Source organism: Xanthobacter pollutisoli, from assembly GCF_040044995.1.
In the GTDB taxonomy this organism is placed as follows: Bacteria; Pseudomonadota; Alphaproteobacteria; order Rhizobiales; family Xanthobacteraceae; genus Xanthobacter.
In genome coordinates this window covers 1-55,666 of the sequence record NZ_JBDZDP010000005.1, presented here as the reverse complement: position 1 = coordinate 55,666, position 55,666 = coordinate 1, and the positions used below count along the sequence as shown (strand labels likewise).

The following is a 55,666-nucleotide window of genomic DNA, read 5'->3' as shown; positions in this document are numbered from 1 at the left end:
ACGCCCGAGGAGACCGGCCGGCTGCTGGAGCCCTGGCTGGGGTCGGGACTGGAACTTGCCGATTTGCCGATCCCGCGCGTGGTGGTGCTGCGCCTCGACGGTTCCGGCACCGCCGACCTCGCGCGGCTGAAGCGCACGCTGACCGACCGCATCCCCACCGCCACGCTGGACGACCACCGCGGCTGGTCGCGCCGGCTGGTGGCGGTGACCGACGGTGTGATGCTGATTGGTATTGTGCTGCTGGTGCTGGTGGGCCTCGCCACCGTGCTCTCCGTGGTGTTCGCCACCCGGGCGGCGGTGGCCACCAACCGCGCGGTGGTGGAGGTGCTGCATTTCGTCGGTGCCCGCGACGGCTTCATCGCCGCCCAGTTCCAGCGGCATTTCCTGAGGATCGGAGCCGAGGGCGGCGTGATCGGCGGGGTCGCGGCAGCGGCGGTGTTCGGCATCCTCGCCGCCCTGCCGCGCCTTGGGCTTGGGGGCGATCCTGAGCTGCCGACGGTGCTCGGGTGGCTCAATCCCGGCTATCTCGGCTTTCTCGGCATCGCTCTGGCGGTGGTGGGTGTGGCGCTGGCGACCGCGCTGACCTCCCGTTTCACCGTTTACCGCACGTTGAGGACGATTCAATGATTGCCGGCCGTCCGGCGCCTGCCGCGTGGTCATCTCGCCGTCGCCGCATTCCGGCGGCATTCTTTGCCGCATGACCATGTCGAACACCGAGCGCAGAACGGTGGGGCAGTCGAGGCCCGGGCAGGGCAGGAACGGGGACGCAGCCCCGCGCCGCAGGACACTCGCGCGCCGGCTCGTCATCGCCGCCGTGCTGCTGGCGGGGGCTGGCGGGGTGGCCGGAGCGGCGGGCTTTATCGCCTTCACCGCTCTCATCGCGGGCCGCGAGCCGGCAGCGGTGCGGCCAGCAGATGCCATCGTCGTGCTCACCGGCGGCCCCTCGCGCATCATCGACGCGGTGGGGCTGCTCAAGGACGGGCGGGGCCAGCGCCTGCTCATTACCGGAGTCAATCCGGCAACCTCACCGGACGAGATGCGCCGCGCCTTGCCGGATGGCGAGCGCCTCATCGGCTGCTGCATCGACCTTGGCCACAAGGCGCTCAACACCCGCGGCAACGCGCTGGAGGTGGCGGAATGGGCGCGCGACCGCAGCTTCCGCTCCCTCGTGGTGGTGACATCGTCCTGGCACATGCCGCGCGCCATGATGGAATTGTCGCGCGCCTTGCCGGACGTGGAACTGGTGGCCTATCCCGTCGTCACCAGCCGCACCGAACCGGAGCGCTGGTGGAGCGATTTCGGCACGCTGAAGCTCCTCTTCAAGGAGTATCTGAAGTACATCATGGCCACGGTGAAGTTCCGCCCGGCCCAGGCGGTGGCGGGTCCCGGTGATCCGGCATCTGCCCCGTCCGAAGCCGAGCCGGCGGCGCCCCGCTCGGGGCTCGGTGCTGAACCGCATCGGGCGCAGGCGCGGATCTCGCCCTAGAATGGTGCTTCGGGCCGTCGCCGGCGGGCGCGGGCCCCACGGAGATCTCCTGTGACCTTCCTGCGTTCGTTCGTCTTCCAGATCGCCTTCTATCTGGTGACGACGCTGTACATGCTGGCCTTCCTGCCTTTCCTGCCTTTCCTGTCGCGCCGGGGCCTGTGGCGCACCGGCGTCATGTGGTGGGTGTCAACCAATGTCTTCCTGCTGCGCGTGCTGGTGGGGACAAGGGCGGAGATCCGCGGGCTGGAGCACATTCCCGACGGCCCGCTGCTGATCGCCTCCAAGCACCAGTCGGCGTGGGAGACCTTCGCCCTGCTGCCGCTCTTCTCCGACCCGGCCTTCATCCTGAAGAAGGAGCTGATGCGCATCCCGGTGTTCGGCTGGTTCGCCGCCAAGGCGCGGATGATCCCGGTGGACCGCAAGGGTGGATCGTCGGCGCTGAAGGCGATGACCCGCCGGGCCCAGGCGGACATGGCGGAGGGCCGGCAGATCCTGATCTTCCCGGAAGGCACCCGTCGCCCCGCGGGGGCGCCGCCCGACTACAAGTTCGGCGTGGCCCACCTTTATGCGAGCCTTCGGGTGCCGTGCCTGCCCATCGCCCTCAATTCGGGTCTGTACTGGCCGCGCCGGGCCATCTTGAAGCGGCGCGGCACTATTCGTGTGCAGATCCTGCCACCCATCCCGCCAGGGCTCTCGAGGACGGCCTTCATTGCCACGCTCGAGCCGCTCATCGAGACCGCCAGCGACCGCCTTCTGGCCGAAGGATTGGCCGAGCTCGGCGAGCGCGCTCCGCCGGATCTGAGGGCGCGGGCAGGGGGCATTTCATCCCCGCTGTCCACCCCTGTGGAAAACTCTTGATCGACGGCCGGGGATCGTTCTAGTTTCGTTCTCATGAACGCAACTGATTCGCTCCTCATTCCTCTCGTGGATGCCGGCGGCCTCAACGGCCTCAAGCACGGCGCCCTCGGCGCGCGCTTCCGCTTCTGGCGCGATGAAGACGGCGTGCGCCATGTGTTCTCGGTCTATTCGGCCGCCTCCGCACCGGACTATCCCGACGCCCTGGCCGTGGTCGCGCGGCGCACCCCCGCTGGCTCCATTGCCATGTGGGCGGGTCCGGCCGGCGACGTCGCGCGGTCGGCAGCGCAGCGGCTCGATGGCGACGAAATCCACATCCACGTCTTCGGCGAAGGGGAGGCGAGCGCGCTGCGCCGTCTCATGCGCCGCTTTGAGTCCACGCCGGTCCGCCGGTCCGCCGGCATGGTCCGCTGCCGGATCGACCGGCGCCACGCCGCCTGACGGGTTCGTCACGGACGCCCGTCGTCTTCCGCATCGGTGGGGAGGGCGTCGGGCAAGGCGTGGCTTGCGGTGAGATGCTGGGCGAGGTGGAACAGGCCGGGGTCGCGGATGCCGAGGCTCTCAAGCGCCTTCACCGTCGCCACCACATAATCGGTGTTCGGCCCGGACTTGCCGTGGGAGCGCCGCACGAGGTGAAGCTGGTCGTCGAGCGTCAGGCCACGGGCATATTGCGGGTGGGCGCGGTTGACGAGATAGGCCACCGCTGCCGCTTCCCGCCCCGAGCCGTCCAGAAGCCGCACGCGCCGCACGGCTTCCCGATACACCCCCGAGATCTGCTCGCGCGCCGTGAGATAGGCGTGGGTCTGCGGCCATTCCTCTGCCGTGACCCGATAGGCAATGCCGCGGCACGAGCCGCCGATGTCCAGCCCCAGCACGAGGCCCGGCTTCTCGGGGGTGCCGCGGTGGTGAAACGAATAGACGCACAGGGTGCGGTGGGCGCCCACGAGGCGCGCCTCGCAGCGTTCGGCGAAGGGGAAGCCGGGGTTCCACATGAGCGAGCCGTAAGCGAACACCCACACGTCGCCCGGCCCGGCGCTCTCGTCTATGCTGTGGGCCTGCCTCACCGTCCGCTCGTCCCCTGTGGATGCGCCAGACGCTCCCGGCGTTGACAGAAACGCCAGACCGTCGCCTAACAGCCGCCAAGGACCGCCGCAAGCCGTGAGCGAGGCAAGTCATGGCGCGGGCGGACAGCCGCAAGGACGCGCATGACTGCCGAAGACGCCCCGACCCGCCGCCCGAAGCCCTGGCTCGTCATCGTTCCCCTCGCCATTCTGGTGGTCCTCGCCGTCGCCTGGAGCGGCGTGTGGTTCTACGCGGCCAACCGGGCGCAGCGCGAGATCGATGCCTGGATCGGCCGCGAGGCCAAGCTCGGCCGCATCTGGACCTGCTCGGACCGGCACCTCGCCGGCTTCCCCTTCCGCTTCGAGCTGCGCTGCCTGATGCCGACGCTGGAGACCCGCGGCGGCGACGCCATGCGATTCACCGCCGCGTCGGTGCACGCGGTGGCGCAGGTCTGGGCGCCCAACCATCTCGTCGCCGAATTCACCGGTCCGGCCCGGGTCGAGGACCTCGATACGGGCGCGGCCTATGTGGCGGCCTGGTCGCTGCTGCAGATGAGCGGCGTCGGAGACCTCTCCGGCCGGCCTGACCGCTTCTCGTTGCGGGCCCAGGACGTGCGGCTGGAGCAGCCCGGCGCCGCGGGCACGCCGCCTGCGCCGCTTCTGTCCGCCCGCCTGTTCGAGTTCCACGCCCGCCGCTCGCCTGGAGCCGAAGGCCGGCCCGACAGCGTCGACTACGCCTCCGGCCTTGCCGGCGGGGAAAGCGCGGTGCTGGCGGCGCTCGGTGCCTCCGGCCCGGTGGACATGACGCTCCAGGGCACCGTGACCGCCTCGGCGGACCTGCGGCCTATGCCCCTGGCCCAGCGCATGCGTGCCTGGGCGGCGGCCGGCGGCGTCGCCAAGCTGGACCGCTTCGTCGTCACCTCGCCGCGGCTCGCCGTGACGGCGGGCGGCGCCGTCTCGCTGGACACCCAGGGGCGCCTCAACGGCAAGCTGGACCTCGGCTTCGCCGGCCTCAACGAGCTCGTGCAGGGCCTCGACCGGGCCGGCGTCATCCCGCGCGAGATCGCGCCCATCGTCACCGCGCTGGCCATGGTGGGCAAGGCGGGCCAGGTGGAGGGCCGCAAGGGCACCACCTTCGCCCTCTCATTCGATTCCGGCACGCTGAAGCTCGCGGGCTTCCCGGTGGGCATCATTCCGCCGGTGTTCTGACCTTCGGTTCAGAACACCCGCTCGCCCTCCACCAGAACCTGCCGCACCACGGGCGTGCCCTCGACGATGCGGAAGCGCAGCAGGTCGGCGCGCAGCTCCGGCGCCAGCCGGCCGCGGTCGTCGAGCCCCGCCATCCGGGCGGGATTGCGTGTCACGAGGGCCATGGCGTCGGGCAGGGCGACGCCGTCCGTCATGTGCAGGCGGGTGGCGGCCTGAAGCAGGCTCGCCGGCACGTAATCGGAGGCGAGGGCATCCACCAGCCCGTCCTGCGCCAGTTCCCCCATGGCGACGCCGCCGGAGTGAGAGCCGCCGCGCACCACGTTGGGCGCGCCGCCGATGGTGCCGAGCCCCGCCTCGCGCGCCAGCGTCGCAGCCTCGCGGGTGGTGGGGAATTCGCTCACCGTGCAGCCGGCGGCGCGGGCCGTTTCCACATGGTCGGCCGTGGTGTCGTCGTGGCTCGCGCGCACCATGCCGGTGGCGGCCAGCATCTCCACCAGCGGTGCGAAATTGCGCTCCACATTGGCCCGGCCGCGCGCCGTGCGCTCGCCGATCTCGCGGTCTGCCTCTGCGGCGTCCTTGCCGATGCCCAAAAGGAAGTTGCGCAGCACGTCCACGTTGCGCCACTGCCGGGCGCCGGGCGTGTGGTCCATGAGCGAGGCGAAGCCGAGGGCCGGGTGCGCCAGCGCCGGCTCGACGAGCCCGATGAGATCGGGATCGGTCATCTCGCAGCGCAGGTGCACGCGGTGGTCGGCGCGGAACAGGGGTGCGCCATGCGCCACCGCGTCCAGCATCACCTCGAACAGGGCGCGCCGCTCCGCCTTGGCCTGGTCGAAGCCCCCAGCGCAGATGGCGTCGAACACGGTGGTGATGCCGCTCGCCACCGTCTGACCGTCGTGCGCCAAGGCGGCGGCCCGTGCGTCCGGCCAGAACACCTTGGGGCGCGGGACGAAATGGCCCTCCAGGGCGTCGGTGTGCAGGTCGATGATGCCGGGGGCGATGAAATCGCCCTCGCAATCCACCGCTGCCGGCCCCTGTGCGCGCCCCTCCTCCACCCGATGGATGCGCCCGTCCCGAAGGGTCAGCGTGCCGTCGATGACGGCCTCGTCGAGGATGAGGCGGGCATTGGTGAGGACGGTTTCCATCGGGTCTCCGGTCAAGGCCTGAACGCGGCGCGCTCCGGTCCGCCGTTTGGCAGGCCGGCGCAAGGGCCGCCTCCCGTTGCATCGAACCGTGACGGCGCCATGACGAAGATGCCATGACGAAGATGCCATGGGGCCCAGCTCGACGTCTTAGGATGGCGGCGCCGCCGGCGGGATCACCGCATAGAGCTGGAAGCGCTCGCCCTCGAACACCAGCTTCAGCCGGTCGCTGTCCGGGTTTGCCGCGCCGCGGTCGGTGTAGAGCAGATAGACATAATCGAATTTGGTCGGCCAGAGGTCCCAATAATGCGGCCCATCGGCCGAGGGTTCCTCCTCGGTGATGAGCAATTGCTCGATCTGCGGCGGGGTGCCGTCCTGGGTGTCCACCTGGCCGCGGTAGGGCGCGCGCGCCCGCAGGATCTGCTTGCCCTCCACCGTGAAGGCGGTGGTGACGAGGGCGGACCGCTCGATCATGGCGAGACAGGCGGCGTGCATGAGGCCGAGGTCCTGCGGATCGGCGCCGGCCTGGGAATCGGCATAGGCGACGAGCACGCGCGATCCCGGACGGATGAGCGACACCGACTGGACGAAGTTCACCGTCCATTGCGACAGGCGGTTCCAAACCACCTGGACCTCGCCCACCCGCACCGCGAGGAGCAGCACCAGCACCACGGCGAAGCCGCGCCGCGCGAAGCGGTGGCGCAGGTCCACCCGCATGGCCGCGAGCACCATGAAGGCAATGGCGACCGGCAGGCGCTGGTCGGCCATGTAGGTGGCGAACACCACGCGCGGCATGGCGAGATAGACGACACCGGCCACCAGCAGCAGGGGCAGCAGGACGCTGTGCACCTGGAGCAGACGATGCCGCGCCGCCCACACGCCGGCACCGACGATGATGGCTGCGAGCGCGACCGCCACGTGGTCGAAATAGACGTTGAAGACCATTTCGATGCCGTCGATCTTGCCCTGCGGCTCCCAGTAGTTCTCGCCGCTGAGGCCCCAGGTGGGGCTCGCGAGCAGCAGCGGCACGATGGGCAGGAAGGGCAGGCCGGCGCAGACGAAGGCGACGAGGCGCGGGCGCAGGGGGCCGCGCGTCTGCCGCAGCCGGTCGATCTCATAGGCGAGGAGGCCGACGCCGTACACGCCGGCGGCGAACAGGTGGCAGAAGAACAGCGCCACCACGAAACCGGCAGACACGAGATGCCGCCACGGCCAGGGCCGGTCGCGCAGCGCGACCCAGGCTGACAGGGCGCACAGGGCGAGGCCGATGCCGAAATAATAGTTCATCACCCCGATCAGGAAGACCGCGTTGTAGAGCAGGGGGAAGGCGATGAGCGGCAGGGCGGACCAGGTGCCGAACAAGGTCCGGTTGAGCGTCAGCGTGCCCGCCGTGATGAGGGTGAAGCACATAAGCGTATAGATCTCGCCGGCGACATAGATGTCGGTCATCCGGTCGATCAGCGGCACCAGCAGATCCATCATCAGGTTGGGGATGATGGCCCATTGGAGCGTGTAGAAGCGCGCGATATCGGCATCGTGCGGGAGCGCCGCGATGACGTGCATGCGGGCGAGGTGGTTCACGTAGTCCGACAGGGGCGGGATCGGGTGGCTCAGGATCGGCACCGAGACCAGCGCCAGGCAGGCGACGAACAGGACGAGGATGGTGCCGGGCCTCAGATCGTGGGGCCGCCGCGCGGGCGGGGCGCCATGGGGACGGGTCGCGGCGGGCCCATCGGCCGCCGGCAGCACGGGGATGGTCTCAGGGAGCGGAGCGGGCGGAACGGTAACGGTCATGGCGGGCCGGGCGGTCTCTCTGGCTTCGGGCTGGAGGCGGCTTGCGGAAGCGGCGCCAGGGTGTTGACCCTGCGATTGTGGTGCGCCGGAGCCGCCACCCATCACCTTTTCGCGACCCTGAAAAGACTGACGTCGCGTCAGTTGCGGCAGGACGCAGCGGCAGCCATATCCCGGTGCCGCCGCGGCGCGGGCCTTTCACCTGCCAGGGGAAACGGCTAGAAGGGCGCCGCCCGGCGGCCGTGGTCGCCGCCCACCAGCGAGCGCCCCATGACCGAGCCCCTTTCCCCTCCGGTATCGGAACCCCAGCTGCAGGCCGAGGTGCTGGCCCGGGCGCTGCCCCACATGCAGCTCTATGACGACGCCATCGTCGTGGTGAAGTACGGCGGCCACGCCATGGGCAGCGAGGATGTGGCGCGCAACTTCGCACAGGACATCGTGCTGCTGGAGCAGTCCGGCGTGAATCCCGTGGTGGTGCATGGCGGCGGCCCGCAGATCGGCGCCATGCTGGCGAAGCTCGGCATCAAGTCCGAATTCGCCGCCGGCCTGCGCATCACCGACAAGGCCACGGTGGAAATCGTCGAGATGGTGCTCGCCGGCTCCATCAACAAGCAGATCGTCGGCTTCATTAACGAGGCGGGCGGCAAGGCCATCGGCCTGTGCGGCAAGGACGGCAACATGGTGCTGGCCAAGAAGGCCAGCCGCGTGATCGTCGATCCCGACAGCAAGATCGAGCAGGTGGTGGACCTCGGCTTCGTCGGCGAGCCGGACAAGGTGGACACCTCCGTCCTCGACCAGATCCTGCGTCGCGAGCTGATCCCGGTGCTCGCGCCGGTGGCGGCCGCGGTGGACGGCGGCACTTACAATGTGAACGCCGACACCTTCGCCGGGGCCATCGCCGGGGCGTTGGGCGCCAAGCGCCTGCTGTTGCTCACCGACGTGCCCGGCGTGCTGGACAAGACCAAGCAGCTCATTCCCCGTCTCACCATCGCCGAGGCCCAGGCACTCATCGCCGACGGCACCATCTCGGGCGGGATGATCCCCAAGGTCGAGACCTGCATCTATGCCCTGGAGCAGGGAGTGGAGGGCGTGGTGATCCTCGACGGCAAGGTGCCCCACGCGGTGCTGCTGGAACTCCTCACCGACCACGGCGCAGGCACCCTCATCACCCGCTGAGGGAGTCGTCTCCGTCGGAAGGAACCGTGCTCGCCCCGGGACCCAGGGCGCGTTGCATCAGCACCGTGTCGATCCACCGGCCGAACTTGAGGCCGGTGGCGGGCAGGATGCCGATGGAGTCGAAGCCGCAGGACCGGTGCAGAGCGATGGATCCAGCATTGGCGCTGTCGCCGATCACCGCCACCATCTGGCGGAAGCCGCGCGCCTCGCACGCCTCGATCAGGGCGACGAGCAGCGCCCGCCCGACCCCGCGGCCGCGGGCCGCCTCGTCCACATAGATGGAATTCTCCACCGTGTAGCGATAGGCGATGCGCGGCCGGAAGGCGCTGGCATAGGCATAACCCAGCAGCACACCCTCCTCCTCCAGCACCAGATAGGGATAGCCGCTCTCCACCAAAGCGGCGTGGCGGCGCGCCATCTCGGCGGCGCCCGGCGGCTGGAGCTCGAACGAGGCGGTGCCGGTGCGCACGGCTTCGTCATAGATGGCGCTGATGGCGGGGATGTCGGAGGAGAGGGCGGGGCGGATCGGCATGGGCGCTGTTTAAGGCAGAAGACCCGGCGGCGGAAGAAGGAGCTCAGGCCGCCGCGACGCGTCCGGGAGCGACGGTGAAACGCACCGCCGCATCCAGCGCGGCGAAGGCCGCGGGATCGGCCCCGGTCATCCAAACCTGCGCGCCGAGGCGGTCCAGCGCCTCGAACAGGCCGGCCCGACGATCGGCATCGAGATAGGCGGCAACGTCGTCCAGCAGCAGCAGCGGCGAGAGCCCCTGCATGGCGGCCACGAGGCGCGCGTGGGAGAGGGTTAGGCCGATGAGCAGCGACTTCTGCTCGCCGGTGGAGCAGCGCGCCGCCGGCAACTGCTTCTCGCCATGGCTCACCGATAAATCGGTGAGGTGCGGCCCTTCCAGCGTCCGCCCGGCGGCGCGGTCCCTGGGGCGGTTATCCCGCAGCACGGCGCGGTAGCGGTCCTCCACCTCCAGCGCTGGGCGGATGGCTATGAGGCGCTCCACCGCCCCGTCCAAAGCCAGCTCGGCGAAGGGAAAGGGCGAAGCCTCGTCGCGATGGGCGGCGATTTCGGCGGCAAGGCGCGCTACCGTTTCCAGCCGCGCTGCCGCCACCGCCACCGCCAGTTCGGCCACCTCGTGCTCCACGGCGTCCAGGAAGCGCGCCGAGCCGTTGTCCTCCAAAAGCCGGTTGCGCGAGCGCAGCGCCCGCTCCAGCCCGTTCACCCGCGCGCCGTGGGCGGCGTCCACCGCCAGCACCAGCCGGTCCAGATAGCGCCGCCGGTCGCCCGGCGGACCGAGGAACAGGCCGTCCATCTCCGGCGTCAGCCAGAGCACCTTGAGATGATCGAGGAAGGCGTTGGCCGAGGGGGCGGCTTCGCCGTCGATGCGGCAGCGCCGCTGGCCGCCCTCCTGCGCCGGATCATAGCCGGTGCCGAGGCGCGCCTCGCCCAGGGCTCCCTCGATGAAGGCCGAGACGGCCCAGGGCGTGCCTGCGGCGTCCACGGTGTCGCCGCCCTCGCGATGACCGATGTCGCCCAGTTGGGCGCGCCTCAGCCCGCGGCCGGGGGAGAGGAAGGAGAGGGCTTCGAGGACATTGGTCTTGCCCGCGCCGTTGGGTCCGGTGAGCACCACCGGCCCGGGGCCGACGGAGATCTGCGCCGCGCCATAGGAGCGGAAGCCCGTGAGGGTGAGCTTGAGAACGGCGGCGTGGGGCATTGACGTCACGTCCGCCGCGGCGGCGCCGGCGGCGCCTTTGGGCGCTCCCGCCTCACACCCGCATGGGCATGAGGACGTAGAGCGCATCCGTCTTGGTGGAATCGCGCACCAGCGTGGGCGAGCCGGGATCGGCGAGCTTGAGCTCCGCCGTGTCGCCCTCGAGCTGGGAGGTGATGTCCAGCAGGTAGCGGGAATTGAAGCCGATATCGAGGGGCTCGGCGGCGTAGTCCACCTCGAGCTCCTCGGTGGCGCTGCCGGAATCCGGATTGGTGACGGACAGAACCATCTTGCCGTCGCCCAGCGACAGCTTCACCGCCCGCCCGCGCTCGCTGGAGACGGTGGAGACGCGGTCCACCGCGGCGGCGAATTCGTCCTTGTCGACGATGAGGGTCTTGTCGTTGCCCTGGGGGATGACCCGGCCATAGTCCGGGAAGGTGCCGTCGATGAGCTTGGAGGTGAGGACGATGGCGCCCACCTGCACCCGGATCTTGGTGGCGGAGAGGGAGATGGTGGCTTCCGTCTCCTTGTCCTCCAGCAGCTTCTGGATCTCGGCCACGGTCTTGCGCGGCACGATCACGCCCGGCAGGCCGGCCGAGCCGGCAGGGGCCTCCAGCTCGGCCTGGGCGAGCCGGTGGCCGTCCGTCGCCACCGCGCGCAGCATCGCCTTGCCATTCGCGCCGTCGGTGACGTGCAGATAGATGCCGTTGAGATAATAGCGCGTCTCCTCGGTGGAGATGGCGAACTGGGTCTTGTCCACGAGGCGGCGGAAGTCCGCGCCCTTCACCTTGAAGGTGTGGGAGAACTCGCCCGCGGCGAGATCCGGGAAATCGGCTTCCGGCAGGGTCTGCAGGGTGAAGCGGGCGCGCGAGGCGCGAACCGTGAGGGTGCCGCGCTCGCCGCCGACCTCCAGCTGCACCTGCGCCCCCTCGGGCAGCTTGCGCACGATGTCGTAGAGCACGTGGGCGGGGACGGTGGTGGCGCCCGCCTGCCCGGTCTCGGCCGGCACATTCTCCACCACCTCGAGGTCGAGGTCGGTCGCCTTCAGCTCCAGTCCGCTTTTGCCGGCCTTGATGAGCACGTTGGCGAGGATCGGAATGGTGTTGCGCCGCTCCACGACACGGTGCACGTGGCTCAACGATTTGAGAAGCTCGGCGCGCTCGACGGTGACCTTCATGGTCCTGGCCCGTTCACTCTTCGCTTCGAGCCGGCCTGCCGCGGGATCGCACTGTCCCGCCGGTGGGTCCGCCCCGACAATCTAAGGATGACGCCCGCCGGCCCGCTCATCCGCCGTTGCGGGCGAGGGGGGCGAGCGCCGGTGTGGCGTGGCGCGGCGGCGCGAGGAGCACCGCTCGGCATCCGAGGAGATCGAATGCCGGGCCGCCGACATTGCCGCCCAAGCCGCCGCAAGGCAAGGGTTGGGGGGGAGATTTTGCGGGAAGGCAGAAAACCACCCGCCCTCAGCACTGCGCGAGGGCGGAGCGGGCGCGATCGCGATCAGGCGCGGGTCACGCCCGGGTCATGCTTCGGTCACGCATCCAGCGCGAGGCGCTTCAACACCTCGATCTCCTCGGCGAGCGCCCGGTCGGTAGCCACAAGGCCGTCGATCTTGCGCACCGCGTGGAGCACGGTGGTATGGTCGCGGCCGCCGAAGCGCCGGCCGATCTCCGGCAGCGAGCGCAGGGTGAGGGTCTTGGCCAGATACATGGCGATCTGGCGCGGCTTGACCACGTTGGCGGTGCGGCGCTGGGACAAAAGGTCGGCCCGCGACACGTTGTAGTGCTTGGCCACCACGCGCAGGATGTCGTCGATGCGCACCCGCCGCGGGTCGGTGGGGCGGATGAGGTCCTTGACCGCGTTTTCCGCCATGTCGAGCGTCACCGGTTCCCCGGTGAGCTGGTTGAAGGCGAGGAGCTTGTTGAGCGCGCCGTCGAGGTCGCGGCCGCTCTGGCCGACGCTGCGGGCGAGGAACTCCAGCACCGGCGCAGGCACGGCGAAGCCCTGGTGCTGCTCCGCCAGGGTCTGGTAGCGCGACTTCAGGATCTCCAGGCGCAGGTCTTCCTCCAGCGCCGCGAGCTCCACCACGAGGCCGCCGGCAAGGCGCGAGCGGACCCGCTCGTCGAGGTGCTCAAGCTCACCGGGAAGGCAGTCGGCCGCCACCACTACCTGCCGCCCGCCGTCCAGCAACGCATTGAGTGTATGGCAGAATTCCTGCTGGAGATTGTTCCCCTTGAGGAATTGCAGGTCGTCGATCACCAGGGTGTCGATGGTGCGCAGCGTATCCTTGAAGGCGATGGCCGAATGCGCCTTCAGCGCAGCCACGAAGCCGTACATGAAGCGCTCGGCGGTGAGGTAGGTGGTGCGCCGGCCATGGGCGGCGCCGGCCCGTGCCACCGCCTGGAGCAGGTGGGTCTTGCCGAGGCCGACGGCGGCATGGAGATAGAGCGGGTTGAAGACCGGCGCCGCGCCCGCGGGGGCTTCAGCCACCTGACGGGCGGCGGCAAAGGCAAGGGAGTTGGACTTGCCGACCACGAAGCTCTCGAAGGTGAGGCGCGGGTCGAGGGGCGAGCCGGACGCCACGTCGCCACCGGCGTCGCGCACCTCGGCCGGGCGGCTCTCGGCGTTGCGGGGGGCGGCGGCGCGGGGCTCGGCCGGGCGCTCGGTGCGCTCGCTCACCACCTCGCGCGGGGAGGTGGACTTGAGCGCCACCGGACGGGCGAAGGCGCTGCGCACGGTGAGGTCGACGCGCCGACGGGCGCCGCTCTCCTCCGCCCAGATATCGGTGATGCGCGGGAGATAGTTCTCGTGAATCCACGACTTGAGAAAGCGCGTGGGAACCGACAGCAGCACGACATCGGAGGTCAGCGCGTCGAGGTCCATGCGGGCGAACCAGCTGGTGAACTTCTCCTCGCCGATCTCCTCACGCAGACGCAGACGCACCCGGTCCCATGGGCTCGACGGGCAATCCATATCGGCGGCCTCCACGAGGGCTTGAAAAGGGGCTGTTCCGGGGCGCGGGGCGTCCGGCGAAAGTGGTTTGAGCATAGGTGCTCCGACCGCCCGAAAGGCGGGTCCCTGGTTGGAGATGCAAAAGCCGATCGCGCCCTCGCGGGCAGCGCGGCCTCGTGCGAATGTGGTGGAATTTCAAAGGGTGCGCGCAGGCACCACCGCGTCAGCGCACCATCATGCGCGCGACCGGAAGAGGCAGGGGGGCGAGGTGCACACGCGCCGGAACACGGGGTCCGGGAAGGCTCGAACGCAACGCGAGACCGAATGGAATGCCGGAGCTGATTCTGCGTCCGCTGCCGCGTATGTGCCTGAAGTCATAGTCGCCCCATTTCCCCCGACGAAGATCATCGGCGGCGTTGGAATAAACCAGATTTTTGTTTGGTCTCGTAGATGCTCAGAGGAGGATCAGATGCCCACTCTCAGCATAGCTCCAACGAATGAAGGTTACGCGCACGCAGGGCAAAGATCGCGCTGAGGGGTTCGTGAACGAATACAGACACGATACATCCCCTCCTCAGCCACGAAGAGCCGTGAAATCTTCATTCTATCGGTGATCCCCCGGTGTCGCTCCCGGAGTGAGATTGAACATACACAGCCGGTTTGGGGGGTGCAACGGCTTTCCCCCCGCCCATGGGATAACGGGCAAAAGCCGGTGCGCGACCGCCACACCCGCCGTTTCATGTCAGCCGGCAAACCTCTGTCGGGACAATGAGATTCACGGAGCCGGCAAGATATCCCCCGGCGAGGTGCGAGCCGCCGCTTTCGGTTCCGTGTTACCTGCAAAACGGGTCCGCTTTGGCGCAGGTTGACCTTTGGCCACTAAGCTCTTCTTGGGGATCGGGATTTTTTGATCGGTCGGAAAACCCATTGCTTATGGCCGCGCTGAAGTTTGCTCGCTGTGGCCCGAGGAGAGGGCGCTTGACGCGCGCCGCGAATCGATTCCGGTTCGCCGCCGGCGCGGATCTATGGATGAACTGGGATGCAGACAAGCAAAAAGGCCCAGCGAAGCCGGGCCTTTGCATCACGTCAGGAAGTATTCTTGATCTAAATCAAGCGCTGAGAGTCTTCACCCGGGCAGCGAGGCGCGAAACCTTGCGCGCGGCGGTATTCTTGTGAATTACGCCCTTGGTGACCGCGCGCATGATCTCCGGCTCGGCGGCCTGGAAGGCGGCGGTCGCGGCGGACGCGTCGCCGGACGCAAGCGCGTCCTCGAGCTTGCGCAGGAAGGTGCGCACGCGGGAGCGCCGAGCCCGGTTCACTTCGGTGCGGCGCTCGATCTTGCGCACCGCTTTCTTGGCGGAAGGCGTATTGGCCATCGGCCGTCCTTGCTGGTTCGCGCCCGGTGGAACGGCTCTCAAGGACCCGACCCGCGTCGCGCATGAATGGGTGAACAAGCCGGCAGCCGATGCCACCAGCGAAGTGCCGGGCTTATAGTGGGGCGCAGCCTCCACGTCAATATGCGATCGCCCGCCGCGCCCGCGAGGCCCGGCTTTACGGAGCGGGCCGCCATCGCGTATGTGCACGGCGCATTCTATATAGTGCGGACCGGCAGCGCGCGGCGCGCCGGTCGACGGCCGGTTAAGGCGGGGGTTCGGCATGAACGATGTGACGGTGACCGATCGTCCGGTGAACGACAGTCTGGTGACGGTCTTCGGCGGCTCCGGCTTTGTCGGCCGCCACGTGGTGCGCGCGCTCGCCATGCGCGGCTATCGCGTCCGCGTGGCGGTCCGCCGGCCCGAGCTCGCCGGTTTCCTCCAGCCCCTCGGCTTCGTCGGGCAGATCCAGGTCAGCCAGGCCAACGTGCGCTTTCCCGACAGCGTCGCCCGCGCCGTTGACGGCGCCGAGGCCGTGGTCAACCTCGTGGGCGTGCTGGCCGAGACCGGCCGCCAGAGCTTCGACGCGGTCCATGTCTATGGCGCCCGCGCCGTCTCCGCCGCCGCGGCGGCCCGGGGCACGCCGCTGGTGCATGTCTCGGCCATCGGCGCCGATGCGGACTCCCCGTCGGGCTACGGTCGCAGCAAGGCGGAAGGCGAGGAAGCGGTCCGCGCCGCGGTGCCGGACGCGGTGATCTTCCGTCCGTCGGTCATGTTCGGGCCGGAGGACACCTTCTTCAACCGCTTCGCCGCCATGGCCCGGCTTTCCCCCGCGCTGCCCCTCATCGGCGGTGGCGCCACGCGCTTCCAGCCGGTGTTCGTGGGCGATGTGGCCGCCGCCGTGCTCAAGGCGGTGGACGGCAAGGCCAAGGCCGGCGCCACCTACGAACTGGGCGGGCCGGAAGTGCGGACCTTCCGCGAGCTGATGGAGCTGATGCTGCGTGAGATCGGCGCCCAGCGCCTTCTCGTAGACCTGCCGTTCGGCTTCGCCAATTTCATCGCCGGCCTGACCCAGTGGGCGCCGGGCGCGCCCCTCACCACGGACCAGGTGGCCATGCTGCGCTCGGACAATGTGGTGTCGGACGCCGCAAGGGCGGCGGGGCTGACCTTCGCCGGCCTCGACATCTCCCCCGCGGCGCTGTCGGCGGTCCTGCCCACCTACCTCTGGCGGTTCCGCAAGGCCGGGCAATTCACCCGCGTGGAGACATGATCCGGGACGCCGCCCCGCTGGGAGGAGCGTCCCCCGCAGCCGCCGCGACCGGCGGCCGGCAGGGCTGACGAGATGACAAGCGACGACGGACGCCTCGATATCAAGATTTGCGGCATCAGGACGGCCGAGGCCCTCGACGCGGCGCTCGATGCCGGGGCCGATTTCGTCGGTTTCGTGCATTTTCCGAAAAGCCCGCGCCACCTCGCCTTGGCCGATGCGCCGCCCCTCGTGGCGCGGGTGGCCGGACGGGCGAAGAAGGTGGCGCTGCTCGTCAATCCGGACGACGCCCTGGTGGCCGAGGTGGTTGCCGCCTTCTCGCCGGACCTCATCCAGCTGCACGGCACCGAGACGCCGGAGCGCGTCGCCGCGATCCGCGCCCGCTTCGCGGTGCCGGTCATGAAGGCGCTGCCGGTGGCGCGGCGGGAGGATCTTGCGGCGCTCGGCGCCTATGCCGAGGTCGCCGACCGCATCCTGTTCGATGCCAAGCCCGATCCCGGCGCGCTGTTGCCGGGCGGCAACGGCGTTCCGTTCGACTGGACGCTGGTTGCCGGCCTTGACGTTGGGCGGCCTCTCATGCTTTCCGGAGGCCTTGCTGCCGACAACGTGTCGCAGGCCCTCGGCGTGGTCCGGATGAGCGGGGTGGACGTATCGTCAGGTGTGGAGGATGCGCCCGGCGTCAAAAGCCCCGACAAGATCCGCGCCTTCATCGCCGCGGCCCGACGCGCCGCGGCCGGCCTTCCCGATCCCGGGGCCCCTGACCGCGCAGCGGACGGGGCCGCCGACCTCTCACCGAAAGTCCGCGCGTCGTGACCGCTCTCAATTCCTATCGCACCGGCCCCGATCACCGCGGCCATTTCGGCATCCATGGCGGGCGCTTTGTCGCCGAGACGCTGATGCCGCTGATCCTGGAGCTGGAACGGGCCTATGAGGAGGCCAAGGCCGATCCCGCCTATCACGCGGAGATGGCAGGCTACCTCACTCACTACGTGGGCCGGCCCTCGCCGCTCTATTTCGCCGAGCGTCTTACCGACCACCTGGGCGGCGCCAAGGTCTATCTGAAGCGCGAGGAGCTGAACCACACCGGCTCCCACAAGGTGAACAACGTGCTCGGCCAGATCCTGCTCGCCCGCCGCATGGGCAAGGAGCGGATCATTGCCGAGACCGGCGCCGGCCAGCACGGCGTCGCCACCGCCACCCTGTGCGCGCGCTTCGGGCTCAAGTGCGTGGTCTACATGGGCGCCGTGGACGTGGAGCGTCAGGCGCCCAACGTGTTCCGCATGAAGATGCTGGGCGCCGAGGTGGTGCCGGTGCAGTCCGGCGCGCGCACCCTGAAGGACGCTATGAACGAGGCGCTGCGCGACTGGGTGACCAACGTGCACGACACCTTCTACTGCATCGGCACGGTGGCGGGGCCACACCCCTATCCGGCCATGGTGCGCGACTTCCAGTCCATCATCGGCCGCGAGACGCGCGAGCAGATGATGGAGATGGAAGGCCGCCTGCCGGACAGCCTCGTCGCCGCGGTGGGCGGTGGCTCCAACGCCATGGGCCTGTTCCACCCCTTCCTGGACGATTCCACCGTCGAGATCTTCGGCGTCGAGGCGGCCGGGCGCGGCCTAGACACACACGAGCACGCCGCCTCTATCGCCGGCGGGCGGCCGGGGGTGCTGCACGGCAATCGCACCTATCTGCTGATGGACGACGACGGCCAGATCACCGAGGCCCATTCCATCTCCGCCGGCCTCGACTATCCCGGCATCGGGCCGGAGCATTCCTGGCTGAACGACGTGGGCCGCGCCACCTATCTGTCCTGCACCGACCAGGAGGCGCTCGACGCCTTCCAACTGCTGACCCGCCTCGAGGGCATTATTCCGGCGTTGGAATCCGCCCATGCCATCGCCAAGGTGATCGAGCTGGCGCCGGCGCGGGCGAAGGATCATCTCATGGTGGTCAACCTTTCCGGCCGGGGGGACAAGGACGTGCCCCAGGTGGCGGAGATTCTTGGAACTCGTCTGGGGGCGTGACCATGAAGAGCTTCTGCGCCGTTCACCGCATGCGAGCTGCCCTGTGGGCCTCGGTTGCCGTCCTCGCTGTCCTGCCGGGCGCGACCGCGTCCGCCCAGACTCAGGCCCAGACAGCAGTGCCGTCCCCGGCCGACGGCCTGCAGCTGACCGCGGCCAAGGTCTATACCGACGCCGCCGGCGCCTACGTGTCGGTGGCGGTGAAGAACACCGGCGCCAAGACGGTGTCGGAGGTGTTCGTCACCTGCGAGTTCTTCGCCGGCAAGCGCTCGCTGGGCAAGTCCTCCACCACGGTTTTCTCCATCGTCGGCGGCCTCACCGGCACCGATCAGGTGCGCCTGCTGGGCGGCTCGTCGGCGAACCGCACCAATTGCGCCATCACCGGCCAGAAATAGGGCGCCACCGCCCGCATCCCTCGAGTCCAGGCAAGCCCATGACCGCGCGTTCCACCACCCGCATCTCCGACCGCTTCGCCGCTCTGAAGGAAGAGGGCCGGCCCGGCCTCGTGACCTTCGTGACCGCCGGCGACCCGGACGGCGAGACCTCGCTTGCCATCCTGAAGGCACTGCCCGGCGCGGGCGCCGACGTGATCGAGCTAGGCGTTCCGTTTACCGATCCTATGGCCGACGGCCCGGCCATCCAGGCGGCGGGCCTGCGCGCCCTGAAGGCGGGCCAGACCCTCGCCAAGACGCTGGACATGGTGCGCACCTTCCGTGCCGAGGACGGCACCACGCCCGTGGTGCTTATGGGCTATTTCAATCCCATCTACGTCTATGGCGTGGAGCGCTTCCTCGCCGACGCCAAGGTTGCGGGCGTGGACGGCCTCATCGTGGTGGACCTGCCGCCCGAGGAGGACGACGAGCTGTGCATTCCGGCGCTCGACGCCGGCCTGGATTTCATCCGCCTCGCCACCCCCACGACCGACGACAATCGCCTGCCGGCGGTGCTGCGGCACACTGCGGGCTTCGTCTATTACGTCTCCATCACCGGCATCACCGGCGCGGCGACGCCGGATGCGGACGTGGTGGCCAAGGCCGTCGCTCGCATCAAGGGCCATACCGCGTTGCCGGTGGCCGTGGGCTTCGGCGTGAAGACGCCCGAGCAGGCCGCCGCCATCGCCGCCGGAGCGGACGCGGTGGTCGTGGGCTCGGCGCTCGTTGAAGTGGTGCGGCGCACGCTCGACGAGCAGGGCCGCGCCACCGCCAACACGGTGATGGGCGTCGAGGCGCTGGTGAGCGAGCTGGCCCAGGCGGTGCGCGCCGTCCGCCGGTGAGCCTCCCCACCTGCTTTCGCCGCCCTGCCGCACTTTCGCCGCGGGGGGATTGCCAATAGAGGCGCGCAAGACAGTGTGCGCTGCACACGAAGCGGGTTATTGTATTCCCACAGCGGCCCGCCCCGAACGCGGCCGCCCGACGGCCCGCCCGTCCCCGGAGAAGATCCCGTGAACTGGATTTCGAACGTCGTCCGCCCGAAGATCCGCGACTTCCTGGCCCGTCGCGAGGTCCCCGAGAATCTCTGGGTGAAATGCCCCGAGACCGGGCAGATGGTGTTCCACAAGGATCTCGAGGCCAATCTCTACGTCATCCCCGCGTCCGGCTACCACATGCGCATGGATGCGGTGCAGCGCATGAAGGCAACTTTCGACGACGGCGCCTATGACGAGGTGGTGCTGCCGGACGTCGCCACAGACCCGCTGAAGTTCCGCGACGAGCGGCGCTATCTCGACCGCCTCAAGGATGCGCGCACCAAGACCGGCTACCAGGATGCGGTGAAGGTGGCGACAGGCCTCCTCACCGAGCTGCCGGTGACCATCGCGGTGCAGGATTTCAGCTTCATGGGCGGCTCGCTGGGCATGGCCGCCGGCGAGGCGGTGGTGAAGGGCCTCCAGACCGCGGCGGAGAAGGGCACGCCCTTCATCATGTTTGCGGCGTCGGGTGGGGCGCGCATGCAGGAGGGCATCCTGTCCCTCATGCAGATGCCGCGCACCACCGCAGCCATCCAGGAATTGCGCGAGGCCAAGAAGCCCTACATCGTGGTGCTGACCAATCCCACCACCGGCGGGGTGACCGCCTCCTACGCCATGCTCGGCGACGTGCAGATCGCGGAGCCCGGCGCGCTCATCGGCTTCGCCGGCCCGCGGGTGATCGAGCAGACCATCCGCGAGAAGCTGCCCGACGGCTTCCAGCGCGCCGAATACCTGCGCGACCATGGCATGCTCGATATGGTGGTCCACCGCCACGAGATGCGCGACACCCTCGGCCGGCTCTGCCGGCTGCTCACCAAGGCGCCGGCCCTGCCGCCGAAGGGGCGGCTTCCCCGCCCCCAGGCAGCGTAAGGGAGGCCTGACACGGGCCCGACGGCCCCGGCTTGAACACCATGGCACTGCCCCTGCCCGCCCGCGCCACCGACGAGATCCTGTCCCGCCTCGCTGCGCTTCACCCCAAGAAGATCGACCTCTCCCTCGCCCGGATGGAGCGGCTGCTGGAGGCGCTTGGCCATCCCGAGCGACGCCTGCCGCCGGTGATCCACGTGGCCGGCACCAACGGCAAGGGCTCCACCATCGCCTTCATGCGGGCGATGCTCGAAGCCGCCGGGCAGAGCGTCCACGTCTACACCTCGCCCCATCTCGTGCGGTTCAACGAGCGCATCCGGCTCGGCGCTCCGGACGGCGGGCGGCTGGTGTCCGACGCGGCGCTGGCCGACGCCCTCGACCGGGTGGAGGCGGCCAACGACAGTGCTCCCATCACCCTGTTCGAAATCACCACCGCGGCCGCCTTCGTCCTGTTCGCTGAGCACCCGGCCGACGTGCTTCTGCTGGAGGTCGGCCTCGGCGGCCGGCTCGACGCCACCAATGTGGTGGACCAGCCCCTCGCCAGCGTCATCACCCCGGTCTCCATCGACCATGTGGATTTCCTCGGCTCCTCGGTGGCGGCCATCGCCGGCGAGAAGGCCGGCATCATCAAGCCCCGCTCCCCCGTCGTGGTGGGCGCCCAGACGCCCGAGGCGCTCGCCGTCATCGAGCGGACGGCGGCGAAGCGGCTGGCGCCCCTGTTCGTGCGCGGCGAGCACTGGAACGTGCAGGAGGAGGCGGGCCGCCTCGTCTATGCCGACGAGAACGGCTTGATGGACCTGCCGCGCCCGCGCCTCGTGGGACCGCACCAGATCGACAATGCCGGTCTCGCCATCGCCGCGCTGCGCACCGCCCGCCTGCCTGCGGCGCAGGATGCGGCAACGCTCCAGTCGGGCATCATCAAGGCGGATTGGCCGGCCCGGCTTCAGCGCCTCGCTCCCGGGCCGCTGGTGTCGCGCGCACCCGCCGGGGTGGAAGTCTGGCTGGACGGCGGCCACAATGCCGCCGGCGGCGCCGCCCTGGCCCATGCCCTGTGCGAGCTGGAGGAGCGCTATTCGCGTCCGCTGGTTCTCATCCTCGGCATGCTGGGCACCAAGGACGTGACCGGCTTCCTCTCCCCCTTCACCGGCCTCGTGCGCGAGGCCATCGCGGTGCCCGTGCCCGGCGAGCATGCCGGCCTGAAGCCGGAAGAGGTGGCCGCAGCTGCGGTGGGCCTCGGCATCAAGGCCAGCGTCGCCCGCGATGTGGCGAGCGCCCTCGATGCCATCGCCCGCGAGGCTGTGGTGCCGCCGCCGCGGGTGCTTATCGCCGGGTCTCTCTATCTCGCCGGCGCGGTGCTGGCCGCCAACGGCGCGGCGCTGGCCTGATCCGACATGTCTCCGCCGGCAGGCGACTACACCGCCGCAAAGATGGAGGCGCCGAGCTCCGCCGGCCCGACGGCGGCGCGGAACGGCGCGAACAACTCGCGGCCGACGCCGACGTGATTGCCCGTAAGATCGGCTGAGGCCGCAGGGCGGGCGGCCCATTCGGCCGGCGGCACCAGCACTTCCAGGCGTCCCTCCACCGCATCGAGGCGGATGAGGTCGCCGTCGCGGATGCGGGCGATGGCGCCCCCCTCCACCGCCTCGGGCGTGACGTGGATCGCCGCCGGAACCTTGCCGGAGGCGCCGGAGAGCCGTCCGTCGGTGACGAGGGCCACCTTGTGCCCCTTGTCCTGCAGCACGCCGAGGGGCGGCATGAGCTTGTGCAGCTCCGGCATGCCATTGGCCCGGGGACCCTGGAAACGCACCACGGCAATCATGTCGTGGTCGAGGGTTCCGGCCTTGAAGGCGGCCTGGAGCTCTTCCTGCGAGTGGAACACCCGTGCCGGCGCCTCGATCACATGGCGCTCGGGTGCCACCGCGGAGGTCTTGATGACGGCACGGCCGAGGCTGCCGTCCAGCACGGCGAGGCCGCCGGTGGGCTGGAACGGCGCGGCCGCCCCGCGCAGCACCTTGTCGTCGCCGCTCGCCGCCGCACCGTCACGCCACGCGAGGCTGCCGTCCTCGCCCAGCACGGGCTCGCGGGTATAGGCCTCCAGCCCCGGCCCCAGGATGGTCTCCACGTCGGCGTGAAGAAGCCCCGCCGACAGGAGTTCGCGGATGACGAAGGGCACGCCGCCGGCGGCGTGGAAATGGTTCACGTCCGCCGAGCCATTGGGGTAGACGCGGGCAAGCAGCGGCGTCACCTCCGCCAGCGCCGCGAAATCGTCCCAGCTGAGGGCGATGCCCCCCGCCGCTGCCATGGCGACGAGGTGCAGGGTGTGATTGGTGGAGCCGCCGGTGGCGTGCAGGCCGACGATGCCGTTGACGAAGGCCCGCTCGTCCAGCATTCGGCCGGCGGGGATATAGGCGTTTCCGAGCGCCGTGATGGCCAGCGCCCGCTGCGCCGCCGCGCGGGTGAGGGCGTCGCGCAGCGGCGTGTCCGGGGTGACGAAGGATGCGCCCGGCAGGTGCAGGCCCATGATCTCCATGAGCATCTGGTTGGTGTTGGCGGTGCCGTAGAAGGTGCAGGTGCCCGGCCCGTGATAGGACTGCGACTCCGCCTCCAGCAGCGCGTCGCGCCCCACCTTGCCCTCGGCGTAGAGCTGGCGGATGCGGGACTTCTCGTTGTTGGGCAGGCCGCTGGTCATGGGACCGGAGGGAATGAACACTGCCGGCAGGTGGCCGAATGAGAGGGCGCCGATGACGAGGCCGGGCACGATCTTGTCGCAGATGCCGAGGAAGACGGCCGCATCGAACGTCTGGTGGGAGAGGGCGACGGCCGTGGAGAGGGCGATCACCTCGCGGGAGAACAGGGAGAGCTCCATGCCGGCCTCACCCTGGGTGATCCCGTCGCACATGGCCGGCACGCCGCCAGCCACCAAAGCCACGCCGCCGACATCCCGCGCGGCCTCGCGCAGCAGCTCGGGATAACGTTCGTAGGGGCGGTGCGCCGAAAGCATGTCGTTATAGGCGGTGACGATGCCCATCGACGCGCCCTGGCCGGCGCGCAGCATTGCCTTGTCGGACGGGCCGCAGGCCGCAAATCCGTGGGCCTGGTTGGCGCAGCCCAACGCCTGGCGCTGGGGCTTTCGGGCCGCGGCCTCCTTGATGCGATCGAGATACCGCCAGCGCGTGTCCGCGCTGCGGCGGACGATGCGCTCGGTCACCTCACCGACGCGCTCATTGAGGGAAGGGGCGTACCCATTGGTGGACATGGCGGTCTCCTGCTGGCGGCGGCTCGGCAAGCAAGCCGCCACCATAGCAGGCCCGGCGGGCAGAGAATGGGGCAGCGCGGGCGGGGCCGGCGCACAGGACAGGCCCGGTTGCGCTCCCTCGCGAGGATCAGGGCAGCACGACCTCGCCTTCGTCCTCGCCGTCCCACCAGTGCAGGCGGCGCGCCTCGACCTTGATCATCACGAGGCCGGGGGTGTCTACGCCCTTGTCGAACCAGCGGTCGAGATCGGAATTCCAGTGGGCCTCGAACTGCTGCTTTTCCCGCACCAGGCTCGCCGCGCCCTCGATGGTCACGAAGAACGGGCGCTGGCCGAGCATGCCGCTCGACCCCTGAAGCGACAGGCCGACGCTGGGCTCGCGGGCAATGTCCTTCACCACCCGGCTGTCATCCAGGGCGAAGAAGAAGGAATCGCCGTCGTAGTCCACATCGCCATTGTTGCTCATGGGGCGCCCCGCCAGAGCGCCGCCGTCGCTCTTGGTAAACAGGGTGGTGAAGTCGATCTTGCGCATCTTGCCGGCAACGTCGGCGAGGGTCATGTCAGCCATCTTTTTCTCCGCTTGAGGCTTTGAGAGGTGTCCCCCTTCAATGCCCGGGAGCCCCGGATGGTTCACCGAAAGCGGGCTGCAAGCTCGCGCGGTAGCGCCGACGCCCGAATGCAACTGCGGTGGGGATCTTGGCTGGACGGTCGGGCAGCGCCGACGCGCAAGCCGGCAGAGTGGCGTGGTGCGGGCGGTCGGACTCGAACCGACATATCCGTGAGGACGGCGGATTTTGAGTCCGCTGCGTCTACCAATTCCGCCACGCCCGCATGCCGAACGGCGGGGGCAGGGCTCCCGCGCGCCTTGCTGCTATAGCGGCTGGCGAAAGGCCCGGCAATATGGCCGAGCCGCCGGACTCAGACGCCCCGCGGGACGAGCCCCGAGCCCCAGCCCACGGGCAGGCGGACCACGCTGCGCACCGCAGCGCGGGGCAGGGCGACCTCGCGGCGGGTCTCCTCCTCAGGGGCCAGAGCGGCGAGGAATTCCTCGGCCCAGCGGTCGATGTCCCGAGCTTCCAGCACGCGCATCATCCGCGCATGGCGGTCGCGCCGCTCTGCCAGCGGCATTTCCAGCGCGCGGCGCAGATTGGCCGCCAGACCCTCCGTGTCGTGCGGATTCACGATGAGCGCACCGGTGCGCATCTCGCTCGCCGCGCCGGCGAATTGGGAGAGCAGCAGCACGCCGGGATCTGCCGGGTCCTGGGCAGCCACGAACTCTTTGGCAACGAGGTTCATGCCGTCGCGCAGCGGCGTCACCAGCGCCACGTTGGCACGGCGATAGAAGCCGGCCAAAGCGGAGCGCGAATAGGTGCGGTTCACATAGCGCAGCGGGGTCCAGGACACGTCGCTGTAGGCGCCGTTGATCTGGCCCGCCTTGTGGGAGACGTAGCGGTCCATCTCCTGATACTCGGGCACATCGATGCGGCTCTTGGGCGTGATCTGCACATAGGTCACGCGGTCGTGCCACTCGGGCGCGGTCCGCAGGAAATGCTCGTAGGCATCCAGCCGATTGGGAATGCCCTTGGAATAATCGAGGCGGTCGACGCCGATGATGAGCTTGCGGCCGGACAGGCTGTCGTGGAACGACTTGATGAAATTGGTGCGGGCAGCATGGCGCGCCCGGCGCGCGAAGGGGCGCGTCTCGATGCCGACCGGGAAGGTGCCGAGCTTCACCCGGCGGCCGCCTATATCGCAGCCGGTGCCGTCCGGCGTGGTCTGGCCGCCGCGGGTTTCCAGATAGCGGGCGAAATTCTCCCGGTCGCCCTCCGTCTGGAACCCGACGAGATCGTAGGACGCAAGCGCGCCGACCGTATCGCCATGCTGCGGCAGCGCCTGGATAAGATCGGCCGGCGGCATGGGAATGTGCAGGAAGAAGCCGATGCGGTTGCGATGGCCGCGCTCGCGCAGATATTTCGCCAGCGGCATCATGTGGTAATCATGGATCCACAGGATATCGTCCGGGCGAATGATCTTCTCGAGATGATCGGCAAACTGGCGGTTGACCCGGATATAGCCGGAAAGATCCGAGCGGTAGAATTCGGACAGGTCCACCCGGTAGTGCAGGACCGGCCACAACACCCGGTTGGCGAAGCCGTTGTAATATTCCTGGTAGTCCTCGTTGGTCAGGTCCACCACCGCATAGGTGATGCCGGCGTGCTTTGTCACCTGCGGCGCGTCGGACGGGTCCGGCGCGATCCGCCCGCTCCAGCCGAACCAGATGCCGCCCCTGTCCTTCAAGGCGGCATTCACCGCCACAGCCAGTCCGCCGGCAGCTCCACCGGAGCGCTGGGGCAGGGCCACCCTGTTCGATACGACCACGATTCGGGACACGGGGGTCACCTCCTCAGTTGCCGCGGCTCGGCCGCGAGGTGGGTGATGAGGGCGCGCACCGCGCTGGGATCGGGAAGCACCGTCTGCGCGCCGGCGCGCTCGATGCCGACCGCGATGGCGATACCTCCGGCTGCGCGGACGGCACGGAAGCCGGCTTCATCGGTGACGTCGTCGCCGATGAAGACCGGCGTGCGGCCGGCGAACGCAGGCAAGGCGAGGAAGGCGTCCACCGCCGTCCCCTTGTCGTGGCCCTTGCGCTTGATCTCGAACACGCAATGACCGGGCAGGAGCGTGACATCGGGGAAGCCGCCGACGACCGACAGGAGGGCCCGGCGCAGCACGGGCTCCACCGTCGGCTGAGCGCGGTAGTGCACAGCGATGGCTGTCTCCTTGTCTTCGGCGAAAACGCCGTTGAACTCGGAGGCAACGGTTCCCACCGCGCGGCGCAGCGACCGCTCGAGGGGCGCCGCCCGCACGATGTCGCCGCTGGGCGCGGTGCGGCTCTCGGCGCCATGGCTTCCTGCGGCGGCGAAGCGCCGTGGACCGAAGAGGGCGTCGAGATCGGCGATGGTACGCCCGCTCACGAGCGCAAGCGCCCCGCCCGCCCGCCGCGCGAGGGCTGCGAGCGTATCGGGGAGATTATAGGGAACGACCACCTCATTGGGGCGGGCAGCGATATCGAGCAGCGTGCCGTCGACATCAAGGAAGAAAGCATGAGTCGTGGCGTCGATGCCGCCGCAAAGCCCTGAAGCGGATCCCGAAAAAGCATATCCCGCCGGACGCGGCGGTCCTTGCAGCATGCCAAGCACGGGTTGATCCTTATTCCATTACTGTCGCTTCAACGCCGCTGTAAGCGCCACGGTTCCCCCGCATGATGGTCGCAAAGCCGCCACACGGCAAACTTCGACGGCGAAGGCGAAGGTCATACGGAACCGCAGCCGTTCATCGGCGTTCGACCAGCGACACGGGAGATCATGGCCAATGCTCGGTTGGGACACGCATTCGACGGCGGACAGCGTCGGCCGTCGCATCGCGACGCTACGAGATGAACTTGACAACCTGCAGTTGTCGGTCCGACACAGCGGCAGCGGCTTGGGCCGGCTTGCCTCCGACGCCCACGACTGGGTGTCCGAGCATGCGGAAACGCTGGCCCGTCCGGGGCTGAGGGCGATTCGCCGATATGTGGAGCCGGCGCATCGTCCGATGCCGGTTTTGCCGGTGCTCGCCGCAGCGGTGGTTGTGGGGCTCGGCGTCGGCGCCGTGCTATATGCCGTATCGAGAGGCAAAAGCCCCTCGAGTGACGCTGCCGATGAAGACGGCGAGCCGTACTATCCGACGGCGGAATGACTGGAAATGGATGTTCCGGCGCGCTGCCGGGACCGGGCAAGGGAGAACATGATGAAAGCGGCTCTCATTGTGTGCGCCATGGCGCTGGCGCTCGGCGGCTGCAGTGAATATTCCCGGCAGGACCGGGCGGTGGGCGGCGCGCTCATCGGCGGCGGCACCGGTGCGCTGATTGGCGCGGCGGCGACTGGAACGGGCACTGGCGCCCTGGTAGGCGGCCTTGTGGGTGCTGGCGCCGGCGCCATCATCGGTGCGGAAACCACCCCCCGCGCCTGCTGGGCGCGCGATGCCTACGGCAACCGCTATCGCGTGCAGTGCCCCTGAGCCAAAGCATCGCTACAACGAGAAAGGCGCCCGTCGGGCGCCTTTTTCTTTGCCGCTGTCCTTCCTTCTGACGGTCGGTAAGAGAGGTCGGCGCAGGATTTTTAACCAAGCCGCGTGAATTGGAGCCGGTTCCACGCAAAAGGGGAGGCCGGATTTGCCAGCCTCCCTTCTGTTCACGAGAGCGTGATTGCGTGGTTTGCACTCACGGCACAGTAGGACCGCGGCCGCGCCGCATCAGGCCAAGGACGGCCGAGATGACGAAGAGGATGATCGCCACGAAGAAGATGATCTTCGCGATCTCGATGGCAGTACCGGCGATGCCGCCGAAACCAAGCAGCGCCGCGATCAGCGCGATGACGAGAAAGGTAATCGCCCAGCTCAGCATTTTCTGTCTCCTTGATCGGACAGGTTCAGCCAGTCGATGGGCGCTCCATTACTGGGAGATCACCTTCGTCTGTGCTGCAATTGTCACCCGTCTTGGCAACGGCGGAACTGTGGCGCTTGTTCCACGCCTCGCGCGATTCCTCATCAGCCCGCCGCCCGCCGGTGCGGCGGTGTGCGCGGGGGAACCAATCCTGCCGTGCGGCGTTGCTGGATGGATCGGTCGAACCAAGGAGGAGCAGGATGAACGGATCGCGCAACGATGCGGCACCAGCCGGCTCCGAGCGGAAGGACACGCAGTGGCCGTCCGCAGCGGCACCCCATGGTTATGACCGGCCGGAATTCGGTCCGGGTGAAAGCCGCCGCGATTTTCCGCCGCGCCGCGTGCGCGAGGCGGACGAAGAGCGTCGGCTCCTGAAAGAGGCGGAAGCCGCTTTCGAGGGTCCGGACCGGCGAGAGGATATCGACGTGCAGGACGACGGCGATGCGGAGGACGGCGTGCCGTCGGCCGAAAGCCCGTCGCGGCTTTATCGTGATTAGCCGCTGGACGAGACGGTAAAACCATGTTGCAACGCACGTGGGTGTTCTTCATTGTCAAGGCGCCCGCGTCTGTCCTGAAGACCCCGCCATGCGAACGGCACGCTTTCAAGGCTCCATCGACACGCCCATGACGACGCAGCATCAGAAAGAGGCAGGCGGCATGCGAACGCCTCATCGCCGCGACATCTCCGCCAGGCAGGATCTGCTTGGGCGCGAGCTGCGGCAGCTTTTCGACGATTACACCCAGGAAGACATGCCCGATGAGCTGAAGGCGCTCGCCGAGCGGTTGCAGTCTGCGTTCGAGCGAAAGGACGAACCGGAGGACGCGGTCGTCAACGGCTCTGCCTCGGGAGGCGGTTCCGCCCCGGCCGAGGCAGCCGAGCCCGACGCTGCGGACAAGACAGACCAGGACAGCACGAAGGCCTAGTCTTCCGGGTCCAATCCTACACAATTTAAGCGTCCCTTTCACATGTCTTAAGGGCATGATGGGAGGGGCGCGTCTGCCTGTGCTTGAGACGTTTTTCTCAAATCGTGCGCGGCTTTAACCCCTTCGCAAGACCGGTCTCGCCAAGGTGGGGCCATGTCGCGCGGCACGCCCCGTTTCCTCCTCGCCATTCTCCTCGTGGCCGGCGCCCTCACGGGCTGTCGCTTCGGCCTGGAGGAGCGTGACCCCTGGCGTGCGGAGGCCGAAGAGCAGTGCCTTGCGGCCAAGGCCGTGGTTGCCTCCGCCTTTATGGAGCCGCTTCCGGCCATCGACGGACCCGGCACTTGCGGCATGGAGCATCCGTTCCGCGTGAGTGCGCTGGCCCAGGGCAATGTGGTGCTGGAGCCGGCCGGCAAGCTCGCCTGCCCGGTCATCTATCAGGTGGACATGTGGGTTCAGGAGGTAGTCCAGCCCGCGGCACTCGCCTGGCTGGGCCAACCCATCGTCGCCATCAGCCAGATGTCCTCTTATTCATGCCGCGGCATGAACGGGGACCCCAACGCCAAGATCTCCGAGCATGCATTCGGCAATGCCCTGGATGTCGGCGCCTTCCGAACGGCGGACGGGCGCTGGATCACAGTGAAGAACGGCTGGAAGGGCTCATCGGAGGAGCGCGGCTTCCTACTGCAGGTTCAGGCGGGTGCGTGCGAACGCTTCACCACCGTGCTTGCTCCGGGCTCCAACGTCTTCCATTACGACCATATCCACGTGGACCTGATGCGCCACGCCAAGGGCCGCACCATTTGCAAGCCGGCACCCCGCCCGTTGCCCGCACCGCCCATGGCCGAGCCGCTGCCGGCGAAGGCCCCGCCCATGGCCGCGGCTCCCGCCATGGCGCCCGTGGCGGAGGCACCCGCGGTCTATCGCAGCGAGCAGGCCGTGCCGCCGCCCGAGCAGCCGTCCTTTTTCTCGACCCTGTTCGGCGGCGGCCGCCCGGCGCCGCAGCCGGCTCCCGTCGCTGCGCAAGAGCCACCTCCGCCTCCGCCCCCCGCGCTGCCGCCCATGTCGGTTGCGCCGCAGCCGGCGTCCCAGATCATCGCCTCGCCCGCGCCCCCGCCGCCCGGATACCCGCCGTCGACGGTGGGGCAGGGCGGCTATGCCCCCCCGCCGGCCCCCGCCGTCCCGCCGACCGCCCGCGGGGCGGGGTCGCCGCAGGGCTTGCCGCCCGGCTGGCAGGTGGGCCCGCAAGGGGTTCCCATGTCCTATTCGTCGTCGAGCAATCCCGAGACCGGATCCATCAAGCGCAAATACTACACGGCGCCGATTCCCCAGCCGTCCACGATCCCGCTCCCGAAAGCCAGGGCCGGTGAGGATTGAAGATGGCGGGCGCGCTTCCCTTTGCCGGCATCGATGGCTGCCGCGGCGGCTGGGTCATCGCGCGGTGGGACGGCGCCGACCATCTCCAGCTCTATCGCCGCGCCCGGATGGAAGAGCTGTTCGATGAAGCCGACGCACCCGTTGCCGCAGCCATGGACATGCCCATCGGCCTGCCCGACACGAGCGAGACCGGCGGCCGGGCCGCCGAGCGGGCGGTGCGTCCCCTCCTCGGCATGCGCCAGTCCTCGGTGTTCTCGGTTCCGGCCCGCGCCGCGGTGATGGCGGGCGTCGGGGCAGGTGACGAGTCCGTCCGGTTTGCCGCCGCCTGCGCCGCAGCCCTCGCGAATTCGCACCCGCCGCGCAAGGTTTCCAAGCAGTGCTTCCACCTGTTTCCCAAGATGGCGGAGCTGGACGAGCTGCTGCGCCGCCGGCCGGAGCTGCAGGCCCGGCTGGTGGAGTGCCCTCCGGAGGTGTCGTTCGCGGTCATGAACGGCGGGCCGCTTGTCGACGCCAAGAAGGTGAAGAGCCGTCCTCACCCGCCCGGGATCGCATATCGCATCGCCCTTCTGGCGCGGGCCGGTGTTCCCGCCGGCCTGCTTACGAAAAAGACTGCGCTTTCGCTCCGCGCCGGGCTGGACGATCTGGTGGACGCCTGCGCCTGCGTGGTCACCGCCAAGAGACTGGCCGAGGGCAGGGCCTTGCGCTTTCCAGATCCGCCGGGGCGCGACGCCTTCGGCCTGCCTGTCGCGATCACCGCCTGAGAGCCTTCCCTCACGTCGACATCGGACCGCGCGGCGAGCGGTTCTCCGGAAAATGCCCCTCGGCCGCGTGTGCAACACGGCGGCGCCACCGTGCCGCCGTCAGCGAGGGAACTAATGCGAAGCTCAGCCGTTCGTTCGGTCACGAATCCGTGCTATCTCGCGACCGCGAAATTGAGCGCTGCGGAGGAATGGTCCACATGTTCCCGACGCCGAAGCCGGTCCTGACGCCCAACACCTACGCCTATGAATCCGAGCCCATGGTGAAGCCGACCGGCTTCCGTGAGTATGACGCCCGCTGGTTGTTCCAGAAGGAAATCAACCTGATGGGCGTACAGGCTCTGGGCATGGGCCTCGGCACGCTGATGCACGAGATGGGCGTGAAGCCCGAGATCGTCACCGGGCACGATTTCCGCTCCTATTCGTCGTCCATCAAGCTGGCGCTGGTGTCCGGCCTCATGGCGGCGGGCATCAAGGTGCACGACATCGGCCTCGCCATGTCGCCCATGGCCTATTTTGCCCAGTTCGCCCTCGACGTGCCGGCGGTGGCGATGGTCACCGCCTCGCACAACGACAATGGCTGGACCGGCGTGAAGATGGGCGTGAACCGCCCGCTCACCTTCGGCCCCGACGAGATGACGCGGCTGAAGGACATCGTGCTCGGCGCGAAGTTCGACCTCAGGGGCGGCGGCTCCTACGTCTTCGTGGAGAATTTCCCCGAGGTCTACATCAAGGACCTCACCGACCGGCCGAAGCTGAAGCACCCTATCAAGGCCATCGTCGCCTGCGGTAACGGCACCGCCGGCGCCTTCGCCCCGCGCATCCTGGAGGCGCTGGGCGTCGAGGTGGTGCCGCTGGACACCGAGCTCGACCACACCTTCCCCAAGTACAATCCGAACCCCGAGGACATGGAGATGCTCCATGCCATGCGGGACGCTGTTCTGGAGCACAAGGCGGACGTGGCGCTGGGCTTCGACGGCGACGGCGACCGCTGCGGCGTGGTGGACAACACCGGCGAGGAGATCTTCGCCGACAAGGTGGGCGTGCTGCTCGCCCGCGACCTCGCCAAGATCTACCCCAACTCCACCTTCGTGGTGGACGTGAAGTCCACCGGCCTGTTCGCCACCGATCCCGAGCTCATCAAGCTCGGCGTGAAGGCGGACTATTGGAAGACCGGCCATTCCTACATGAAGCGCCGGGTCAACGAGACCGGCGCGCTGGTGGGCTTCGAGAAGTCGGGCCACTATTTCTTCAACAAGCCGGTGGGTCGCGGCTATGACGACGGCCTCGTCTCCGCCATCGCGGTACTCGACATGCTGGACCGCAACCCCGGCAAGAAGCTCTCCGAGCTGCGCGAGGCGCTGCCCAAGACCTGGTCCTCGCCCACCATGTCCCCCCACTGCGCGGACGAGGCCAAGTACGGCATCGTCGCCGATGTGGTGAAGCATTACGAGAAGCTTGCCGCCGAGGGCGCCCTCGTCACCGGCCAGAAGATCCGCGACCTCGTGACGGTGAACGGCGTGCGCGTCACCTGCGAGGACGGCTCCTGGGGCCTGGTGCGTGCCTCCTCCAACAAGCCCGAGCTGGTGGTGGTCGTGGAGAGCCCGGTCTCCGAGGCGCGCATGCGCGAGATGTTCAAGGAAGTCGACAGCGTGCTGCGCACCCACCCGGCCGTGGGCGAGTACAACCAGACCATCTGAGCCGCCTTCAGACACCCCGGGGCGGCTCTTAGGCCGCCTCGGCCTGCCTGGGCGCCGCCTGGCCCGGGGATCGGCCTTCGAGCCGGCGGCTTGCTTTTTCCCAACCTCCGGCTCACCCATGCTGGCCCGAACGTCGGGCATCCGCATTTTCAGCATCGGAGCCAGATTGATCCAGCCTTCCCCTTGCGTCGCCGTCGTCGGTGCCGGTCCCGCCGGCCTTGCCGCGGCGGAGGTGCTCGCCGCGGCGGGCGCGCGCGTCACGCTCTATGACCGCATGCCGTCGGTGGCGCGCAAATTCCTCATGGCCGGCCGGGGCGGACTCAATCTCACCCATTCCGAGCCGCTGCTGCGCTTCCGCACCCGCTACGGCGCGTCGGCCGAGCGCCTCGCCCCCGCCCTCGACGCCTTCCCGCCCGACGCCCTGCGGCAATGGGCCCAGGACCTGGGGGAGGAGACATTCGTCGGCTCCAGCGGACGGGTCTTTCCGTTGAGCTTCAAGGCCTCGCCGCTGCTGCGGGCCTGGCTCCGCCGGCTCGCGGGGCAGGGGGTCGCCCTCTACACCCGCCACGCCTTCCGCGGCTTCACGCCCTCCGGCGCCCTTGCCTTCGACACGCCCGAGGGGGCGGCGGAGGTGACGGCGGACGCGGTGATCCTGGCGCTGGGCGGCGCATCCTGGCCGCGCCTGGGGGCGGACGGAAGCTGGGTGGAGCCCCTGCGGGCCGCGGGCATCGCCGTGCATGCGCTGGCGCCGGCCAACATGGGCGTCACCATCAGTTGGTCGGAGCATTTCCGCACCCGTTTCGCGGGCACGCCCTTGAAGCGCATCGCGCTTTCGTTCGGCAAGACCGTCGTGCGCGGCGAGGCGGTGGTGACGGCGGAGGGGCTGGAGGGCGGCGCCGTCTATGCGCTCTCCCGGGACCTGCGCCGGGCCCTCGGCCACAAGGCCGTCACCCTCCATCTCGACCTGCGTCCGGACGTGGAGGAGAAGACGCTGGCGGCCAAGCTCGCCGGCGTGCCGGCCAAGGCGTCCTATTCCACCGTTCTCGCCAAGGGCGGGGGCCTCCTGCCGGTGGCGGCCAACCTGGTGCGCGAGGTGACCGGTCCGGCCCGGCCGGAGGCCGCGGCGCTCGCCGGCCTCATCAAGGCGCTGCCGCTCACCGTCACCGGCCACGGCGGGCTGGAGCGGGCGATCTCAAGCGCCGGTGGCATCGCCTGGAAGAGCATTGCGCCGGATTACGCGCTGCTGGGCATGCCGGCGGACTGGCCGCCGGTGTTCGCGGCCGGCGAGATGCTGGATTGGGAGGCCCCAACCGGCGGCTATCTGCTGCAGGCCTGCTTTGCCACGGGCCGGGCGGCGGCGGAGGGGGCGCTGGCCCGCCTCGGCCTTAGCCGCTGAAGCCGCCGTCCTTCAGATAGGCCTCTTCCTCGGGTGTCGAGGGGCGGCCGAGGATGGCGTTGCGGTGGGGGAAGCGGCCAAAGCGGTCGATGGCGTCTTTATGGATCAAGGCGTATTCGAGGTTCTCCGCATTGCCGAGCACGCGATACAGCGCGACGCAGCGGGCCTGCGTGCCCTTGTCTTCGGCATGCATGAACGGCAGGTAGAAGAAGCTGCGCAGCGCCTCGGGAATGGACGGGTCCTTGTCGAAGCCGCGATCCACCGCCCGCTCGGCCCCCGCCAGCGCCATGGCGTCGGTGGCGAAGGCTCTTGGGGTGCCGCGGAAGACATTGCGTGGCACCTGATCGAGCAGGATGATCCGCGCCAGCGCCCCGGGCGCTGTGCCCTGCCAGCTGTCGAGGGCGCTGCCCGCCGCCGCCTCGAAGGCCGGCAGCAGGCCCGTCCGCACCTCCGCATCGAACGCCGGCCCGCCGTCGAACCACTTCTGCGGTCCCGCCTTCTGCCAGAAGTCGAGCACCGCCTCGGGAGTGAGGGCGACCGCGCTCATCGCGCCATCCCCGGGGGCGCCAGCGGATTGTCGGTCAGGGCGGCGCGGTCCGGCGCGTCCACCTCCGGCACGCCGAGGAAGGCATTGAACAGGCGGGTGATGACCTGAGGATCAAGGTCACGGACGATCATGACGAGGCGGGTGCGGTGGTCGTCGTCCGGCCAGCCGGCGAGCCGCGCCGGTGGGTGCATCACATGCTGCACGGCATGGATCACCACCGGAGTCTGAGGCTCCTCCGCCACTTTCACGATGCCCTTCATGCGCAGCACGTGGCCGCCGTGGGTGGCGCGCAGCAGCTCCAGGAACAGGTCCAGCGTTGCGGCGGGGATGGCGGCGTCGGTGGCGAGGGTGAAGGCGCGGATGCGGGCGTCGTGGCGGTTGGGGTCGACGCCGGCAGGATCGGCGTCCGCAGCCGCCACTTGCTCCTCGGCAAGCCAGCGCGCCACGTCCGGGATCTTGCTCGCGGCATCGTAGAGGCCGGCGCCCAGCAGCGCCGCGGCATCCGCCTCGCCGGCCGCGGCGTCGACGAGGCGCGCGGCCGGGGCGAGGCGCTTCAGCCGCGCCTTCAGCGCATCGAGGGCGGCGCGTCCCTCGGGACCGACGAGATCGGCCTTGGTGAGGACGATGCGGTCGGCCATGGCCGCCTGCTTCACCGCCTCCTCATGGGCGTCCAGCGTGGCGTCGCCGTTCACCGCATCCACCACGCAGACGATGCCGTCGAGCCGGTAGCGCAGGCCGAGATAGGGATGGGTCATCAGCGTATGGATGACGGGGGCAGGATCGGCGAGGCCGGTGGTCTCGATGATGACGCGGGAGAAGGGGGGCAGGCGGTCGTTGTCGCGGCCGCGAAGCAGGTCCTCCAGCGCCGCCACGAGATCACCTCGAACGGTGCAGCACAGGCAGCCGGAGGAGAGCATGACGATGCCTTCCTCCACGGTGCGCACGAACAGATGGTCGAGCCCCACCTCGCCGAACTCGTTGATGAGCACGGCGGCGTCCGCCAGCGCAGGATCGGCCAGCAGGGCATTGAGCAAGGTGGTCTTGCCGGCACCGAGGAAGCCGGTGAGCACGGTGACGGCGATCGGCTCCGGAGGCCCACGGCGGCGGGCGGGGGGCTCGGCTTCCGGCGCGGCGGGAGGGATCGGGTCGGGCGCCAGGCCCGTGGGCGCGGAGCCCGTCATGGCAGAATCTCCGGGCGGGAGAGGATTGTTCTTCCTGCCTCTACGAGACCGCCCGCGGGGTCAAGAGCGCGGCGGCGGGCGACGGACAGCGGAGAAGGAAGCGGACGGGCTCCGCACACGGTTTCGGGCGCGGTGGATCTGCGCTTCGGAGCTGGTTTGCTCGGCAGCTCATTGTTGAGAGCAAGCGCCCAATTCTCCCGAATGACAGGGCGGGCGAGGCGGCTGAGGCGACAGGCGGGCGCCATCGGATCTCGCCGCCGGACGTCACGCGCCGGCGGTGGCCGAACGGGAAAGTGGCCGGGTCAGGTCGCCGGCTTGGGGGCCGGGGCTGCGCTCTCGGCGGGGGTTTCAGCGGGCTTCGGCTTCGGCTTGGGCTTCGGCGTGGGCACGCTTCCCGCGGCAACGGGGGCCTGCGGCTGCACCTGCTTCTTGGGGGCGTCGGTCTTCGGCTTGTCGGAGGTGCTGGCGGTGGCCGTGGCCGGCTTCGGCGCAGGCTTTGCGGCGGGCTTGGCAGCCGCCTTCGGCGGGTCCTTGTCGCCGTCGGCTGCACCGTCGCCGTCGGCGGAAGCGGTCGCCTTGGACCTGGCATCGGGCTTGGCGTCGGGCTTGGCCGCCTGCTTGGGCTTCTTTGGCTTCTCGTCCGGGGCATAAGCGGTGGCGAAATCCTCCACCGAATTGCGCGTGCCCACATAGACCGGCACCGGCGCCATGGACGGCGGCAGGGTCTGGAGCAGTTCCGCGCCGGACTTGGGCAAGGTCGGTGCGGCGAAGGCGAAGCCGGCGCTCGCCGTGGGATCGGGCTCGTCGTCGGCCTCGGAGGCGGTGACGGCGCGCTTGCCGCCGCAGACCTCGGCCTTCATGTTGCCGGGCGGACCGCCCTGGTTGGAAATGCTCGAGAGCAGCGGGTTCACCGCGCCGAACGGGCTCCAGGTGGCCTGAAAGCCCTTCTCGAACAACAGCGCCGCCTGCTCGGTGCGGGCGGTGCCGGAGCGGGCGCCGAGGATGACGGCGATGAGGCGCTTGTTGCCGCGGGTCGCGGTGGCGACGAGATTGTAGCCCGAGCCGCAGACGAAGCCGGTCTTCATGCCGTCGGCGCCGGGATAGCGGTCGATCAGACGGTTGTAGTTGCGGATGACCGCCTTGCCGAGCTTGATCGCCGGGATGCGGAACAGGGCTTCCTGCTCGGGAAAATGATAGATGATGGCCCGCGCCAGGATGGCGAGGTCGCGGGCGGTGGTGATCTGCTGTTCGTCCGGCAGCCCGTTCGGGTTCTCGAAATGCGTTCCGCTCATGCCGAGATGGGCGGCGGTGGCGTTCATCTCGGCGACGAATTCAGGCATGGAGCCGCCGACACCCTCGCCCACCACCCACGCCATGTCGTTTGCGGACTTGACGAGAACCATCTTGAGCGCGTTGTCGAGGGTGACGACCGTGCCCGCCCGGAAGCCCATCTTGGAGGGCTGCTGCGCCGCGGCGGCGGGGGAGACGGTGATCGGCGTGTCCATGGTGAGACGGCCGTTCTTCACCGCATTGAGCGCCACGTAGACCGTCATCAGCTTGGTGACGGACGCCGGATGCCAGGGCCGGCCGGCCTCCTTCTGCTCCAGCACCTTGCCGGTATCCGCTTCGACCAGCAGGATCGGATTGGCCAGCGCCGGTGCCGCAGCGGCAAGGACGAGCGCGAGGGTTGCTGCAACGAGGCCGAGAAAAGATGCTCGGGCGGCGGGACTGGAGTTCGAGCGCGCCAACCGATCCGCTCCCTTGAGAAATTGCGGGCAAAGCCTGCCCCTCAATACCCGGTTTCGCTTATCCGGAAAAGGCGAAATCCAAACCCCGCGTCCCGCGCCGCTGGGAGAGCCGCAATTCGGCTTGCCACAATCTTGCCCAACTTGATCAAAGTCGCACGGCGGGCGCGCGAAATCTTGGACGTGTCCTTGGCGCCCGGCCCGTCGCCGTCAGGTCTCCACCAGCGGGCGCGCCTCGGCGTTCTCGGCCCGGTCCGCGGCGGTCATGAACTGGGCGCGGGCCAAAGTGGTGAAACGGCCGCCGAGATTGACCAGTTCGTCGAAGCTGCCGGCCTCAACCACCCGTCCGTTCTCGAACACCAGGATACGGTCGGCATTGCGCACGGTGGCGAGGCGGTGGGCGATGACGAAGGTGGTGCGGTTCTTCATAACCTCGTCGAGGGCCGCCTGCACCTTGGCCTCCGTGGCGGCGTCGAGGGCGCTGGTCGCCTCGTCGAGAATGAGGATGGGTGGGTTCTTCAGCAAGGCCCGGGCGATGGACAGGCGCTGGCGCTCGCCGCCGGAGAGCGCGCGGCCGCGCTCGCCGACCACGGCCTCAAGACCAAGCGGGTTGCGCTCCACCAGCTCCAGCGCCTGGGCCCGGGCGAGGGCCTCGCGCATTTCCGCGTCGGTGGCGTCGGGCTTGCCCACCTTCAGATTGTCGGCGATGGAGCGGTTGAACAGCAGCGGCTCCTGGAACACCACGCCGATGGCGTGGCGCAGCGAGGCCAGCGAGACGTCGCGGATGTCGTGGCCGTCGATGCGGATGGTGCCGGACTGGGGATCGAACACCCGGTGCAGCAGGGCCAGCGCCGTGGACTTGCCGGCGCCCGTGGTGCCGACGAAGGCGAACGTCTGGCCGGGCCGGGCATGGAACGACACGTCGCCCACGGCGGTGCGCTTGCCGTCGTAGGAGAAGGAGACGTCCTCGAACACGACGTCGCCCGAAACCGGCGGCAAAGCCGGCGCGCCGGCCCGCTCGTGCACGGCGCCCACCGTATCCAGCACCGCGAAGAACTGGGCGAGGCGCGGCGCCGAGAGCATCAGCCGGTTGAAGAACATGACGGTATGGTCGAGCCGCCCGATCAGCATATTGGCGAACGCGACGTAGGTGACGATGTCGCCGATGGCGGCCAGGCCCTGCATGTAGAGCCAGGTGCCGATGAGCAGGATGGCGAGGATGGTGAGCGTGGTTGCCGCCTTTGTGGCCATGGACACCATGGCCCACCACGAAAGCACCGGAATCTGCACCGCCAGCACGCGGCTCACCGTGTCCCTGAGCCCGGAAACCTCGGCCTCGGTGCGGGTGTAGCTCTGGATCACCGCCACGTTGCCGAGGGCGTCGGAGGTCTGCTCGGCGAGGTCCGAATTGTATTCCTCCACCTGCCGCTGCATCGCCTCGGTGCGGCGGATGACGAAGGCGGTCACGATGCCGAACACCGCCATCAGGACGATCAGCACCAGGCCGAGCCGCCAGTTGATGAGGATGCCCACGGGGACCAGGATGATGAGGGAGAGGACGGCCGCGCAATCCTCGCGGAAGAACGAGAGCCACAGGCCCCACAGGGCATCGACGCCCTCCAGCATTACCTTCAGGAGACGGCCGGAATGGGTGGTGCCGTGGAAGCTCAGCGGCAGCTGGAGCACGTGCTCGAAATACTGCGTCAGCACGCCCAGCCGGCGGCGGTGGGACAATCGGTCGGCATGCAGCGAGATGAGGACGCCGGCGGCGATGTTGAACAGGCCGAAGCCGACCCATGCGGCGAGCAGCGGCACCAGCTCGTCCGCCCGGGGCAGGCGCGCGGCGGCCTGGGCCGTGGCGAGAGCGTCGATGATCCGCCCGAACAGGATGGGCTCGGCGAATTGCGACAGGGCGAGCAGGAAATTGGAGCCCGCGAGCACCGCGCCGAGCCGGGCTTCGGGCCCCAGCAGGCTGATGGTACGGGCGTAGACGCGCAGAAGACTCATCAAGAGGACTCCGGCCGGTTCGTGCCAGAAGAGCGGAGGCTGCCGCCCGGCGCAAGGGGCGCACGGGGGGTGCGCCCGGCCTCAACGCGCGAGCCATAGGAAGGGGTTCCGGCCGGAGAGGGCGGTCGGCGGCCAGCGCGGCGCCGGCTTTACATTGACTTTTCGGGTGCCCCTGTGTATCGGACCCACTTCGCGTGGGCCGCTGGGCCTGCACTCCCGAACCCGACCGGAAGAAGCCCGCCCTTCGAGGCGCGGCGGAACACGAAAGCGAGACAAGATGTTCGCGGTCATCAAGGCTAACGGCAAGCAGTATCGCGTTGCCGCCGCCGACGAAATCACCATCGACCGCCTCGACGCAGAGGTTGGCTCGATCTTCACCTTCCCGGTGCTCATGCTGGGCGGCGCTACTGTCGCCGTCGGCGCTCCCCATGTGGATGGCGCCACCGTCACCGGCGAGGTGGTCGAGCAGACCCGCGGCGACAAGGTGATCGCCTTCAAGAAGCGCCGCCGGCAGAATTCGCGCCGCAAGCGGGGCTTCCGCGCCGACCTCACCGTCGTGCGCATCACCGAGATTTCCGGCCTGGGCGAGACCGTCAAGGCCGAGCCGAAAACCACTGGCGCGCCGGCTTCCGAAGCCGCTGCCGACGCCTGACCTGAAGATCGAGGAGAGCGACAATGGCTCATAAAAAGGCAGGCGGCTCGTCCCGTAACGGCCGCGATTCCGACGGCCGGCGCCTCGGCGTGAAGCGCTTCGGCGGCCAGGACGTCATCGCCGGCAACATCATCGTGCGCCAGCGCGGCACCAAGTGGCATCCCGGCACGAACGTGGGCATGGGCAAGGACCATACCCTCTTCGCGCTGGTGGAAGGCAAAGTGGCCTTCCGCACCAAAGCCAACGACCGAACCTACGTATCGGTCGTTCCTGCCGCCGCCGAGGCGGCCGAATAAGCGGCGAGACCTGAAATGCAGGATCCCGCCGATCTCGTCGATCCGGTGGGCGCCTGAGCAGGCAGTACCCTCAAGCTCAGACACGAACCGGGGAGACGGGACACGTCTCCCCGGTTTTCGTTTGACCCGTGCCTTGAGGAGCCCGCCATGACCCTGTGCGAGACGCCGTCCGGAGCCCTGCTCGCGGAGAACTGTATCCCCGTCCTCGAAACCGACCGGCTCGTGCTCCGCGCGCCGCGCCTCGAGGACGTTGCTGCCGTCGCGGAGCTTGCCAACAACCGCCGGATCGCGGAGATGACCGCGAACCTGCCCTTTCCCTACAAGGCGTCCGACGCCCACGCCTTCGTCGAGACCCTGGCTGCCGCCCCGGATGCCGCCACCTTCGCGGTGTTCATGAAGGGCGAGGGAGCGCTCGCCTTCGCCGGCATGGTCAGCTTCGGCCGCCGTGCGCCCGAGCCCGCGCCGGAGATCGGCTACTGGATCGGCGAGCCGTTCTGGGGCCGCGGCATCGCCACCGAGGCGGTGCGCGCCGTCATCGACTATGCCTTTTCCGAGACCGACCTCCAGATGCTCCTCGGCTCCGCCCGCGTGGTCAATCCGGGCTCGCGTCGGGTGCTGGAGAAGTGCGGCTTCCAATGGTCCGGGGTGGGCCTGTGCCGGGTGAAGGCGCTGGGCGCCTCGGTGCCGGTGGACCGCTTCCAGCTCGACCGCCGCACCTGGGCCTCCATCCGCGCCTGGGGGTCCACCGCCCTTCCGCGCCATCGCGCGGCCCACTGAACCGACGCGGCTTGCGCCCGGCCCCCCGTCGCGTGCTCTCCCTCAAGCGGGAGGAGCGCGACGACGGGCGGCGGTGCGGGCGCGAGAGTTGGCCGGCGGGTCTTGCGCGCGGCAGCGGGGCGGGCCATCACGGCGCAGCCCCCTTTCTGCCGGATGGCGCCATGTCGAAGAAACACGAGAAATCCACCGACGATCTGCCTTACCGCCCCTGCGTCGGCCTGTGCGTGTTCAATGCTGCGGGCAAGGTCTTCGTCGGGCGCCGTCTCGGCGGGCCGGAGCATGTGGACGCGACCCATTCCTGGCAGATGCCTCAGGGCGGCATCGACAAGGGCGAGGAGCCCTATGACGCGGCCCTCCGCGAGCTCTACGAGGAGACGTCCATCCGCTCGGTGACGCTCATCGGTGAGGTGGACCAGTGGCTGTCCTACGATCTGCCCGGCCGCATCGCCGGCGAGGCGTGGAAAGGCAAGTACCGGGGCCAGACCCAGAAATGGTTCGCCTTCCGCTTCACCGGCGCGGATGGCGAGATCGACATCCTGCGGCCCGGCGGCGGCCGTCACAAGCCGGAGTTCATGGAGTGGCGCTGGGAGGATATCGACGCCGTGATCGGCCTCATCATCCCGTTCAAGCGCGGCGTCTATGAAGAGGTGGTGAAGCAGTTCCGCCGCTTCGCCCAGGGGTGACTCGCTCGCCTTACAACCCGCCGAACCAGGCGCCGAAATAGCCGGCGTAGAGCTCCGGCGCCTCCAGGTTCATGCAGTGGCCGACGCCCGGCACCGCGGCGAAGCGGCAGGCGGGCATCACCTGCGCCATCTCCCTCATGTCGGCCTCGGCGATCACAGCGTCCAGCATGCCCCACACCACGAGGTGGGGATGGCGCAGCGCCGCCATCTGCGCCTTCAGCGCGCCGCTCTTCGCCTCCTTCGTCAGGGTGTCCGGCGTGCCGAACCAGATGCCGTCGGACACCGCCATGACCTGGGCCAGGATGCGGTCGAACAGGCCGGCGCGGGCACCCGCGCCCGCCCGGAAGCGCGCCGGCCCTTCGGCGAGGCTCTGCGGCTCAAACAGGCTGGGCGCGGTCATGGCCATGATCTGCCGCGCCAAAGCGGGATCCGACTTCATCCGGCCGAAGAAGGCGGCCTTGTCCGGCGGGAAGTCGATGCCCTGCGGCCCCACCGGCGAGAGCGCGAGGACGCGCCCGAAGCGCTCCGGCTGCTTCAGCAGCATGCGGGTGGAGATGATGCCGCCCGTGGAATGCGTGGCGAGGTGGCAGAAGGAAATGCCGAGCGCATCGAGGGCCGCGATCATGTCGTCGGCGTGCTGGGCGATGGAATAGTTGGAGAAATCGGCGGCGGGGGCCGGCTTGTCGCTCTCGCCGCAGCCGCGCCAGTCCACCGCCACGGTGCGCACCCCGCGCGGGAAATGCGGCGCGGCGAGCTCGATCCATTCCTTGCTGGCGAGATTGCCGTGGATGAAGAGGACGGTCGTCTCCCCCTCGCCCCATTGGCGGCAGGCGAGGCGAAGACCGTTTACGTCGAGCATCTGCATGGTCTGTTCCCGGGGATGGGCGGGGCCGCAGAAGCGGCCCCGACGTCCTATTTGTTCAGTCCCGTCGGCGCCGCGGGCTTGGCGGCGGGCACTTCGGCGCTGGCGGGTGCGCCGTGGATCAGGCGGTCGACGCTGGCCGGCGCGCCGGAGGGAACGCGGCCGGTCTCCACGAAGTCCACCACATCCTCGGCGAAGGCTACCGGCTCGTCGGTGTGGATGAAGTGCGCGGTGCCGGGATAGATCTTCAACTGCACATCGCCTCCGGCCGTGTTCATGCGGCGCATGAAGGGCAGGATGAGCTGGCGGGAGAGGTCGTCGAGCCCGTTGAAGGCATAGCCGGGGATGAAGGGCTCCTTGTCGCCGAAGGCGAGGAAGATGGGCACCTTGATCTCGGTAAGGCGCTTGTAGAGGCTCTGCGGGTCCTTCTCCTGCAACTCCGCGACCATGGCGTAGATGTCGAAGATGAAGACATCCACCCACTGCTGCAATTCGCGCGGATCGCCCTTGATCATGCCGATGCGCTGGGCGGTGTGCAGGCGGGCATATTCGCTGTCGCGCAGGAAGTAGCCGTTGCGCTGCGGCGTGACCGCCCCGGTGACGGGGTCGCGGCTGCGGAAGTGGAAGAAGTCGTCCACCTGCTGGGCGGTGAGGTTCTTCTCCCGATCCCTGAGGCCCGTCTGGTCCCAGGTCTTCTTCCAGGCGTCGAAGTCGTGGGCATAGGCGGGATCGAACAGGTCCAGCTTCTTGCCCGGGGCGACCGTGACCTCGCGGGGATATTCCTCAAGGCCGGCGGGCGCCTCCAAGATCAGCTTGGTGACGGACTCGGGCCAGGTGAGCGTGTAGCCCAGCACGATCTGCCCGCCCATGGAATGGCCGAGATAGGCAGCCTTGGGAACCTTCAGCTGGTTCACCACCACCTCGTGCAGCACGTCGCGCATGTCCTGCATGCTGCGGGCGGGGCTCTTGTCGAGGTTGCCGGGGCCGGACATGCCGTAATGGGGCAGGTCCACGGCGATCACGCGTAGCCCGCGCTCCAGCGCGATGCGCATGATGTTGCCGTAATGCCCGCCGAACGCGCCCTTGCCATGGACGATGACCAGGACGTCGGGGTTCGCCGCCGTGCCGGCATATTCGTCCATGTAGCCGATGTCCCACGCGACGCCGCGGCTGTCCTTCGCCGTGGTCTTCTTCACCGGGAAGGGATAGGTGACGAACGTGTTCCAGAAGGACTTGTCGGGGGTGATGTCGGCCGCGACCGACGGCGTGCGATAGGTCTTCGCCACCATCTCGCGATTGCGGGTGAGGCGGGAGACGTCGCCCAGGAAGGCGGCCACGGTCGGGTCGAACTGGCGGTTCTTCAGGATGGGGAAGACGCCGTAATGGGCGACGGGGCTCCTCTCGTGCACGAAGTCCGCCCCGGGCACCTTCTCCACCGTGCGCTTGGCGCGATCGAAGGTGAGCCACTGGTCGTTCTCGATGTGCATGACGAGGGTGCGCGCCTTGATGCGCTTCAGCTCGGCATTGATGTTGTAGGTCTCGCCGGCGCGGTTGCGCCACAAAAGATCCACCGCATCGAACAGCAGCGCGCGCTTGTTCACCGCCGCGCCGGCGTCGGTGGTGGGCGGGTTCCAGTAGAAGATGTCCGGCTGCACCTTGGCCCAGTCCTGCTGGGAGCGGAACTGGAAGTCGAAGCCGGTCAGCAGCAGCACCGACCAGCCGAAGGCAACGCCCTGGTTGGGGTGCTTGTCCTTGGGCAGATTGTAGTAATTGCCGCCCGTGGCGCGCCACTGCGGATCGCTCTCGATGGCGGCCGACATGAGCTGGAAGGTCCAGTTGCCCACCGGATCGCCGCCGTCCGACTGGCTGGTGCCGCCGATGGGCATCAGTCCGTCCATGAAGTCCGGGTGCATCACGCCCCACACATAGGTCTGGGTTGCGCCCATGGAGACGCCGGTGACGATGGACGCGCGCGCGACCTTCAGATGGTCGCGCAGCATCCGGTAATTGGCCTGCACCATGTCCTGGTAGCTGTACTGCGGGAATTTCTGCCCGAGCCCGCCGGACGGCTTGCTGGTGCCCCACAGGCCGAGGGCATCGAGCAGCACCACATAATATTGGTCGGTGTCGATGGCCTTGCCGGGGCCGATCACCGCGCCGCCGGAGAGCGCCGTGCCCTCCACCCACTGGGCATACATGTCGGTGGCGTCGCCGGAATAGAAGGAGTTCACCACCACGGCGTTGGTGATCTCGCCCGCGGCGTTGCGCTTGGGTGTGCCCAGCGCGATGTAGGCGGTCCTCAGCGGGCCGCCGCCCAGGGATTCCAGCGTCGTGCCGCCCTCGCCGCCGTTCGCCCACGTGTCCGGGCTGGCGAGATCGTAGCGGCCGCCGATCCGGAAGTTGGCCACGTCGTAGAATTTCTTGAGCTCGCACAGCCGCTCCTGTGAGCAGGCGGCGGTGATGGGCTTCGGCTCGGTCTGGGCCGCCGCCGGCGCCACGAGCATGGACGGGGCCAGGGCGGCAAGCGCCAGGCCCAGGGCAAGGGCGTACCTCATGTCTCCTCCTGCGGCCGGTCATTCTGCAGGCGCGCCGGCTGCTCAGAGAACAGCATAGGGATGCGGAAGAGGGAAGCGCGGCCTTGGCCGAGGCGACGGGGCCGCGTCCTCGCTCAGGCTGCCGGCTGCGCCGGGCCGTAGCGGCGCCCGGCCTCGATGGCGAGGCCGGTTCCCACCGAGCCGAAGGTGTCGCCCTCGATCACCCGCGCCTGGGGCACGCAGGCGCAGATGGCCGCCCGCACATGGCTGAGGCGGGTGGACCCGCCGGTGAGGAACAGCGCGTCGATGTCCCCCGCCGCCAGCCCCGCCGCGTTCAGGCAGGAGGAGATGCGCGCGGCGATGCGGTCGGCGAGAAGGCCGGTGTGGGCGACGAGGTCGTCATGGGCGATGCCGACGGAGAGGCCCGCCTCCAGCACCGCGAGGTCGAGCTCGGTGCGGCCGGCCTCGGCGACGCGGATCTTCGCCGCCTCCACGTCGAGGGCGAGGCCGTGGCCGCGCTCCTCCTCCACCGCCCGGGCGAGGCGCGCCACGAGGTCCGGGCGAGCGGCCTCCCGCTCCAGCTCACGGATGGTGCGGGCAGTGCGCCCGTCATAGAGGCGATTGATGGAGGACCAGGTGGCGAGGTCCTGGTAGAGCGCCACGGGCATGGCGAGCCCCTTGCGCTTCAGCGGGCTGCCGTGGCCGAGCAGGGGCATCACCACCGACAAGGAGAGCTGTCGGTCGAAATCCGTGCCGCCGACCCGCACGCCCTCGTTGGCGAGGATGTCGGACGAGCGGTCCGCCTGTCCCGCATGGCCGCGGGCGATGCGCACGATGGAGAAGTCGGAGGTGCCGCCGCCGATGTCCGCGATCAGCGCCAGCTCCTCCCCCGCCACCTGCCGCTCGTAATCGAGGCTGGCGGCGATGGGCTCGTACTGGAACGAGATGTCCGCGAAACCGATGTCGCGGGCGATGGCGGCCAGCACGTCCTGTGCCCGGGCGTCGCCGGCGGGATCGGCATCGACGAAATGCACCGGCCGGCCGAGCACCACCTGGGTCAGCGGCCCGCCCGCCGCCACCTCGCCCCGTGTCTTCACCGCGCCGAGGAAGGCGGCGATGACCGCCTTGAAGCCCAGCCGCGCCCGGCCCACCGGCGTCGTCTCCTCGATGAGCGAGGTGCCGAGCACCGATTTCAGCGACCGCATGAGCCGCCCCTGCTGGCCGCCCACATAGGCGGCCATGGCAGCGCGCCCCACCAGCGGCTCGCCCGTCCAGGGAAAGAAGATGGCGCTCGGCAAGGTGTCCGCCTGCCCCTCCAGCGCGGCCAGACGCGGCCCGCCGCCGGCGATGACGCCGAGGGTGGTGTTGGACGTGCCGAAATCGAGGCCGCAGGCGGTCATGGGACCTCCTCGCATGATCGGGGAGCGGAAGGGCGCGCTAGCTAGACCATGTTGCGCCGCAGCGCAAGGGGAGGAGGATGTGCGGTTACTCTCCGGACGCAGCGACGCAAATCCCCGTCGCGTCCGTTGCGCGCGGTGGGACGGGCTCTTTCAGCGTCGCTCGACCTGACCGGCACGAACGCGGGCACGCCTCGCCCAATCACGGCTCGACGGAGAGGATCAGATCCGGCGTCAGCTGCTGGGTGGGCATGATGATCTCGATGAGGGCCGGCCCCTCGGCTGCCAGCGCCCGATCCAGCGCCGCGGGGAATGCCGCATGGCTGTGTATCTCTTCCCCGTGGACGCCATAGGCCTGCGCCAACGCCGCATAGCTGGGATTGGTGAGCCGCGTTCCGCTCTCCCGGCCGGGGAAGTGGCGCTCCTGATGGGCGCGGATGGAGCCGTAGGCGCCGTTGTTCACCACGATCACCACGATGGGCAGCTTGTGATGCACCGCGGTGGCGAAATCGGGGGAGGCCATCTGGAAGCAACCGTCACCTGCCAGCGCCACCACAGCGCGGTCCGGAAACCGCAGCTTGGCGGCGATGGCCGCCGGCAGGCCGTAGCCCATGCAGCCGGATTTCGGCGCCAGCTGGGTGCCGAACGCCCGGTAGCGATAGAAGCGATGTAGCCAGATGGTGTAGTTGCCCGCGCCGTTGGTGACGATGGCATCGTCCGGCAGGACCTCCGCCAGATGCAGCACAGCCTTTGCCAGATCGAACCCGGCCACTTTTTCCGGCGGACGCTGATAGGCTTCATAGGCCGCGCGACCCTCGGCCCGCCAGCCGCGCCACCGGGTCGGATCCAGCGGCGTCAGATTCCTCACTCCGGCCACGAATTCCGGCGGCCCGGCGAGGATGGGAAGATCGGCATTGTAGACCCGGCCCAGTTCGTCCGCTCCGGGGAAGACGTGAATGAGCCCCTGGGCGGGGTCCGGCACGGCAAGGGCGCCGTAGGACTTGCTGGTGACCTCGCCGAGGCGGTCACCCACCACCAGCAGCAGGTCGGCGGCCTTCAGGCGCTCGGTCAGGGCCCGGCTGGAGCCGAGGCTCAGGTCGCCCATATAGACCGGCGCGCGGTTGTCCACGATGTCCTGGGAGCGGAAGCCGGCCACCACCGGCAGATCATTGGCGAGGCAGAAGGCGGTGATGCCGGCCGAGGCCTCGGCCGTCCAGCCGCTGCCGCCGACGATCACCAGGGGCCGCTCCGCCGTCTGGAGCATCTCGCGCGCCTCGTCCAGGATCCGCGGCGAGGGCACTGCGGCGACGGGCTTGAAGGCCGGCGCATCCGCGACCGCGCTCATCTCGCTGAGCACGTCCTCGCCCACGGAGAGCACCACCGGACCGGGCCGGCCATGGGTGGCGATGTGGAAGGCTCGGCTCACATATTCTGGAATGGCCTCGGCGCTGGGAATGTCCGCCGCCCATTTCGTCATGTCGGCGAAGGTGCGGCTGTAGTCCATCTCCTGGAAACCTTCGCGGCCGCGATGGGCGCGCGGCAGCTGGCCGATGATGAGGATGAGCGGGGTGGAATCCTGGAAGGCCGTGTGCACCCCCACCGTCGCATGCATGGCGCCCGGCCCGCGGCTGACGATGCACACGCCGGGAATACCCCGCAGCTTGCCGTCCGCTTCCGCCATGTGGCACGCATTGGCCTCGTGCCGGCAGACGATGAAGCGCACGCCGTGGGCCTGATCGCGCAGGGCATCGAACACCGGCAACGCGCTCTCGCCCGGCACCCCGAAGATCGTGTCGACCCCGTTGATGCGCAGCGCATCCACCAGAATGCTGCCGCCCGAGCGCGAGGTACCGTCCTTGGCCGTGGTCATTTCACGCCTCCAGATTACGAGGCCGGCTGGAAGGCGCAGAGGGTCTTGATCTCGGAATAGAAATCCAGCGAGTGGCGACCTCCTTCCCGGCCGACGCCCGACTTCTTGAAGCCGCCGAAGGGCGCGCGCTCATCGCGCACGCGCCAGCAATTCACCCACACCGTGCCACTTTCCAGCGCGCCGCCCACCCGCTCGGCCCGATCCGCGTCGCCGGTCCACACGGTGGCGGCAAGGCCAAACTCGGAGGCGTTGGCGCGCGTCACAACTTCGTCCTCGTCATCGAAGACCGAGATGTGGGCACAGGGGCCGAACACTTCCCGCCGGCAGATCTCCGCATCATCCGGCAGGCCGGTCCATAAGGTGGGCGCGACCCAGTAGCCCTCCGCGAAGGGCGCAGGCACGGCGAGCGCGCCGCCGCCGGTGAGCAGCTGGGCGCCTGCGGTCTTCGCACTGGCGTAAAGGCCCAGAACCTTGTCGCGCTGCTGCGCGCTGATGGCCGGGCCAAGGCGCGTCTCTGCCGCCCACGGATCGCCCGCCGTCAACCCCTCGGCGGCCTGCACCAGGCCGGCCGCGAAGCGCTCGAACACGGGCCGCTGGACGAACAACCGCTCGGTGGTCAGGCAGACCTGGCCGCAATTGTCGAACACCGAGCGCGCGGTGCCGGCGATGGCGACCTCAAGGTCGCAATCCGCGAAGATCAAGGCTGGATTCTTGCCGCCCAACTCCAGGGAGACCGGGCGCGGCCCGCTGGACGCCGCCCGCATGATGGCCTCGCCGGTGCGCGTCTCGCCGGTGAAGGTGATGGCATCGACACCGGGATGGGAGACCAGGGCCTCCCCCGCCGCGCCGGCCCCATGGCCATGGACCACGTTGAGGACGCCGTCGGGCAGTCCGCATGCGCTTGCCATGCGGGCGAGGAGCAAAGCGGTGCGCGGGGAATGCTCGGACGGCTTCACCACCACGGCATTGCCGCAGGCCAGCGCCGGCGCCACCTTCCAGGTGAGCAGCAAGAGCGGCAGGTTCCATGGCGCCACGATGCCGATGACCCCCACCGGCCGGCGCGACACGGTGTTGCGCGCCCACGCGCCGCCGGCCATGGGGGTCTCGAACGTCGTCCCGGATGCCGCCTGCGCGTCGGCACGGGCGATCTGCGCGAAGGCACGGAAATTGGCGATGGCGCGGGGTATCTCCACCTGAGTGGTAGGGGTGACGGGCTTGCCCGTATCAGCGATCTCCGCCGCCACCAGAATGGCAAGGTTCGCCTCCATGTGGCCGGCGAGCCGCTCCAGGAAGGCGAGGCGCTCGCCCAGGCGCGTGCGCCCCCACGGACCCTGGAGTGCGCCGCGGGCGGCGCTCACCGCCCGATCCACGAGAGCGTCATCGGCCTCCGCCACCAGGGCGGATGGCTGTCCGGTCGCCGGATCGCACTTCTCGAAGCCGGCGGAGAGCGGCACTTCCCGGCCGCCGATGAAGCAGGCTATGGACGCAAGGGAGCTCATGACTTCATCCGTTGGCGCGGCTCACTCTTCGACGAAGATCTCTTCGCGCCGCTTGCGGATGAAGGGCAGAGCCACGGAGACGAGGAGTGCTGCCGCCAGCAGCAGGAAGAACAGGCTGATGGGGCGCTCCAGGAAGATCATCGGATCGCCCCGCCCGGTGATGAGCGAGCGGCGGAAATTCTCCTCCAGCATCGGCCCGAGCACGTAGCCCATGAGCATGGGCGCGGGCTCCGCGTCCAGCTTGCGCAGGATGTAGCCGAGCACGCCAAAGCCGATCATCACATAGATGTCGAAGACCGAATTGTTCACCGAGTAGACGCCGATGGAGCTCACCACCACGATCAGCAGGAACAGGAAACGGTAGGGCAGGCGCAGCAGCTTCACCCACAGCCCGACCATGGGCAGGTTGATGACGATGAGCATCAGATTGCCCACGAACATGGAGGCCACGAGCCCCCAGAACAGGTCCGGCTGGCGGTTGATCACCATCGGTCCCGGCGCGATGCCGTGGAGGGTGAGAGCGCCCACCATCACCGCCATGGTGGCGCTGGTGGGAAGCCCCATGGTGAGCAGCGGGATGAAGGAGGTCTGCGCCGCGGCGTTATTGGCCGATTCCGGCCCTGCCACCCCCTCGATGGCGCCCTTGCCGAATCGCGAGGGATCGCGTGCCACCTTCTTTTCCACCGCATAGGAGGAGAAAGCCGCGACGGTCGCGCCGCCGCCCGGCAGGATGCCGAAGACCGTTCCGATGAGCGTGCCCCGCCAGATGGCGCCGCGGGCCGCCTTGAGAACGCTCCAGCTCGGCCAGAGATTGGTGATCTGGGCCGAGTGGATGGCCCGGCTGGTGTCGTCTTCCAGATTGCAGATCACCTCCGCCACGCCGAACAGGCCGAGCGCCATGGCGACGAAGCTCACCCCGTCGGACAGCTCGATGAAATCGCCGGTGAGGCGGGGCATGCCGGTGTTCACGTCCATGCCCACCATGCCGATGAGCAGGCCGAGCACGATCATCGCCACCGCTCGGAACAGCGAGCCATTGGCCAGAACCACCGCCGAGACGAGGCCGAACACCATAAGCGAGAAGTAATCCGGCGAGTTGAACGACTGGGCGATTGCGGCGAGCGGGGGCCCGGCGAAGGCGATAACGAGGGTGCCGAAACAGCCGGCGATGAAGGAGCCGATGGCGGCGATGGCCAGTGCCTCGCCCGCCCGGCCCTGGCGTGCCATGCGGTAGCCGTCGATGGCCGTGACCACCGAGGTGGATTCGCCCGGTATGTTCACCAGGATCGCCGTGGTGGAGCCGCCATACTGGGCGCCGTAATAGATGCCCGACAGCATGATGATGGCGCCGATGGGGTTCAGCGCGAAGGTGGCCGGCAGAAGCAGCGAGATGGTCGCCACCGGCCCGAGGCCGGGCAGTACGCCGATGAGCGTGCCGCACAGGGCGCCGATGAGGCAGAAGAACAGGTTCTCCGGAGCGAGCACGACGGAGAAGCCGTGCAGCAGGAGGCCGGCGGTCTCGATCATGGCAGCACGCGCATCTGCACGCCGAGCCCCCAGACGAACAGCGCGGCCGATCCCACCGCTAGGACGAGGCCGAACAGCATGCTTTTCCAGAACACCGCATCCCGCGCCGCAAAGCTCGCAAGGGCCACCTGGGCGAGGATCGCGGCAATGAGGCCGAACCTGTCGAGCAGCACGGCGAAGGCGAAGAACGACAAGAGGATCAGTGCGGCGGTCCGCAGCTGGATGACGCCCGGATCCGGCCCCTCGACGATCATGCCGCGGACCAAAAGAAAGGCGCCCATGGCCGCCAGCACCAGCGCCACGCCCAGCGGGAAATAGCCGGGCCCCATCTGCCGCGCCGTGCCGATCTCCAGACCGGAAATGTACCAGAGGGCGAAGGCCGCAATGGAAAAGAGGAGGAGGCCGGAATAGAAATCGACCCCGCCCCGGACGAGCTTGAACATCATCACCAATATTCCCCAACGCCTGTCGGCAGGGGGCGGCCTGCGCCCCCTGCCTGGTTGGCTAGGAGTCGGTCCCGATGAAGGATCGGCCTCACTTGGCCTTGATGACGTCGATCAGGCCGGACCATTGCTTCACTTCCTTCGAGATGGAGGCCGCGAATTCTTCCGGCGTGGTGTAGACGGCCGTGGCGCCGATCTTGGCGAAGGCGTCCTTCACCTCGGGGTCCGCCGCCATCTTCTTCAGCGCCTCCGACATGCGCGCGACGACGGCGGGAGGCGTGCCCTTGGGCGCGATGATGCCGTTCCAGGACTCCACCAGATAGTCCTTCACGCCGGCCTCCTCGACGGTGGGCAGATCGGGCGCGAAGGGGCTGCGCTTGGCCGAGGTTACGGCGAGGCCGCGCACGGTCTTGGCCTCCATCTGCGGAAGGGCGTCGGTCATGTTGGTGAAGGAGAGGTCCACCTCGCCGGACACCACCGCGGCCGTCGCCGGCGCGCCACCCTTGAACGGGACATGCACGAGGCTGGTGCCGGTGCGGGCATCGAACAGCTGCACCGAGTAGTTCATCAGGCCGCCGGCGCCGCTGGAGCCGTAGCTGAGCTTGCCGGGATTGGCCTTGGCATAGGCGATCAGCTCGGGAATGGACGTGATGGGCAGCTTGGGATTGACGATCACCGTCTGCGGGATGGAGCTGACGATGCCGATGGGCTCGATATCCTTCAGCGGATCATAGCTGGTCTTCTGGGCCACCGGCGCCACGGAGACGGCGCCGACACTGCACATGCAGAGGGTGTAGCCGTCGGGCGCCGATTTGGAGACGAAATCCGTGCCTACGATTCCGCCGGCCCCGGGCTTGTTCTCCACCACGACCGTCTGGCCGAGATCCTTCTCAAGGAATCTGGCCGCGATGCGGCTGGTCAGATCCGTATAGCCCCCCGGCGCATAGGGGACGACGAGCTTGATGGCCTTGCTCGGCCATGCGTCCTCGGCCATCGCCCCGGAGGATGCCAGGACGGCGAGGGACACCAGTGCTACGGCGAGTCGCTTCATGCCGCTCTCCTCTATATCCGGAAGACCCGCACAGCGGCGCTGCCCGGTACATTTTGGCCGGATCGGCTGCTCTCCGGGGCCACAGGACGTGCGCGAAGGGTTGCGCACGAACAGCAGCGCTGACGATGCCGCCACCCGGCTTCTTCGGCCCGACGCTCTATTAGCTTAATAATTTAGCTATGCGACAAAGTCAGTCAAGCCATGAAAATGAGCAACCGCTGCTGTCGGATAAGGCAATCGCTCGAGGGGCCCGGGCACCCCAAATAGAAGCCGCCAGCGGGAGCAATGCGCGTTGAGCTCGCCAATATTGGAATCCGGCATAGGCCGATGTCACGCGCGACCTCGCAAAAGGGATCGAGGTTGCTTGACTACCTTTGTTACATAGCTAATTCTCGGCCCGGTTTTCCGGCCACGGTCCGTGGTGCCGCCTGGTCGCCTTGCATCTTCCTTCCACCATTCGAGGGTTCCCATGGCGATCTCCAACTCCGTGGACACCGGCTTTCGGCCTGCCCTGGCGCGGCTCGCACAGGATGGGCGGATCCGGGTCTTCAACGGCGAGGTGGACCACCACCTCCAGATCGCCGCGTTGATGAAGAAGCTCGATGGGCAGGAGATGCTCCTGTTTCCCAAGGTGAAGGGCTACGGGATCCCGGTGATCGGCAATCTCCTGGCGAGCCGCGAGAATTGTGAATCGGCCTTCGGACGCGACTTCAACGGCATCCGCGAGATGATCTCCCAGGCCCTCAGCGCTCCTCTCGCGCCCCGATTGGTGGAGACGGCGCCGGTGCACGAGGTGATCGAGACCTCGGACATCAATCTGTCCGCCGAGATCCCCGCCCTCTTCCATGCCCCCAAGGATGGCGGGCGCTACATCACGGCCGGGATCGTGGTCGTGCGCGATCCCGAGACGGGCATCTACAACGCCTCCTACCACCGCCTGCAACTGCTTGGGCCGGACACCCTGGGCATCAAGCTCGATTTCGGCCGTCATCTGCGTATCGCCTACGAGCGGGCACAGAAGAAGGGCGCTCCCCTCCCGGTCGCGGTCTGCATCGGCTCGGATCTGGCCCTGCACTTCACCGCTGCCACCATGGGGTCGCAGATGCCGGAGCACATGGATGAGCTGGCTGTGGCGGGCGGCCTGGCCGGCCGGCCGCTTTCCGTGGTGAAGGCCATCACCCAGGACCTTGTCGTGCCGTCGGAAAGCGAGTTCGTCCTCGAAGGCGAGATCCTGCCGGACGGCGGCCTTCCGGAAGGCCCGTTCGGCGAGTTCATTGGCTTCGCCGCGCCGGCGGCGCCCGCGCCCGTGCTCAAGCTGACCGCCCTCACCCGCCGCGCCAAGCCGATCTATCACGCCATCAACGGCTATGGTCGCGAGACCATCATGCTGCGCAAATACGTGTTGGAAGCCAGCCTCCTCAAGGTGCTGCGCGCATCGGTGCCCATCGTCACCGACGCCGAAATGACCGCGGGCGGCCTCCATCGCTTCCATGCGGTGGTGCAGGTCAGCAAGCAGATGCCCCAGCACGAGGGGTTTCAGCGCAACGCCATCTTTGCCGCGTTCGGCGCGTTGAAGGATCTGGACCTCGTGATCGTGGTGGACGACGACATCGACATCCGCGATCCCGCGGACGTGGAATACGCCCTCGCCACGCGCATGGAGGCCTCGAAGGATCTCCTCGTCATGCCCGATGCGCGCGGGCATGAATATGTGCGCATCGGTAAGAACGGCATCCGTGCCAAGCTGGGCATCGACGCGACCGTGCCGGTGGACGAGAAAGAGCGCTACCGTCGCGTGGCATTCGCTCCGGTGGAGATTTCTCCCGGCGCGTTCGGCGCCGGCGAGAAGCCGATGCTGGATCTGCTCTGAACGCGTGGCGGCCGGTCTGGGTGGGGGCACACGGGGGAGCGCCCGGGGTTTCAGCTGGGCCGCAACCGTGTCAGGCCTTGCGGGCAGCGATGCCGTTCATCCGCTTGGCGGCCTGATTTCCAGCCTCCGGCGGGCTCGGCGGCATCTCCATGACAAGGACGACGCCACGGTTGACCCGCGTTTCGGGCGGGTCGGCAAGCAGACGATCGAGGACACCGGGCCGCTCACCCAGGAGCGGATGAAGATGTTCGAGGAGGAGGAGGTTCTCCCGAAGGCCGAGGCTTTCATGAAGAAGGCCAAGGACGTCAACAGGCCGTTCTTCATCTGGCTTGACGTTGCCCCCAACTTCTATCCAGCGGTGAGTTCGCTCTGGCGGTGGGGTTTGGCCTGTTCGGCGGTGTGAGCGGCGGGGTCTGGCGCGGAGCTTCTGGCTAGGCGCAGCGGCAGATCCCGTCGC

General features: G+C 68.8%; 52 protein-coding genes and 1 tRNA gene (1 of these 53 cut by a window edge). 27 read left to right on the top strand and 26 right to left on the bottom strand.

The window, feature by feature from the left end; translation table 11 throughout:
- From ABLE93_RS12580 to ABLE93_RS12565, 4 genes are all read left to right on the top strand, one after another.
- Positions 1-627 carry the 3' portion of a cell division protein FtsX gene (locus ABLE93_RS12580; protein WP_348840154.1) on the top strand. The gene continues 342 nt to the left of window position 1, outside the view, so only the last 627 of its 969 coding nucleotides appear in the window; the start codon falls outside the window, past its left edge; the stop codon is at positions 625-627.
- Positions 628-697: 70 nt separating this feature from the next.
- Complete coding sequence (locus tag ABLE93_RS12575) at positions 698-1,486, top strand: YdcF family protein (RefSeq protein WP_348840153.1); 789 nt, start codon at positions 698-700, stop codon at positions 1,484-1,486.
- Positions 1,487-1,537: 51 nt separating this feature from the next.
- Positions 1,538-2,344: a lysophospholipid acyltransferase family protein gene (locus ABLE93_RS12570; RefSeq protein ID WP_348840152.1), complete on the top strand. Its 807-nt coding sequence runs from the start codon at positions 1,538-1,540 to the stop codon at positions 2,342-2,344.
- Between the two features lie 33 nt (positions 2,345-2,377).
- Positions 2,378-2,782 carry a hypothetical protein gene (locus ABLE93_RS12565; protein WP_348840151.1) on the top strand — a complete coding sequence of 135 codons (405 nt, stop codon included), beginning with the start codon at positions 2,378-2,380 and terminating at the stop codon, positions 2,780-2,782.
- Positions 2,783-2,790: 8 nt separating this feature from the next.
- On the opposite strand, the gene ABLE93_RS12560 is transcribed toward ABLE93_RS12565, so the two are convergent.
- Positions 2,791-3,405: a gamma-glutamylcyclotransferase gene (locus ABLE93_RS12560; RefSeq protein WP_348840150.1), complete on the bottom strand. Its 615-nt coding sequence runs from the start codon at positions 3,403-3,405 to the stop codon at positions 2,791-2,793.
- A 141-nt stretch (positions 3,406-3,546) separates the two neighbouring features.
- Here ABLE93_RS12560 and ABLE93_RS12555 point away from each other — a divergent pair, with 141 nt between their 5' ends.
- A complete protein-coding gene (locus ABLE93_RS12555; protein WP_348840149.1) occupies positions 3,547-4,611 on the top strand; it encodes a DUF2125 domain-containing protein in 1,065 nt (354 codons plus the stop codon).
- Positions 4,612-4,619: 8 nt separating this feature from the next.
- Here the strand turns inward: ABLE93_RS12555 and ABLE93_RS12550 are convergent, their stop codons facing one another.
- Together ABLE93_RS12550 and ABLE93_RS12545 are read right to left on the bottom strand one after the other, a co-directional pair.
- Complete coding sequence (locus ABLE93_RS12550; RefSeq protein WP_348840148.1) at positions 4,620-5,753, bottom strand: alpha-D-ribose 1-methylphosphonate 5-triphosphate diphosphatase; 1,134 nt, start codon at positions 5,751-5,753, stop codon at positions 4,620-4,622.
- Between the two features lie 147 nt (positions 5,754-5,900).
- Entirely contained in the window at positions 5,901-7,544 is a 1,644-nt protein-coding gene (locus ABLE93_RS12545; protein ID WP_348840147.1) for a hypothetical protein, read from the bottom strand.
- 267 nt (positions 7,545-7,811) lie between these two features.
- On the opposite strand from ABLE93_RS12545, the gene argB reads away from it, so the two are divergent.
- Positions 7,812-8,717, top strand: a complete 906-nt coding sequence (gene argB / locus ABLE93_RS12540) for an acetylglutamate kinase (protein ID WP_348840146.1) — start codon at positions 7,812-7,814, stop codon at positions 8,715-8,717.
- Here the strand turns inward: argB and ABLE93_RS12535 are convergent.
- From ABLE93_RS12535 to rpsT, 5 genes are all read right to left on the bottom strand, one after another.
- Positions 8,707-9,249, bottom strand: coding sequence for a GNAT family N-acetyltransferase (locus ABLE93_RS12535; protein ID WP_348840145.1), 543 nt, complete (start codon positions 9,247-9,249; stop codon positions 8,707-8,709). The genes argB and ABLE93_RS12535 overlap by 11 nt on opposite strands.
- A 43-nt stretch (positions 9,250-9,292) precedes the next feature.
- A complete protein-coding gene (gene recF, locus ABLE93_RS12530) occupies positions 9,293-10,438 on the bottom strand; it encodes a DNA replication/repair protein RecF (RefSeq protein WP_348840144.1) in 1,146 nt (381 codons plus the stop codon).
- 52 nt (positions 10,439-10,490) lie between these two features.
- Positions 10,491-11,612 (bottom strand): DNA polymerase III subunit beta, encoded by a 1,122-nt coding sequence (gene dnaN / locus ABLE93_RS12525; protein ID WP_348840143.1) that lies wholly within the window; start codon positions 11,610-11,612, stop codon positions 10,491-10,493.
- Between the two features lie 353 nt (positions 11,613-11,965).
- Positions 11,966-13,405 carry a chromosomal replication initiator protein DnaA gene (gene dnaA / locus ABLE93_RS12520; RefSeq protein WP_348840142.1) on the bottom strand — a complete coding sequence of 480 codons (1,440 nt, stop codon included), beginning with the start codon at positions 13,403-13,405 and terminating at the stop codon, positions 11,966-11,968.
- A gap of 1,088 nt (positions 13,406-14,493) precedes the next feature.
- Positions 14,494-14,760 carry a 30S ribosomal protein S20 gene (gene rpsT / locus ABLE93_RS12515; protein ID WP_348840141.1) on the bottom strand — a complete coding sequence of 89 codons (267 nt, stop codon included), beginning with the start codon at positions 14,758-14,760 and terminating at the stop codon, positions 14,494-14,496.
- A 280-nt stretch (positions 14,761-15,040) separates the two neighbouring features.
- Here rpsT and ABLE93_RS12510 point away from each other — a divergent pair, with 280 nt between their 5' ends.
- From ABLE93_RS12510 to ABLE93_RS12480, 7 genes are all read left to right on the top strand, one after another.
- Positions 15,041-16,027: a complex I NDUFA9 subunit family protein gene (locus tag ABLE93_RS12510; RefSeq protein ID WP_348840140.1), complete on the top strand. Its 987-nt coding sequence runs from the start codon at positions 15,041-15,043 to the stop codon at positions 16,025-16,027.
- A 72-nt stretch (positions 16,028-16,099) separates the two neighbouring features.
- Positions 16,100-16,837, top strand: a complete 738-nt coding sequence (locus ABLE93_RS12505) for a phosphoribosylanthranilate isomerase (RefSeq protein WP_348840139.1) — start codon at positions 16,100-16,102, stop codon at positions 16,835-16,837.
- Positions 16,834-18,051, top strand: a complete 1,218-nt coding sequence (gene trpB, locus ABLE93_RS12500) for a tryptophan synthase subunit beta (protein WP_348840138.1) — start codon at positions 16,834-16,836, stop codon at positions 18,049-18,051. The genes ABLE93_RS12505 and trpB overlap by 4 nt, the downstream gene beginning before the upstream one ends.
- A gap of 2 nt (positions 18,052-18,053) precedes the next feature.
- Positions 18,054-18,443, top strand: a complete 390-nt coding sequence (locus ABLE93_RS12495) for a hypothetical protein (protein WP_348840137.1) — start codon at positions 18,054-18,056, stop codon at positions 18,441-18,443.
- A 38-nt stretch (positions 18,444-18,481) separates the two neighbouring features.
- On the top strand, positions 18,482-19,321 hold the full coding sequence (gene trpA, locus ABLE93_RS12490) for a tryptophan synthase subunit alpha (protein ID WP_348840136.1): 840 nt from the start codon (positions 18,482-18,484) through the stop codon (positions 19,319-19,321).
- A gap of 168 nt (positions 19,322-19,489) precedes the next feature.
- The gene (gene accD / locus ABLE93_RS12485; protein WP_348840135.1) at positions 19,490-20,383 is read left to right on the top strand and encodes an acetyl-CoA carboxylase, carboxyltransferase subunit beta; all 894 of its coding nucleotides are present in this window, start codon (positions 19,490-19,492) and stop codon (positions 20,381-20,383) included.
- Between the two features lie 41 nt (positions 20,384-20,424).
- The gene (locus ABLE93_RS12480; RefSeq protein WP_348840134.1) at positions 20,425-21,765 is read left to right on the top strand and encodes a bifunctional folylpolyglutamate synthase/dihydrofolate synthase; all 1,341 of its coding nucleotides are present in this window, start codon (positions 20,425-20,427) and stop codon (positions 21,763-21,765) included.
- 26 nt (positions 21,766-21,791) lie between these two features.
- Here ABLE93_RS12480 and edd read toward each other — a convergent pair whose 3' ends face one another.
- From edd to otsB, 5 genes are all read right to left on the bottom strand, one after another.
- Complete coding sequence (gene edd / locus ABLE93_RS12475; RefSeq protein WP_348840133.1) at positions 21,792-23,636, bottom strand: phosphogluconate dehydratase; 1,845 nt, start codon at positions 23,634-23,636, stop codon at positions 21,792-21,794.
- A gap of 127 nt (positions 23,637-23,763) precedes the next feature.
- A complete protein-coding gene (locus tag ABLE93_RS12470) occupies positions 23,764-24,201 on the bottom strand; it encodes a pyridoxamine 5'-phosphate oxidase family protein (RefSeq protein ID WP_348840132.1) in 438 nt (145 codons plus the stop codon).
- A 176-nt stretch (positions 24,202-24,377) separates the two neighbouring features.
- A tRNA-Leu gene (locus tag ABLE93_RS12465) sits at positions 24,378-24,464 on the bottom strand.
- Positions 24,465-24,551: 87 nt separating this feature from the next.
- Positions 24,552-26,024, bottom strand: a complete 1,473-nt coding sequence (otsA, locus tag ABLE93_RS12460) for an alpha,alpha-trehalose-phosphate synthase (UDP-forming) (RefSeq protein WP_348840131.1) — start codon at positions 26,022-26,024, stop codon at positions 24,552-24,554.
- A 5-nt stretch (positions 26,025-26,029) separates the two neighbouring features.
- Positions 26,030-26,824, bottom strand: a complete 795-nt coding sequence (otsB, locus tag ABLE93_RS12455; RefSeq protein ID WP_348840359.1) for a trehalose-phosphatase — start codon at positions 26,822-26,824, stop codon at positions 26,030-26,032.
- 181 nt (positions 26,825-27,005) lie between these two features.
- On the opposite strand from otsB, the gene ABLE93_RS12450 reads away from it, so the two are divergent.
- Positions 27,006-27,371, top strand: a complete 366-nt coding sequence (locus tag ABLE93_RS12450; protein WP_348840130.1) for a hypothetical protein — start codon at positions 27,006-27,008, stop codon at positions 27,369-27,371.
- Positions 27,372-27,422: 51 nt separating this feature from the next.
- A complete protein-coding gene (locus tag ABLE93_RS12445; protein ID WP_348840129.1) occupies positions 27,423-27,692 on the top strand; it encodes a YMGG-like glycine zipper-containing protein in 270 nt (89 codons plus the stop codon).
- Between the two features lie 202 nt (positions 27,693-27,894).
- On the opposite strand, the gene ABLE93_RS12440 is transcribed toward ABLE93_RS12445, so the two are convergent.
- Positions 27,895-28,077, bottom strand: coding sequence for a DUF1328 domain-containing protein (locus tag ABLE93_RS12440; RefSeq protein WP_348840128.1), 183 nt, complete (start codon positions 28,075-28,077; stop codon positions 27,895-27,897).
- Positions 28,078-28,316: 239 nt separating this feature from the next.
- On the opposite strand from ABLE93_RS12440, the gene ABLE93_RS12435 reads away from it, so the two are divergent.
- The 6 genes from ABLE93_RS12435 (at position 28,317) to ABLE93_RS12410 (ending at position 34,268) form a co-directional block, all read left to right on the top strand.
- Positions 28,317-28,613, top strand: a complete 297-nt coding sequence (locus ABLE93_RS12435) for a hypothetical protein (protein WP_348840127.1) — start codon at positions 28,317-28,319, stop codon at positions 28,611-28,613.
- A gap of 127 nt (positions 28,614-28,740) precedes the next feature.
- Complete coding sequence (locus tag ABLE93_RS12430) at positions 28,741-29,040, top strand: NepR family anti-sigma factor (RefSeq protein WP_348840126.1); 300 nt, start codon at positions 28,741-28,743, stop codon at positions 29,038-29,040.
- Between the two features lie 153 nt (positions 29,041-29,193).
- Entirely contained in the window at positions 29,194-30,414 is a 1,221-nt protein-coding gene (locus tag ABLE93_RS12425; RefSeq protein WP_348840125.1) for an extensin-like domain-containing protein, read from the top strand.
- A gap of 2 nt (positions 30,415-30,416) precedes the next feature.
- Positions 30,417-31,175: a DUF429 domain-containing protein gene (locus ABLE93_RS12420; RefSeq protein WP_348840124.1), complete on the top strand. Its 759-nt coding sequence runs from the start codon at positions 30,417-30,419 to the stop codon at positions 31,173-31,175.
- A 197-nt stretch (positions 31,176-31,372) separates the two neighbouring features.
- Complete coding sequence (locus tag ABLE93_RS12415) at positions 31,373-32,872, top strand: phosphomannomutase/phosphoglucomutase (protein ID WP_348840123.1); 1,500 nt, start codon at positions 31,373-31,375, stop codon at positions 32,870-32,872.
- A gap of 166 nt (positions 32,873-33,038) precedes the next feature.
- Positions 33,039-34,268 (top strand): TIGR03862 family flavoprotein, encoded by a 1,230-nt coding sequence (locus ABLE93_RS12410; protein ID WP_348840122.1) that lies wholly within the window; start codon positions 33,039-33,041, stop codon positions 34,266-34,268.
- Here ABLE93_RS12410 and ABLE93_RS12405 read toward each other — a convergent pair.
- From ABLE93_RS12405 to ABLE93_RS12390, 4 genes are all read right to left on the bottom strand, one after another.
- Positions 34,258-34,815, bottom strand: coding sequence for a DUF924 family protein (locus ABLE93_RS12405; RefSeq protein ID WP_348840121.1), 558 nt, complete (start codon positions 34,813-34,815; stop codon positions 34,258-34,260). The two genes, ABLE93_RS12410 and ABLE93_RS12405, sit on opposite strands and share 11 nt — an antisense overlap.
- Complete coding sequence (locus tag ABLE93_RS12400; RefSeq protein ID WP_348840120.1) at positions 34,812-35,996, bottom strand: CobW family GTP-binding protein; 1,185 nt, start codon at positions 35,994-35,996, stop codon at positions 34,812-34,814. Before ABLE93_RS12400 ends, ABLE93_RS12405 begins: the two co-directional genes overlap by 4 nt.
- A gap of 302 nt (positions 35,997-36,298) precedes the next feature.
- The gene (locus ABLE93_RS12395) at positions 36,299-37,744 is read right to left on the bottom strand and encodes a D-alanyl-D-alanine carboxypeptidase family protein (RefSeq protein WP_348840119.1); all 1,446 of its coding nucleotides are present in this window, start codon (positions 37,742-37,744) and stop codon (positions 36,299-36,301) included.
- Positions 37,745-37,951: 207 nt separating this feature from the next.
- Positions 37,952-39,748, bottom strand: coding sequence for a glucan ABC transporter ATP-binding protein/ permease (locus ABLE93_RS12390; protein WP_348840118.1), 1,797 nt, complete (start codon positions 39,746-39,748; stop codon positions 37,952-37,954).
- Between the two features lie 277 nt (positions 39,749-40,025).
- Between ABLE93_RS12390 and rplU the strand changes: the two genes are divergently transcribed.
- The 4 genes from rplU to ABLE93_RS12370 all read left to right on the top strand — a co-directional run bounded on the left by rplU (position 40,026) and on the right by ABLE93_RS12370 (position 42,156).
- Positions 40,026-40,400, top strand: coding sequence for a 50S ribosomal protein L21 (gene rplU / locus ABLE93_RS12385; protein ID WP_348840117.1), 375 nt, complete (start codon positions 40,026-40,028; stop codon positions 40,398-40,400).
- 23 nt (positions 40,401-40,423) lie between these two features.
- Positions 40,424-40,696, top strand: coding sequence for a 50S ribosomal protein L27 (gene rpmA / locus ABLE93_RS12380; protein WP_169124883.1), 273 nt, complete (start codon positions 40,424-40,426; stop codon positions 40,694-40,696).
- Positions 40,697-40,843: 147 nt separating this feature from the next.
- On the top strand, positions 40,844-41,473 hold the full coding sequence (locus ABLE93_RS12375) for a GNAT family N-acetyltransferase (protein ID WP_348840116.1): 630 nt from the start codon (positions 40,844-40,846) through the stop codon (positions 41,471-41,473).
- A 161-nt stretch (positions 41,474-41,634) separates the two neighbouring features.
- On the top strand, positions 41,635-42,156 hold the full coding sequence (locus tag ABLE93_RS12370; RefSeq protein WP_348840115.1) for an RNA pyrophosphohydrolase: 522 nt from the start codon (positions 41,635-41,637) through the stop codon (positions 42,154-42,156).
- Between the two features lie 10 nt (positions 42,157-42,166).
- On the opposite strand, the gene ABLE93_RS12365 is transcribed toward ABLE93_RS12370, so the two are convergent.
- From ABLE93_RS12365 to ABLE93_RS12330, 8 genes are all read right to left on the bottom strand, one after another.
- Positions 42,167-43,021 carry an alpha/beta fold hydrolase gene (locus tag ABLE93_RS12365; RefSeq protein ID WP_348840114.1) on the bottom strand — a complete coding sequence of 285 codons (855 nt, stop codon included), beginning with the start codon at positions 43,019-43,021 and terminating at the stop codon, positions 42,167-42,169.
- Between the two features lie 47 nt (positions 43,022-43,068).
- Entirely contained in the window at positions 43,069-45,573 is a 2,505-nt protein-coding gene (locus ABLE93_RS12360; RefSeq protein ID WP_348840113.1) for an alpha/beta hydrolase, read from the bottom strand.
- A gap of 113 nt (positions 45,574-45,686) precedes the next feature.
- Positions 45,687-46,952, bottom strand: coding sequence for an Hsp70 family protein (locus ABLE93_RS12355; RefSeq protein ID WP_348840112.1), 1,266 nt, complete (start codon positions 46,950-46,952; stop codon positions 45,687-45,689).
- A gap of 199 nt (positions 46,953-47,151) precedes the next feature.
- A complete protein-coding gene (locus tag ABLE93_RS12350; protein WP_348840111.1) occupies positions 47,152-48,819 on the bottom strand; it encodes a thiamine pyrophosphate-dependent enzyme in 1,668 nt (555 codons plus the stop codon).
- Positions 48,820-48,833: 14 nt separating this feature from the next.
- Positions 48,834-50,318 carry an aldehyde dehydrogenase family protein gene (locus ABLE93_RS12345; protein WP_348840110.1) on the bottom strand — a complete coding sequence of 495 codons (1,485 nt, stop codon included), beginning with the start codon at positions 50,316-50,318 and terminating at the stop codon, positions 48,834-48,836.
- A gap of 21 nt (positions 50,319-50,339) precedes the next feature.
- Positions 50,340-51,845, bottom strand: a complete 1,506-nt coding sequence (locus tag ABLE93_RS12340; RefSeq protein ID WP_348840109.1) for a tripartite tricarboxylate transporter permease — start codon at positions 51,843-51,845, stop codon at positions 50,340-50,342.
- On the bottom strand, positions 51,842-52,291 hold the full coding sequence (locus tag ABLE93_RS12335) for a tripartite tricarboxylate transporter TctB family protein (RefSeq protein ID WP_348840108.1): 450 nt from the start codon (positions 52,289-52,291) through the stop codon (positions 51,842-51,844). Before ABLE93_RS12335 ends, ABLE93_RS12340 begins: the two co-directional genes overlap by 4 nt.
- 88 nt (positions 52,292-52,379) lie before the next feature.
- Complete coding sequence (locus ABLE93_RS12330) at positions 52,380-53,339, bottom strand: Bug family tripartite tricarboxylate transporter substrate binding protein (protein WP_348840107.1); 960 nt, start codon at positions 53,337-53,339, stop codon at positions 52,380-52,382.
- Positions 53,340-53,808: 469 nt separating this feature from the next.
- Here ABLE93_RS12330 and ABLE93_RS12325 point away from each other — a divergent pair, with 469 nt between their 5' ends.
- Positions 53,809-55,209 carry a UbiD family decarboxylase gene (locus ABLE93_RS12325; protein ID WP_348840106.1) on the top strand — a complete coding sequence of 467 codons (1,401 nt, stop codon included), beginning with the start codon at positions 53,809-53,811 and terminating at the stop codon, positions 55,207-55,209.
- A 67-nt stretch (positions 55,210-55,276) separates the two neighbouring features.
- The gene (locus ABLE93_RS12320) at positions 55,277-55,612 is read left to right on the top strand and encodes a hypothetical protein (protein WP_348840105.1); all 336 of its coding nucleotides are present in this window, start codon (positions 55,277-55,279) and stop codon (positions 55,610-55,612) included.
- Positions 55,613-55,666 lie beyond the last annotated feature (54 nt).

Coding starts and splice junctions, on each gene's coding strand:
- ABLE93_RS12470 (WP_348840132.1), bottom strand. CDS start 24,201: ATGGCTGACATGACCCTCGCCGACGTTGCCGGCAAGATGCGCAAGATC.
- ABLE93_RS12535 (WP_348840145.1), bottom strand. CDS start 9,249: ATGCCGATCCGCCCCGCCCTCTCCTCCGACATCCCCGCCATCAGCGCC.
- ABLE93_RS12550 (WP_348840148.1), bottom strand. CDS start 5,753: ATGGAAACCGTCCTCACCAATGCCCGCCTCATCCTCGACGAGGCCGTC.
- ABLE93_RS12555 (WP_348840149.1), top strand. CDS start 3,547: ATGACTGCCGAAGACGCCCCGACCCGCCGCCCGAAGCCCTGGCTCGTC.
- ABLE93_RS12495 (WP_348840137.1), top strand. CDS start 18,054: ATGAAGAGCTTCTGCGCCGTTCACCGCATGCGAGCTGCCCTGTGGGCC.
- rpmA (WP_169124883.1), top strand. CDS start 40,424: ATGGCTCATAAAAAGGCAGGCGGCTCGTCCCGTAACGGCCGCGATTCC.
- ABLE93_RS12355 (WP_348840112.1), bottom strand. CDS start 46,952: ATGACCGCCTGCGGCCTCGATTTCGGCACGTCCAACACCACCCTCGGC.
- rplU (WP_348840117.1), top strand. CDS start 40,026: ATGTTCGCGGTCATCAAGGCTAACGGCAAGCAGTATCGCGTTGCCGCC.
- ABLE93_RS12400 (WP_348840120.1), bottom strand. CDS start 35,996: ATGACGGGCTCCGCGCCCACGGGCCTGGCGCCCGACCCGATCCCTCCC.
- ABLE93_RS12390 (WP_348840118.1), bottom strand. CDS start 39,748: ATGAGTCTTCTGCGCGTCTACGCCCGTACCATCAGCCTGCTGGGGCCC.
- argB (WP_348840146.1), top strand. CDS start 7,812: ATGACCGAGCCCCTTTCCCCTCCGGTATCGGAACCCCAGCTGCAGGCC.
- recF (WP_348840144.1), bottom strand. CDS start 10,438: ATGCCCCACGCCGCCGTTCTCAAGCTCACCCTCACGGGCTTCCGCTCC.
- ABLE93_RS12340 (WP_348840109.1), bottom strand. CDS start 51,845: ATGATCGAGACCGCCGGCCTCCTGCTGCACGGCTTCTCCGTCGTGCTC.
- trpA (WP_348840136.1), top strand. CDS start 18,482: ATGACCGCGCGTTCCACCACCCGCATCTCCGACCGCTTCGCCGCTCTG.
- ABLE93_RS12330 (WP_348840107.1), bottom strand. CDS start 53,339: ATGAAGCGACTCGCCGTAGCACTGGTGTCCCTCGCCGTCCTGGCATCC.
- ABLE93_RS12370 (WP_348840115.1), top strand. CDS start 41,635: ATGTCGAAGAAACACGAGAAATCCACCGACGATCTGCCTTACCGCCCC.
- ABLE93_RS12365 (WP_348840114.1), bottom strand. CDS start 43,021: ATGCAGATGCTCGACGTAAACGGTCTTCGCCTCGCCTGCCGCCAATGG.
- dnaN (WP_348840143.1), bottom strand. CDS start 11,612: ATGAAGGTCACCGTCGAGCGCGCCGAGCTTCTCAAATCGTTGAGCCAC.
- ABLE93_RS12420 (WP_348840124.1), top strand. CDS start 30,417: ATGGCGGGCGCGCTTCCCTTTGCCGGCATCGATGGCTGCCGCGGCGGC.
- ABLE93_RS12435 (WP_348840127.1), top strand. CDS start 28,317: ATGAACGGATCGCGCAACGATGCGGCACCAGCCGGCTCCGAGCGGAAG.
- edd (WP_348840133.1), bottom strand. CDS start 23,636: ATGTCCACCAATGGGTACGCCCCTTCCCTCAATGAGCGCGTCGGTGAG.
- ABLE93_RS12350 (WP_348840111.1), bottom strand. CDS start 48,819: ATGACCACGGCCAAGGACGGTACCTCGCGCTCGGGCGGCAGCATTCTG.
- ABLE93_RS12325 (WP_348840106.1), top strand. CDS start 53,809: ATGGCGATCTCCAACTCCGTGGACACCGGCTTTCGGCCTGCCCTGGCG.
- ABLE93_RS12565 (WP_348840151.1), top strand. CDS start 2,378: ATGAACGCAACTGATTCGCTCCTCATTCCTCTCGTGGATGCCGGCGGC.
- ABLE93_RS12545 (WP_348840147.1), bottom strand. CDS start 7,544: ATGACCGTTACCGTTCCGCCCGCTCCGCTCCCTGAGACCATCCCCGTG.
- ABLE93_RS12575 (WP_348840153.1), top strand. CDS start 698: ATGACCATGTCGAACACCGAGCGCAGAACGGTGGGGCAGTCGAGGCCC.
- ABLE93_RS12430 (WP_348840126.1), top strand. CDS start 28,741: ATGACGACGCAGCATCAGAAAGAGGCAGGCGGCATGCGAACGCCTCAT.
- ABLE93_RS12375 (WP_348840116.1), top strand. CDS start 40,844: ATGACCCTGTGCGAGACGCCGTCCGGAGCCCTGCTCGCGGAGAACTGT.
- ABLE93_RS12425 (WP_348840125.1), top strand. CDS start 29,194: ATGTCGCGCGGCACGCCCCGTTTCCTCCTCGCCATTCTCCTCGTGGCC.
- rpsT (WP_348840141.1), bottom strand. CDS start 14,760: ATGGCCAATACGCCTTCCGCCAAGAAAGCGGTGCGCAAGATCGAGCGC.
- ABLE93_RS12480 (WP_348840134.1), top strand. CDS start 20,425: ATGGCACTGCCCCTGCCCGCCCGCGCCACCGACGAGATCCTGTCCCGC.
- ABLE93_RS12505 (WP_348840139.1), top strand. CDS start 16,100: ATGACAAGCGACGACGGACGCCTCGATATCAAGATTTGCGGCATCAGG.
- ABLE93_RS12405 (WP_348840121.1), bottom strand. CDS start 34,815: ATGAGCGCGGTCGCCCTCACTCCCGAGGCGGTGCTCGACTTCTGGCAG.
- ABLE93_RS12345 (WP_348840110.1), bottom strand. CDS start 50,318: ATGAGCTCCCTTGCGTCCATAGCCTGCTTCATCGGCGGCCGGGAAGTG.
- dnaA (WP_348840142.1), bottom strand. CDS start 13,405: ATGGATTGCCCGTCGAGCCCATGGGACCGGGTGCGTCTGCGTCTGCGT.
- ABLE93_RS12510 (WP_348840140.1), top strand. CDS start 15,041: ATGAACGATGTGACGGTGACCGATCGTCCGGTGAACGACAGTCTGGTG.
- ABLE93_RS12445 (WP_348840129.1), top strand. CDS start 27,423: ATGAAAGCGGCTCTCATTGTGTGCGCCATGGCGCTGGCGCTCGGCGGC.
- ABLE93_RS12450 (WP_348840130.1), top strand. CDS start 27,006: ATGCTCGGTTGGGACACGCATTCGACGGCGGACAGCGTCGGCCGTCGC.
- ABLE93_RS12335 (WP_348840108.1), bottom strand. CDS start 52,291: ATGATGTTCAAGCTCGTCCGGGGCGGGGTCGATTTCTATTCCGGCCTC.
- otsB (WP_348840359.1), bottom strand. CDS start 26,824: ATGCTGCAAGGACCGCCGCGTCCGGCGGGATATGCTTTTTCGGGATCC.
- ABLE93_RS12415 (WP_348840123.1), top strand. CDS start 31,373: ATGTTCCCGACGCCGAAGCCGGTCCTGACGCCCAACACCTACGCCTAT.
- ABLE93_RS12440 (WP_348840128.1), bottom strand. CDS start 28,077: ATGCTGAGCTGGGCGATTACCTTTCTCGTCATCGCGCTGATCGCGGCG.
- ABLE93_RS12360 (WP_348840113.1), bottom strand. CDS start 45,573: ATGAGGTACGCCCTTGCCCTGGGCCTGGCGCTTGCCGCCCTGGCCCCG.